The sequence below is a fragment of the Pseudomonas sp. QL9 genome, assembly GCF_041409665.1.
GTDB classification, from domain to species: domain Bacteria; phylum Pseudomonadota; class Gammaproteobacteria; order Pseudomonadales; family Pseudomonadaceae; genus Pseudomonas; species Pseudomonas knackmussii.
Genome location: NZ_CP166971.1, coordinates 5,437,084 through 5,492,690 on the forward strand (window position 1 = coordinate 5,437,084; position 55,607 = coordinate 5,492,690).

A 55,607-nucleotide genomic window follows, 5' to 3' on the forward strand; every position below is an offset into this window, starting at 1 on the left:
AACTGCAGGCCGGATTCGGGCTCCTGCTGCAAGGTGGCGAAGCTGGCGTTCGGGTTCATGCGGCTTGGCTCTCCGGGTTATCGGCGCTGCTGAAGAGGTAACTGTCCATGGCCAGCATGCCGTAGGCGACGCCGCCTTCGAGGATGCGCAGGCGATAGTCCTCGCCGGCCGCGCCCAGGGCCACGAACAGCGGAATCAGGTGCTCGTCGCTGGGGTGCGCGCGCTCGGCGGCGGGGGCCAGGCGGCGGTAGTCGAACAGGCTCGGCAGGTCATGCTCGGCCAGCGCTTCGGCGGTCCAGGCGGCAAAGCGGGTGACGTACTCCGCCGGGGCACCGTGGTGGCCGCGGAATTCGTAGAGATTGTGGGTCAGGCTGCCGGAGGCGAGCAGCAGCACGCCGGCTTCGCGCAGGGGGCGCAGGGCTTCGCCGAGCTTGAATGCGTTTTCCGGTAGCAGCGGCCAGGGCAGCGAGACCTGCACCACCGGTACATCGGCGGCCGGCATCAGGTGCAGCAGCGGCACCCAGGCGCCGTGGTCGAGGCCGCGCTGGGCGTCGGTCTCGGCTTGCCAGCCGGCATCGGCCAGCAGCTGCTGGATGCGCCCGGCCAGCTCGGGGCTGCCCGCCGCCGGGTATTGCAGGCGGTACAGCTCATCGGCGAAGCCGCCGAAGTCGTGGATGGTCTTGGGCGCGGCGCTGGCGCCGATGCGCACGCCGCCGCGGGTCATCCAGTGCGGCGAGATCACCACGATGGCGGTCGGGCGCGGCAGTTCGCGGCCCAGCTCGGCCAGGCGCGCACCGGCAATGCCGGGGTCGATGGCGAAGGTCGGCGCGCCATGGGAGACGAAGAGGACGGGGTAGGCGTTGTTCATGTCCGGGTGCTCACTTGTGCAGCCAGGCGGGGGCGATGGCGGTGCCCAGGCCGGCGCCGTAGCCGAGGTAGATGTTCAGGCCGGCCAGGGGCTCGAGGTAGCGGGCGTTGACCAGGCCGCCGGCGTCGACGGTGTCGAAGCCGAAGCTGTGGGCGAGGGCCATGGCGGTCTGCTTGGCGCGCTCGCTGTCGCTGGCGACGAACACGCTGCCGCGCTGGCCATCGGCGAAGGCCGGGCCGTCGGCCAGTACCTGGGCGAACAGGGTGTTGAAGGCCTTGACCAACTGCACCTGCGGCAGCGCGCGGGCGATCTCCTCGGCGGCGCTGGTGCTATGGCCAAGCGTCAGGCCCATGTAGTCGGGCGTCAGCGGGTTGGTGATGTCGATCACCACCTTGCCGCTCAGGTCGCCCAGGCTGCGCAGCGCCGGGAGCGCATCGGCGTAGGCCGTGGCGACGATCACCACGGCGCTGTCGCCCAGCGCCTGGTCGGCCGGGTAGGCCTCGACGTTCGGGTACTGCGCGGCGAGGGCGCGGGCCTTGTCCAGATCGCGGCCGGTGAGGCGGGTGTCATGCCCGGCCTGGGACAGGCGCAGCGCGAAGGCGCTGCCCATGTTGCCGGTGCCGATGAGGGTGATCTTCATGTCTGCCTCGCAAGGCTCGTTGACGATGAGACGTAGCCTATTGGGCGTTTCATGTGGGATAAACAGGCCTTGGTGTGACTCATAGTTCCGAAAAGTGAGACAAATATGGATCGTGCGCTGGAGATGCAGGTGTTCTGCACTGTGGTCGACAAAGGCAGCTTCACCGCGGCGGTGGACGCCCTGGGGATGTCCAAGGCGGCGGTATCGCGGCATGTCGGCGCTCTGGAAGAGCGCCTGGGCGCGCGCCTGCTGCAGCGCACGACGCGGCGCCTCTCGCTGACCGAGGCGGGGGGGCTGTTCTACCAGCAGGCGCGGGAAATCCTGGCGCTGCTCGATGTTGCCGAGGGCAGCGTGTTGTCCGGTGCCCAGGAGCCCAGCGGCACCTTGCGGGTGAACGTGCCGGTGAGCTTCGGCGTGCAGCACCTGGCGCCGCTGTGGGCCGGCTTCATCGCGGCGCACCCGAAGGTCGAGCTGGACATAGTGCTCAACGACCGCGTGGTCGACCTGGTGGACGAGGGCTACGACATGGCGGTGCGCATTGCCCGCCTGGAAAGCTCGTCGCTGATTGGCCGGCGCCTGGCCTCCACGCGCCTGCGCCTGTGCGCGGCGCCGACCTACCTGGCGGCGCATCCGCCGATCCTCGCCCCGGCGGACCTCATCGCGCACCAGGTGGTGGCCTACAGCAACTTCGCCAGCGGCAACGAGTGGCGCTTCGACGGCCCGGACGGACCGGTCAGCGTGCAGACCCGCGCCGCCGTGCGCTGCAACAACGGCGACAGCTGCCGGGCCATTGCCCTGAGCGGCGGCGGGGTAATCCTGCAACCCAGCTTCATGCTTCACGAAGACCTGCGCCGCGGCACCCTGGTGGAGATCCTCCCGCACTACCGCTCGCTCGATCTGGGCATCTACGCCGTCTATCCCTCGCGCAAGCACCTGGCGGCCAAGGTGCGCGCGCTGGTGGATTACCTGAGCGAGTGCCTGCGCGGCGCCGATTGGGGGGACTGAGCGGGCGAATATTCGGTGCCGCCGTCGCGTCGAGGGAGTTTCGTAATGGCACTTTGGAAAGCTATCCTTTCGGTCGCCCTATTCGGATGCTGCGCGAGCGCCTGATAGGCGCGCCGCCTTACAAGAATTCGCCGAAATCGCAGCGCAGGCCATTGTTCGGGACTCCCTATGCTTCGCCGATCCTTCGCCCGTTTTCCCCTGTTCGCCCGTGCCGGGCACTACAGCCGATTAGGCGTTGGCCTGTTGCTGCTGGCGCTGGCTGGCGTGGGCGCGGCGGCGGAGCGCGCGCCGCTGCGGGTGATGACCGACTACTGGCCGCCGTTCCGTATCGCCAGCGAAGGCGAGCGCATCACTGGCCTGGACATGGACCTGCTGGCCGAGCTCGAACGCCGCACCGGCCTGCATTTCGAAGTGCACCGCGCGCCCTGGGCACGCGGCCTGGCCGCCCTGCAGAGCGGCTCGGCAGACTTGATGACGGGCCTTGCGCGCACCGCCGAACGCGAGCACTACATCGACTACCTGGCCGAGCCTTACTACGCGTGCGCGCCGCGCCTGTACGCGACCAAGGACATGGCCGGGCAGGTCAACAGCTACGACGACCTTCGCACCCACACCATCGGCTACGTGCTGGAGTCGGCCTACTTCGAGCCCTTCGATTCGGACAAGAAGCTCAAGAAGTTCGGCGTGAGCAACGAAACCCAGCTGTTGCAGATGCTCACCCTGGGCCGCCTGCAACTGGTGATCGGCACCGACTGCCAGGTCGACTACGAACTGCGCGACCCGCAGCTGGCGCAACGCATCGCCAAGACCCGCTACCAGCCCGACAGCCGCACCGACCTCTACATCGGCTTCTCCCGCCAGCGCCCGTTGGGCTCCGAGCGCCAACTGATCGAAGCCGCCCTGCGGCAGATGCTCAGCGAAGGCTGGATGCAGCGTGCCGCCAGCCGCTACCAGCCCGGCCCCTAGTGTCGAAGGCGATCGCCGGATCGCGCTGAATGACGTGAATAAAAAAGGCCGTATCGATCGATACGGCCTTTTTCTACGGCACCCGCGGGAAACTCAGGCTTCGGGCTTCTTGGGCTTGGCGAGGGTGAATTCAGCCCGTTTGTACGGCTCCTTGCGGCCATACCTTCCTGATGGGATCTCCTGGATCTCACCGCCTTTCGACAGAAATGCTGAGATTTTCTTATCCAGCTCCGAACGTGCTTTGTTTGTCTCGAACTCGGACATTGGGTCACCTGAGGTGATGAGCCACCAGGCTGGTGGCTAGCGGTCACTATACGCAGCAAATGCGCGCAAAACCGACCATTCGACAGATTTATGCAGTTTCCTGAGAAATCGCTACCTATTCCGCGCCAAATCTGTATGCTTCGTGGCCTGCCTGCGGTTTAGCGGCACCGTTCGATGATTTGTCTTCACGATTCTCCATCTCTGCGGCCCTCTTCACTTCGCATACAGTCTCGCCACGCATGTCGCATGGCCTGATTCCTTCATTGATTGGAGATTCATCATGGCAACTCGCCAAACCGGTACCGTCAAATGGTTCAACGCTGACAAGGGCTTCGGCTTCATCACCCCGGAAAGCGGCCCGGACGTATTCGTCCACTTCCGCGCCATCGAAGGCACCGGCTACAAAACCCTGGATGAAGGCCAGCGCGTTTCCTTCAGCGTCACCAACGGCCAGAAAGGCCTGCAAGCTGATCAAGTACAAGTGATCTAAGCGCCTGCAACGAGAAAGCCCCGCCAATCAGACTGTGTGAAAACACGCTGTGAGCAAGGCTAATCAAACGCCCCGACTGGTTCGGGGCGTTTGCTTTTCTGAGGGTTCATCCCATCAGCTCAATCAGGCGACGCGCGCCGAATACCCACTGTTTCAGGTTACCGGAGGGGTGTTCGACGATCGCCCGGCGCTTGGCCATCATCTCCGGCCGGGCGTCCAACCTTGCTCGCCTGCGCCTTGCTGAAGCCAAGTCGCTGCAGATCCAGTCGCGCCACATAGGCCTCGATCACGCGGACCAGATGTTCTTCAGGGACCAACTCATCCAGCGACACCGGAAACAAGCTGCCCTGATCACGCCCTTCACCGCGGATATAGCCCATAAAAGACAATGCCCGTATCGATCGATACGGGCATTGTCTTGGGCTTGTGCTCAGACGGCTAGGTTTTCACACAGTCTGCAATGCGGGGCTTTTTTGTTTCTGGCGCAAGGCCGCGCGTTCAGCGCTTCACGCAGACGAACAAGGCATTCCCGGAAGCGCCGCCCCAAGGCGTGATTCGTTCGTAGTCGTGCTCGAAGACGTGCACCTCGAAATGCGGCTCCAACAGTGCCTGCATCTCGTCGAAGCCCAGTGCGACCATGGCGTGTTCGTCCTGCCAGCTCTGGGTCACGCCGGCCGTGGTCTTCTCGATGCTCAGACGCAGCGCCTGCCGCTCGCCCTCGCCGCAGTAATACCAGCCCGAACCGAAGGTGAACTGGCTGCCTTCGTGCTCCACGCTGTGGCGCACGAACGAGTCGTTGTCGATCAGCCGCTTGTCCACGCTGTTGAAACAGAACACGCCACCCTCGGCGAGCGCGCCATGCACGCTGGCCAGGCAATCCCGCAGCCGCTGCAGCCCAGCGTTGTAGTGGATCGAGTAGAGGAAGCAGGTGATCAGGTCCAGCGGCTCGTCTACGCGGAAACTGCCCATGTCCTGGCAGATGAACTGCGCCTCGGGGCAACGCTGCTGGGCGATGTCCAGCATCGGCTGGTTGATGTCCAACCCGGCGCTGGCGTAGCCGAAGTCGAAGTCGAGGAAGTGGCGCACATGCGGCCCGGTTCCACAGCCGAGGTCCAGGTGCCGACGCCCCGAATTGCCGAACAGCTGGTGCAATCGGCGCACACTGTGGCTCTGCGCCTGGTAGTCGATGTCGGCGCACATCAGGTCGTAGTAGGAAGACAGGTCGGTGTAGAGCGCGTTCGAGGACATAGGCAGCCAGCGGGGAGGGCGGAGGTTTCGGCGCGGCATGTTACCTCAGTCGCGCGCGCTGCCCTTCGAAAACAGACGACGTGGCCCTGTCTGACCCTGTGGCTGCTGGATGGGTTGAGGCACGAAACCCATGCGGTCGCGGTCGGGCTCTGCGAGGACCCGCCGCATCGATTCTTCGGGCAGCTTCAGTGCATTTCCTGCCCGGCTGGGCCATCGTTTTCACCCCCTGGCCGCGGACTATGCTCAAGGTATCCGCCTTTCCTTCCGGTCAGTGCAGCGCATGAAACTCCAGCGACGTTTCACCCGGCTGATGTGCTCGCTGGCCTTGCTGTTGCCGCTCGTAGCTCAAGCACGCCAGTTGCCCATCCTCGTGTACCACCGTTTCGCGCCCCAGGCCGTGGACAGCATGACCGTGCGCACCGAAGCCTTCGAGGCGCAGCTCGGGCTGATCGAGGTCGGCGGCTACCGGGTCATCCCGCTACGCCAGGTGGTGGACTATCTGGCCGGCCGGTCCCCCGCGCCGCCCCCGCGGTCGCTGGTGATCACCGTCGACGACGGCCACGAATCGGTGTTCCGGGTGATGTATCCGATCATCCAGCGCCGCCGGATTCCGGTGACCCTGTTCATCTATCCCTCGGCGATCAGCAACGCCAGCTATGCCATGACCTGGGCGCAGTTGGCCGAGCTGCGCGACAGCCAGCTGTTCGACATCCAGTCGCACACCTACTGGCACCCCAACTTCATGCGCGAGCGCCGGCGCCTGGACCCGGTGGCCTATGCACACCTGGTCGATGACCAACTGACGCGCTCGCGGGCCGTGCTCGAAAAGCGCCTGGGCCGCCCGGTCGACCTGCTGGCCTGGCCGTTCGGTCTGTGGGATGCCGAGCTGGAGCAGCACGCCGCGGCGGCCGGCTACGTAGCCGCCTTCACCCTGGATCATCGGCCGGTGCGCCAGGGGGACGACCTCATGGCCTTGCCGCGCTACCTGATAACCGACGCGGTGAATGCCAAGGCGTTCGCCGCGATCCTGCGCCTTGCGGACGACGACACGGAGGAGGGGAGACGATGAGGACCGCCTGCCGCGGGATATGCCTGGCATCGCTGCTGGTCCTGGCCGCGTCGGCGTACGCCGGTATCGCCGCCGTCGAAGTGCTGGACGACGCCACAGGGCGCCCGATTGCCGGGGCCAGTGTCACGGTGGGGGACCGTGAGGCGAAAACCGCCGCCGACGGCCGATTGTCCCTGGCCGCGCCGGCGCAGGCGCTGGGCATACGGGCGCCGGGCTACCAGCGGCAACAACTGCAGGACGACTCTCCGACGCCGCGCCAGCAAACCATCCGGCTCACGCCGTTCCATCCCAAGGCGCTCTACCTGTCGTACTACGGCATCGGCAGCCAGGCGCTGCGCGACGCTGCCCTGCGGCTCATTGGCAGCACCGAGCTCAATGCCCTGGTGATCGACGTCAAGGGCGACCGCGGCCGCATTCCCTACCGCAGCACGGTGCCACTGGCGGTAGAGAGCGGTGCGCAGAAGTCGATCACGGTGCGCGACATGCCCGCGCTGATTGGCCAATTGCATGCCCGCGGAATCTACCTGATAGCGCGAATAGTCGCGTTCAAGGACGACCCGCTGGCCCGCTTGCACCCGGAGTGGGGGGTGCATGTCCCGGACGGCGGGCTCTATGTCGACCGCGAGGGCCTGGCCTGGACCGACCCCTTCCGTCCCGAGGTGCGCGACTACGTGCTCGACGTGGCCGAGGAGGCCGCGCGTCTGGGGTTCGACGAGATCCAGTTCGACTACCTGCGCCTGCCGGACCACCCTGGCCTGGTCTTCGCCAAGCGCACCACGCTGGCCAACCGGGTCGAGGCGATCAACGGTTTCCTCGCCGAGGCCCGTGGCCGCCTGGCTCCGTATAATGTGTTCCTTTCCGCGGACATCTTCGGCTACGTGCTCTGGAACCTGGACGACACCGGCATCGGCCAGCGCCTGGAGGATATGGTGCAATACCTGGACTACCTGTCACCCATGCTTTACCCCTCCGGCTTCAAGTTCGGCATTCCCGGCTACAAGAACCCGGTGGCCGTTCCGCGCGAGATCGTCGAGCTCTCGCTGAAGAACGCCCGCCGCCGCACCGGTGTGTCGAGCCTGCGCTTCAGACCCTGGCTCCAGGCCTTTCGCGATTACGCCTTCGATCACCGTACCTTCGGCGCCGAACAGATTCGCGCGCAGATCGAAGGCGCCGAAGCCTTCGGCAGCGCCGGATGGATGCTCTGGAACCCGCGTAACGCCTATGGCCCAGACGGCCTGAAGGGGGAGGCGCAGCCATGAAGCGCTGGCTGCTGCTGGTCGCGCTGGTCTGCGCCGCGCCCGCCGTTGCCCGGGTGCCGGACCCGGCCGCGCTGCAGCGCATCGCCGGCATCGTGCAAGACGAGATCGCTGCTGGGCACCTGCCCGGCGCGGTGGTGCAGATCGGTGGCGAAAACGGCGTCTACTACCGCGCCGCCTATGGCGAACGGGAGGTACGCCCCGAGCACCTGCCGATGACCCCGGACACGATCTTCGACCTGGCCTCGCTCACCAAGGTGGTGGCCACCACCACCGCGATCATGCAGTTGTCGGAACGGGGTCGGCTCGACCTCGACGCGCCCGTCGCCCGCTACTGGCCGGCCTTCGCCGCGAACGGCAAGGCGCCGATCAGGGTGCGCGACCTGCTCACCCATTATTCCGGCCTGCCCGCCGACCTCGACCTGAGTCGCCCGTGGAAGGGCCGTTCGGCGGCGATCGAGCGGATCGTCGCGGTACGCCCCAGCGCTCCTCCCGGCGAGCGATACCTCTACAGCGACATCAATTTCGAGGTCCTGGGCGAACTGGTCGAGCGGGTCTCGGGCGAGCCCCTTGAGCGCTATTGCCAGGCCCATGTCTTCGCGCCGCTGGGCATGCGCGACAGCGGCTTCCTGCCGGCACCGTCGCCACGCATCGCGCCGACCGTGCGCGGCCGGCAGGGCGTGGTGCATGACCCGACCGCCTGGCGCATGGGCGGCGTGGCGGGCCACGCCGGGGTGTTCTCGAGCGCCGACGACCTGGCGCGTTTTGCCCGCATGCTGCTGGCCGGCGGTTCGCTGGACGGCGTGCGCGTGCTGAGCCGCGCAAGCGTCGAAGCCATGACCCTGCCGCAATCGCCGGCCGGCCAGGCGCGCCTGCGCGGCCTGGGCTGGGACATCGCGGCGCCCTTCGCCAGCGACCGCGACACCCTCGCGCCGGTCGGCGCCTATGGCCACACGGGCTTCACCGGGACCTCGCTGTGGATCGACCCGGTCGCCCGGCTCTACGTGATCCTGCTGAGCAATCGCGTCCACCCCGACGACGGCGGCGACGCAGGGCCGCTGCGCGAGCGGGTGGCCGAGGCGGTCGGCGCCGCGCTGGGGCCGCTCACCGATGCCGACATAGCCACTGCCAGGCCGGCGCTGGCCCGCTATGCGGCGGCCCGGCAAGTGGTCAGCAGCGGCCTGGACGTCCTCGCCGAAAGCGGTTTCGCGCCGCTGCGCGGGCTCAGGGTCGGGCTGATCACCAACCAGACCGGGATCGACCGCAAGGGCCGGCGCAACATCGACCTGCTGCGCGAGGCCCCGGGCGTGAAGCTGGTCGCGCTGTTCAGCCCGGAGCACGGCCTGTACGGCAAGCTCGACGAGAAAGTCGCCTCGGGCGCCGAGCCGTCCACTGGATTGCCGGTGTACAGCCTGTACGGGGAGACGCGCCGGCCGAGCGAGGCGATGCTCGCCGGCGTCGATGCCCTGGTGTTCGACATACAGGATGCCGGCGCGCGCTTCTACACCTATGGCACCACGCTTGCCTATGCCATGGAGGCGGCGGCTCGCAAGGGCATCCCGATCTGGGTACTGGACCGACCCGACCCGATCGGTGGGGCGCAGGTCCAGGGACCGATGCTCGATGCCGGGCGCACCTCCTTCACCGGCTACTGGCCGATCCCGGTCCGCCCCGGCATGACCCTCGGCGAGCTCGCCGGCTTCTACAACCAGGAGGCGGCGATCCATGCCGACCTGCACGTAGTCGCCATGCGCGGCTATTCGCGGCGCGACTGGTTCGACGACACGGGGCTGGCCTGGGTGAACCCGTCGCCGAACCTCAGGAGCCTCGGCCAGACGGCGCTCTATCCGGGTGTCGGCATGATCGAGGGGGCGAACATCAGCGTCGGCCGCGGCACCGACAGCCCCTTCGAGCAGGTCGGCGCGCCCTGGATCGACGGCCGCCAACTGGCCCGCTACCTGACGACGCGGTCGATCGCCGGAGCGAGCTTCTCCGCCGTGACCTTCACGCCCGACAGCGGCCCCTACCATGGCCAGGCCTGCCGGGGCGTGCGCATCAGCGTCAGCGATCGCAACGCGCTGGATTCGCCGGCCCTGGGCGTGGAACTGGCCGCCGCGCTGCATCGCCTGTATCCGGACAGGTTCCGCCTGGACGAAACCCTGGGCGGCATAGGATCGGCCACCGTTGTCGCGTCCATTCGGGCCGGCGCCGACCCGCGTGCGATAGCGGCCGACTGGCAGGGCGAGCTGGACGCCTTCCAGGCGCGCCGCGCGCGGTTCCTGCTGTATTGACCGGGCCTCTGACCGCGAGCGGATGAAGGCGTCGGGAGGCAGTTGATCGACATCAACAAGTGCAGGCAGCGCCTCGCCATACTGCGCTAGTGGCTGCTTCACGAAGCCATTCGATGAACTCATGCGGTTGAAGGAGTGCTCATGAACGACGCAACCCATGCACGGCTGGTGTACCAGGCTCTCTACAACGTGGCGCCCGACCTGGAGGAGGAGTCCCTCGACCCGGAGGTCCGCTTCGACGAGCAGTTCGAATTCGACGAGACGGATTTCGCGCGCTTCGTGGCGGAGCTGCACCGCCTGACCGGCGTGACGATTCCGCATCAGGACTACCCGGAGCTGGCGACTCTGGCCAATGTGGTGGCCTACCTGGAGCGCAGGCACGGCTGATCGGGGCCGAGGCTAGGGCACGAAACGATAGCCGACGCCGACCTCCGTCAGCAGGTGGCGCGGTCGGGCGGGGTCCTCTTCGATCTTCTTGCGCAGGTTGGCCATGAATACCCGCAGATAGTGGGTGTCTTCCGTGTGGCTGGGGCCCCAGACCGCCCGCAGCAGGTGCAGGTGGGTCAGGACCCGGTCGGGGTGCGTGCACAGGTGGACCAGCAGGCGGTACTCCAGGCGGGTGAGGTGCAGCGGTTCGCCATGGCGTTCGACGCTACGCCGATTGAGGTCGATGCGGACCCCGCCGAAGCTGACCTGCGCGCCGGCCTCGGTGTCGTGCGGGTGGCGGCGGCGCAGTTGGCTGCGCACCCGTGCCAATAGCTCGCCGGTACCGAAGGGCTTGGCGAGGTAGTCGTCGGCGCCGCTGTCCAGCGCGCTGATCTTCGAGGCTTCGCTGTCTCGTGCGGAGAGCACGATGATCGACACCTCCGACCAGCTGCGCAGGTCGCGGATCAGTTCGATGCCGTCGCCGTCGGGCAGCCCCAGGTCGAGGATGATCAGGTCGGGCGCGCGGGAGCCGGCTTCGAGCAGGCCGCGTTGCAGACTCTCGGCCTCGTATACATCCAGACCCTCGGACTCCAGGGCCATGCGCACGACGCGGCGGATGGTGGCGTCGTCCTCGACCACCAGTATCCGTGCGGGGAGTTCGCTCATGGCAGCCTCTGCGTATCGTCGGGTTCGTCTTCCACTGGCACCTGGGGCGGTTCGCCGCGGGGCAGGGTGATGAGGAAACGCGCGCCGCCGCCGGGGCGGTTGCTGGCGCTGATGCTGCCGCCGTGGGCTTCGATGATGGTCCTGCAGAGCGCCAGGCCAAGGCCCATTCCGGGGATGGCGCTCTCCTTACGGCCACGTTCGAACTTGTTGAAGATGGTCGCTTCGCGCCCGGGCGGCACGCCGGGGCCCCAGTCGTCGATCCATAGCTCGAAGCTCTTGCGGCGGGCGGCGGCGCCAATGTGGATGGGGGTGCCCGGCGGGGTGTACTTGGCGGCATTCTCCAGCAGGTTGACCAGGACCCGTTCGAACAGCACGGCATCGACCTGCACCAGCGGCATGTCGGCGGGCAGGGCGACCTCGACCTGGCGTTCGCCCAGTGCCAGCCGGCAAGTCGCCAGGGCGCTGCCGATGGTTTCCTCGAGCGGTTGCCAGGCGCGCTTGAGCTCGACCGCACCGGACTCCAGCCGGGCCATGTCCAGCAGGTTGTTGAGCAGGTTGTTCATGCGCAGGCTGAGCTCGCGAATGCCGTTGGCCAGCTCCAGCTGCGTGCCGTCCAGCCTCGGTTCGGTCTGCGCCAGGGATTCTGCCAGGCCCACCAGCGATGTCAGCGGCGTGCGCAGGTCATGCGAGATGGCGCCGATCAGGGAATTGCGCATGCGCTCCGATTCCATCTGCAATGTGCTGCTCTGGGCCACTTCGATGTAGTGGATGCGCTCCAGGGAAATCGCCAGCAGGGAGGCGCAGGTGTCGAGCAGCCGGCGCTGTTCGGGTATGGCCAGTCGCGCGTTGTCGCGCGGCTGTACGGCGAGCACGCCGCGTACACGCATGGGGGCCGTGAGCGGCAGGTAGAGCGTCGGCCCGGCCGGCAGGGTATCGGTGCCGTGCCCGGCGGGCTCCTCCTTGTCGAAGCACCACTGGGCGACCGCCCCATCCACTTCCGCCAGTTCGTCGGTCGGCACTGGCGGACGCAGGCGGTCCTGCAGGTCAGTGACGAAGAGCGCCGAGCGGGCGTTGAACTCGCTGGCGAGGAACTGGCTGGAAATGTCGGCGACCTGTTCGACCATTAGTGCGGCGGACAGCTGCCGGGACATCTCGTAGAGGCCGCGCATGCGGTCCTCGCCGCGTTGCGCGACGCGTGCCTGGTAGGACAGACCGGCGGCCATCTGTCCGATGACCAGGGCGACCACCAGCATGACGGCGAAGGTAACCAGATACTGGACGTCGCTGATCGCCAGGGTGAAGCGCGGCGGCACGAAGAAGAAGTCGAAGGACGCCACCGCCAGGAACGCCGCCAGTACCGCCGGGCCGCGCCCGTAGCGCACCGCGACGGCGACCACGGCCAGGAGGAACAGCATGACGATGTTGGTCAGCTCGAGCACCCGGAGCAGCGGCGTGGCGACAAGGGTGACCGCGACCACCGCGAGGGCGGCCATGAGGTACACGGGCAGGTACGGAGGGGAGCCAGGCCCCCTGGCAGCCACCTCGGTCTTGCCGCCGCGCGCGGCCGGCAAGGCGATCTGCAGCAGGTCGAGGTCGGCGCCCTGGGCGGCGATCCGGTCTGCCAGGCCCGCGCTCCAGCGCCAGCTGCGCGAGCCACCGCGACGGCCGAGAACCACCTTCGACAGGTTGTGCTGGCGGGCATACTTGACCAGGACTTCCGCTTCGTCCTGGCCAGTCAGCACGGCGATTTCGGCACCCAGTTCCTGGGCCAGCTTCAGCGTTCGCAATATGCGCAGCCGGCGCGCCTCCGGCAGGCGCTGCAGTCTGGGCGTCTCGACGTAGACGGCGTGCCATGGCACGTCGAGCTGGGACGCCAGGCGGGCACTGGAACGCACGGTCTTCTCATCCTGTTCATTGATGCCCACGCCCACCAGCAGGGAGCCGCGCGTGCCCCAGACCGGCTGCGACAGGATGCGCCCGCGGTACTCCAGCATCTCGCTGTCGACGCGGTCGGCGGTGCGGCGCAGGGCCAATTCTCGCAGGGCGATCAGGTTGCCCTTGCGGAAGAAGTTGCGCACCGCGCGTTCGGCCTGATGGGCCAGGTAGACCTTTCCTTCCTTCAGGCGCTGCAGCAGGTCGTCGGGCGGCAGGTCGACCATCACCACTTCGTCGGCGCCGTCGAAGATGCGGTCGGGCACCGTTTCCCAGACCCGGATGCCGGTGATGCTGCCGACGATGTCGTTGAGGCTCTCCAGGTGCTGCACGTTCATCGTCGACCACACATGGATGCCGGCGGCGAGCAGTTCCTCGACGTCCTGCCAGCGCTTGGGATGGCGGGAGCCGGCGACGTTGGAGTGGGCCAGTTCGTCGATCAGGATCAGCGGCGGGTGGCGGGCGAGGGCGCCATCCAGGTCGAACTCGCCGAGGCGCCGCCCCTTGTATTCGACCTGCCGCAGCGGCAGCCGCTCCAGCCCCTGCAGCAGTGCCTCGGTCTCGGCGCGGCCATGGGTTTCCACGACGCCCACCAGCACCTGGGTGCCCTGGGCCAGCGCTGCGCGCGCCGCCGAGAGCATGGCGTAGGTCTTGCCGACGCCGGCGCTGGCGCCGAAGAAGATCTTCAGCCGGCCACGCTGTTGCTGGGCTTCCTCCTGCTGTATCTGTGCCAGCAACTGGTCAGGGTCCGGGCGTTGCGTGTCGCTCATCGCGGTCCTGCCTCGAGTGCAGCCGTCACGGTAGGACAAGGATAGTCAGTGCCCTGTCGACAGGTCTGGCGACAGCTCAGTGCGCGCTGTCCAGCGCCAGGTTGAGCAGCAGGACGTTGACCCGCTGGTCGCCGAGGATGCCGTGGGGCGAGCCCTCGGTATGCTCTGCGATCAGCGCGTGGACGCGCTCCAGAGGCAGGTTGCGCAGCCGCGCGACGCGCGGCGCCTGGTATTGCGCGGCGGCCACGCTGATGTGCGGGTCGAGGCCGCTGGCCGAGTGGGTAACCAGGTCCGCCGGCACCGGCGCGGTATTGCCGGGGTCGGCGGCGCGCAATGCGGCGATGCGTGTCTTGATTGCATCCAGCAGCGCGGGGTTGAGCGGCCCCAGGTTGGCGCCGCCGGAAGCGCTGGCGTTGTAGGGCGTGAGCGCCGTCGCCGAGGGGCGGCTCCAGAAGTAGCGCGGATCGCTGAAGGATTGGCCGATCAGTTCCGAGCCCACCGCCTTGCCGTCCTTGAACACCAGGCTGCCTGTCGCCTGGTAGGGAAACAGCGCTTTCGCCACGCCGGTGGTGAGCAGGGGGTAGGCCAGCCCGGTGACCAGCGAGAGGACGAAGAACAGCACCAGGGCGGGACGCAGCAGGGCAAGCATGCGGCTACCTCCTCAGGCCAGGCCGACCAGTGTCAGGGCCAGGTCGATGATCTTGATGCCGATGAAGGGCACGATCACCCCGCCCAGCCCGTAGATCAGCAGGTTGCGCCGCAGCAGCGAAGCGGCTCCCACCGGGCGGTAGCGCACGCCCTTCAGCGCCAGGGGGATCAGGAACACGATGATCAGCGCGTTGAAGATCACCGCGGAAAGCACCGCCGAGTTCGGGCTGCTCAGGTGCATGACGTTCATCGCATTCAGTTGCGGGTAGGTGGTGACGAATGCCGCCGGAATGATGGCGAAGTATTTCGCCACGTCGTTGGCCACCGAGAAGGTGGTCAGCGAGCCGCGGGTCATCAGCATCTGCTTGCCGGTCTCGACCACCTCGATGAGCTTGGTCGGGTTGCTGTCCAGGTCGACCATGTTGCCGGCCTCCTTGGCCGCCTGGGTGCCCGAGTTCATCGCCACCGCCACGTCGGCCTGGGCCAGCGCCGGGGCATCGTTGGTGCCGTCGCCGGTCATGGCGACCAGCCGGCCTTCGCGCTGGTGGCGGCGGATCAGTTCCAGCTTGTCCTCGGGGCGGGCCTCGGCGAGGAAGTCGTCGACCCCCGCTTCGGCGGCGATGGCCGCCGCGGTCAGGCGGTTGTCGCCGGTGACCATCACCGTCTTGATGCCCATGCGGCGCAGCTCGGCGAAGCGCTCGCGGATGCCGCCCTTGATGATGTCCTTCAGCTCGATGATGCCCAGCACTTCGGCACCCTCGCAGACCACCAGGGGCGTGCTGCCGCGCCGAGACACGTCACCCACCATGCTCAGCACCTGGGGCGGGAAGTTGCCGCCCTGGGCTTCGACGTAACTGCGGATGGCTTCCGCCGCGCCCTTGCGCACCCTGCGCTCGCCGAGGTCGACGCCACTCATGCGGGTCTGCGCGGAAAAATGCACGAAGCGTGCGCCGAGCGTCTGGATGTCGCGCTGGCGCAGGTTGTACTGCTGCTTGGCCAGGACGACGACGCTGCGGCCTTCCGGCGTCTCGTCGGCGAGCGAGGCCAGTTGCGCGGCGTCGGCCAGGTCCTTCGCGCTGACCCCGGGAGCGGCGAGGAAGGCCGAGGCCTGGCGATTGCCGAGGGTGATGGTGCCGGTCTTGTCCAGCAGCAGCACGTCGACGTCGCCGGCGGCCTCTACGGCGCGGCCGGAGGTGGCGATGACATTGGCCTGCATCATCCGGCTCATGCCCGCCACGCCCACCGCCGAGAGCAGGCCGGCGATGGTGGTGGGGATCAGGCAGACCAGCAGCGCGATCAGGACGGTGATGGTCACCGGCGAACCGGAGCCGGTGACGGCCACGCCATAGAGCGAGAAGGGCAGCAGGGTCACGGTGACGCCGAGGAACACGATGCTCAGCGCCACCAGCAGGATCGACAGGGCGATCTCATTGGGCGTCTTCTGCCGCTTGGCGTTCTCCACCATGGCGATCATGCGGTCGACGAAGGTCTCGCCCGGGTTGGTGGTGATGCGGATCACCAGCCAGTCCGAGAGCAGGCGGGTGCCGCCGGTAACGCCGGAGAAGTCGCCGCCGGCTTCACGGATGACCGGAGCCGATTCGCCGGTGATGGCCGATTCGTCCACCGAGGCGACGCCTTCGATGACTTCGCCGTCGGCCGGGATCAGCGCCTGTGCCTGGTCGCCGACCTCGACCAGCACCACGTCGCCCTTGCACAGGTCGCTGGCGTGCACCAGTTGCCATTCGGCACCGTAATTCGGCTCGTTCAGTTTCTTCGCCCAGGTCTCCTTCTTCAGCTCGCGCAGCGAGGCCGCCTGCGCCTTGCTGCGACCCTCGGCCAGGGCTTCGGCGAAATTGGCGAAGTACAGGGTGAACCACAGCCACAGCGTGATCGCCAGGATGAAAGCGCTGCTCGCTTCCCCCTGGCCGATCAACGCCTGCAGCCAGAGCGCGGTGGTGAGGAGGGCGCCGATGTAGACCATGAACATCACCGGGTTGTGCCACTGCACGCGCGGGTCGAGCTTGCGCAGGGCGTCGACCAGGGCCGGACGGGCCAGGGTGGGGTCGAACAGGGTGAAGGTCTTTCGGCTCATGGTCGCGGCTCACTTGAACAGCAGCAGGTGCTCGATGCCCGGCCCCAGCGCGAGCGCCGGCACGTAGTTGAGCAGGCCGACCAGCAGCACGGTGCCGATCAGCAGCACCACGAACAGCGGGCCGTGGGTCGGCATGGTCCCGGCGGTGGCCGCCAGGCGTTTCTTCGCCGCCAGGCTGCCGGCGATGGCCAGCACCGGCACCAGCACGCCGAAGCGGCCGAACCACATGGCGATGCCGAGCAGGCTGTTGTAGAAGGGCGTGTTGGCCGACAGGCCGGCGAAGGCGCTGCCGTTGTTGTTGGCCGCCGAGGTGAAGGCGTAGAGGATTTCCGAGAAACCGTGGGTGCCGGGGTTGGCGACCCCCACGCGGCCGGCGTCGGCCATGACCGCGATCGCCGTGCCGCACAGCACCAGGAGGGGCGTGACGAGGATGGCGATGGCCACCATCTTCATCTCGAAGGCCTCGATCTTCTTGCCCAGGTACTCGGGGGTACGGCCGATCATCAGCCCGGCGATGAACACCGCCAGCAGGGCGAACACCAGCATCCCGTAGAGACCGCTGCCGACGCCGCCGAACACCACCTCGCCGAGCTGCATCATCACCAGCGCAACGGCGCCGCCCAGGGGCGTGAAGGAGTCGTGCATGGCAATGACCGCGCCACAGGAAGCGGACGTGGTCACGGTGGCGAAGAGGCTGGAAGCGGCGATGCCGAAGCGCGTCTCCTTGCCTTCCATGTTGCCCGCCGCCGGGTCCACGCCCAGTGCCTGGAATTGCGGGTTGCCCAGCAGTTCGTAGTGGTTCGCGGCGATCACCCCGACCACGAACATCAGCGTCATCGCAATCAGCACCGCCCAGCCCTGGCGCGTGTCGCCGACCATGCGGCCAAAGACGAAGCACAGCGCAGCCGGTATCGCGAAAATCGCCAGCATCTGCGCGAAGTTGCTCAGCGGCGTGGGGTTTTCGTAAGGGTGCGCCGAGTTCGCATTGAAAAAGCCACCGCCGTTGGTGCCCAGCATCTTGATCGCCTCCTGGGAGGCCACCGGCCCCATGGCGATGGTCTGGGTCGGGCTGCTGTGGTCCTCCATCACCGCGTTGCCCTGGGCGTCTCGCACCGGCTGGCCGGTCGGGTCGAGCTTGGGCAACGGGTAATGGCTGACTTCCAGGGTGGTCACGTCCTGGTAGGGAGCGAGGTTCTGGATCGCACCCTGGCTGACCAGGAACAGGGCCAGCAGAAACGACACCGGCAGCAGCAACCAGAGGGTGACGCGGGTGAGGTCGACCCAGGCATTGCCGATGCTCTGCGCGCTGTGCCGGGCGAAGCCGCGCACCAGGGCGATCACCACCACTATTCCGGTGGCCGCGGAGAAGAAGTTCTGCACGGCCAGGGCAAGCATCTGGGTCAGGTAGCTCATGCTGGCTTCGCCGCTGTAGCCCTGCCAGTTGGTGTTGGTGACGAAGCTGATCGCGGTGTTGAAGGCCGAGTCCGGGGTGACCGCGCCGAAGTCCTGCGGGTTGAGCGGCAGCACGGCCTGCAGGCGTTGCAGGAGATAAACCACCACTACGCCGAGCGCATTGAAGAGCAGTACCGAGAGGGAGTAGGGCAGCCAGCCCATCTCGTCTTCGGCGCGGGTCCCGGCGACATGGTAGAGCGGTGCCTCGATGCGCGTCAGCAGGCGAAATCGCCCAGCCATCACGGCATCGAGGTACCAGGCGAGCGGCCACGACAGCGCCAGCAGCGCGATCAGGAAGGCGCCAAGCAGCGTCCACGCCTGGAGGCTCATATGAAGTCCTCCGGGAACAGCAGCGCGGCGATCAGGTAGACGAGCAGTAGCGCGGCGACGATGCCACCGACGACATAGAACAGGGTCACGGCCGCCTCCGGCTCAGTGCCTGGCAGCCAAACGCCAGGCCGAAGATCAGGGCGAGGCAGACGAACGCGAGAATGATGTACGGGACATCCATCACCGGCCCTCCACTGGAGTCCCCAGCGTAGGAGGGGCGGTATCAAGATGCTGCAAAGAATCGAAGAGCCGATATCAAGAAGTTGCTAAGGAAGCCTGCGCGCCCGTGCGGATGAAAGATGGCTGCGTCCGCCGGCAGGCCATACGCCTATGTATCGCTTTGTATCCACGCTTCTCCCTCCGCGCACTGGCATACAAACGCGCGCTACCGCGATACCTCGGCGATACATCGCACGGGCCAAATAGCCCTACCTGAACGAGACAGGCCAACCCTGGCGAAAGTCGCCAACCGCCGCCCTCGCAACGGTATTCCTTCTGACCCGCGGTAAAGCCGCACACGTATCTGGAGAAACACCATGTCCCGTACCTCGTTCTCGAGCAAAACCCGTCTCGGCCTGCTCGCTGTCGCCCTGGCCGGCGGCGCCCTGGCTTCCAACGCGTTCGCTGTCGAGGCACTGCCGCAGGGTTACCAACTGGCTGCTGCCGAGAAGGCTGGCGAAGGCAAATGTGGCGAAGGCAAATGCGGCGCCAGCAAGGCCCAGGCCAAAGCCACCAAGGCCGAGGGCAAGTGCGGTGAAGGCAAGTGCGGCGATGCTTCCTTCAACCACACCGATGCCGACCACGATGGCCGCGTCTCGCTGAATGAGCTGCTGAAGGTCGCGCCGAACGGCGCCGAGGAGTTCAAGGCCATCGACGCCAACCACGACGGCTACCTCTCCGAAGGCGAGGTCTACCAGTTCCGCAAGCACCAGTTCGACTCCAACGGCAACCCGTTCCCGGCCGACCTGTACAGCAAGCTGAGCCAGGCCAAGAACTGACCCCGCCGATCCTCCCGGCGCCCGGCGCCGGGAGGCAATTCACCAGCCGGAGATCACCCCCATGACTGCTGCATCCCTGTTTGGCGCCGGCCTCGGCCTGCGCCGCGCACTGCTCCCGGAGCTGCTGGCGGCCGACGCTGGCGCGGTGGACTTCCTCGAATGCGCGCCGGACAACTGGATCGGCGTCGGCGGCGCCTTCGGCAAGCAACTGGCGAGCCTCGCCGAACGCTTTCCGCTGAGCTGCCACGGCCTGTCTCTCTCGCTCGGCGGGCCGGCGCCGCTGGACCTGGAGCTGCTGCGGCGCACCCGCGAGTTCCTCGACCAGCACCGCGTGCCGCTGTTCAGCGAACACCTGAGCTACTGCTCCGACGACGGCCAGCTTTACGACCTGCTGCCGCTGCCGTTCACCGACGAAGCGGTGCACCACGTCGCCGCGCGCATTCGCCAAGCGCAGGACGTGCTCGGCCGGCGCATCGCCGTGGAGAACATTTCCTACTACGCCGCGCCCTACCAGGCGCTGAGCGAAATCGACTTCCTGCGTGCCGTGCTGGAGGAAGCGGATTGCGACCTGCTGCTGGACGTCAACAACCTATACGTCAACGCGATCAACCACGGCTACGACGCCCATGCCTATCTCGCCGAGCTGCCGGCGGAGCGTGTGGTAAGCATGCATGTGGCCGGGCATTACGACGAAGCGCCGGACCTGAAGATCGACACCCACGGCGCCACCGTGAAGGGCGATGTATGGGCACTGCTGGAGCAGGCTTACCAGCGCTTCGGCGCGCTGCCAACGCTGCTGGAGCGCGACTTCAACTTCCCGCCGCTGGCCGAGCTGCTGGTGGAGATCGAGGCGATCCGCGAACGGCAGAGCGCCGTCATCGCCCTGCCGGAGGTGCGTCGTGCCTGATTCCCTTCATGACCAACTGCAAACCCTGGCCAGCCACGTGCGCGATCCGCAGCGCCATGCACCGCCGCCCGGCATCGAGGCGCGCCGGCTGGCCGTGTATCGCCAGCTTTTCCTCGGCAACATCGCTTCACTGCTGGAGGGTGCCTTCCCGGTGCTGAGCGCGAGCCTTGGGGCGCAGCGCTGGCAGGCCCTGGTCGAGGCTTTCTACGCCGAGCACCGCTGCCAGACGCCGCTGTTCACCGAAGTCGCCGGCGAGTTCGTCGGCTACCTCGAACAGGCTTCCGTCGAGTTGCCGGAATGGGCGGCGGAACTGGCCCACTACGAGTGGGTGGAGACTGCCTTGCTGCTGGGAGAGGACCGCGAAGCGGACCACGACCCCGAGGGCGATCTGCTCGACGGCGTGCCCGTGTTGTCGGCCCAGGCCTGGCCACTGGCCTACGCCTGGCCGGTGGCGGACATCGGCCCCGACTACCTGCCGGACGCCGCGCCGACGGCGCCGACCTTGCTGCTCGCCCGCCGTGGCGCCGATCAGCAGGTGCATTTCTCGCGCCTTGCGCCGCTGGCCCACGCTCTGCTGCTTTCCCTGCAGCAGTGGCAGCTGACCGGCCGCGAACACCTGCAGGCGCTGACCGAGATCAGCGGCATCGAGCTTGAAATCGTTCACCGGCAGGGCCTGGCCCTACTGCAAGCCCTGCGCGATCAGGGTGTGGTGCTCGGCACCCGCCCCAACTGCGCCAACCTGCGCCGGCTGTCGCCGGCCATTCGCCCCACCCACTGACGGAGCCATCGCCATGACCGCGCAACTGGAAAAAGTCCTCTACACCGCTCAAACCCGCACCACCGGTGGCCGCGACGGCCGCGGCCAGTCCACCGACGGCAGCCTCGACCTGCCGCTGAGCCCGCCCGGTTCCGGCCGTCCGGGCACCAACCCTGAGCAGCTGTTCGCCATCGGCTGGTCGGCCTGCTTCATCGGTGCCATGCGCCGCGCCGGCCAGACCCTGGATATCTGCGTACCGGCCGACGTGGCGGTGGCGGCGGAAGTTTCCCTCGGCCATACCGCCGACGGCGGCTTCGCCCTGGCGGCCCAGCTGACGGTGGAACTGCCAGGGCTGCCCGCCGAGGACAAACAGCGCCTGGTGGATGCGGCGCACCAGCTGTGCCCGTACTCCAAGGCCACGCGCGGGAATATCGAAGTGAGTTTCGTGTTGCCGTGAGGGGGAAATGGCGGATAACCCGTTCCGGGTTGTTCATTTGTAGGAGCGAGCTTGCTCGCGAACCAAGCCCCGCTGTGAGGCTGTTCGCGAGCAAGCTCGCTCCTACGAAAAGAGCTTCGACGTCACGCCGCGTCAATCGCAAGTGCTGTTATTGGATCCCCGCGTTCGCGGGGACGACGCCGGAGAGCACGAACCTCATACCCGTCTCTCCCGCGAACGCGGGAGCCCAGTAAAGCCGCCGCACAGCAGGACTGCACGGGCTCGACCGTACGGCTCCTTCGCTATCAGCCCAACTGAATCGGGTCTCTACTGCTTAGAGGGGGGCATTCTCACCCAGCGAGGCAAGCACGATGAGCTACGACGAAGTGGCACCCGAAACCCAAGGCGTCACGGTGCAGTTGCTGACGACGGTCGATCTCGGCCCCGAGATCGAAGGCATGGCTGGGCGACAGCTGCGCATGCGCTTGGTGACCATCGAGCCCGGCGGCGTGTTCGGGCCGGTGCACAACCACATCGACCGCCCCGGCACCGTGTACATTCTGCGCGGCACCATCACCGACCACCGCAACGGCGTCGCCACCGACTACGGGCCGGGCGTGGGCTGGCCGGAGGACCGCAACACCACGCACTGGCTGGAGAACCGCGGCACGGTGGCGGCGGTGGAAATTTCCGTCGATATCGTGCGGGTGGGCTGAGCCCTGTTCGGCGGAACAGTTCAGAGTTGCCCGAAGATCTCGCCGACGTTGACCACCGGCGCCTTGCTGACGGCCAGCTCGCTGGTGGTTTCGGTGTACAGGGCCAGGGCGAAGAGCAGGGCGGGGATGCCCAGGGTGATGAGGTAGTGACGCATGCTGACGCTCCTCGCTCGGCACACTGGCCAAGCGCTGGTTTCTTGTTGTCGGGATCAGCATGGACCGCTTGAGCGCGGCTGAATTGGCATTGGATGACATGGACTTGCCAGTTCGCGACAAGTACGGGCCGCCATTCAGCACGTCGCCCCGGCGGGGGAAAAAGGAGGCCTGCGTGGAGCGTGCTCTGGCGAACATCGCTCCGTCTCTCTAGGCCGGCACCTCAGCGCTTGAAGTCGTCGGCGCCGTGGCGTTCAGGCATAGGCTCTTCGCCCCAGGTCCGGTTGACCTTCACGCCCCGCTGCACCGACGGACGCGCCGCGATCTCATCGGTCCAGCGGCGCACGTGGGTGTAGCTCTCGGCGTCGAGGAACTCCGCCGCGCCATACACCTGGTTGTTCAGCAGCGCGCCGTACCAGGGCCAGATGGCCATGTCGGCGATTGTGTATTCGCTGCCGGCGATGAAGCGGTTGTTTGCCAACTGCCGGTCGAGCACATCCAGCTGGCGTTTGACCTCCATGGCATAGCGATTGATGGGGTACTCGAATTTCTCCGGCGCATAGGCATAGAAGTGGCCGAAGCCGCCGCCGAGGAAGGGCGCGCTGCCGACCTGCCAGAACAGCCAGTTCAGGGTCTGTGTGCGCCCGGCGATATCGCGGGGGATGAAGTGGCCGAATTTCTCCGCGAGGTACAGCAGGATCGAGCCGGACTCGAAGATGCGCAGCTCGGGCGTGACGCCGGTGTCCAGCAGGGCGGGGATCTTGGAGTTCGGGTTGAGCTCGACGAAGCCGCTGCCGAACTGCTCGCCCTGGCCGATGCTGATGGGCCATGCATCGTATTCCGCCGCTACCACACCCAGCTCCAGCAACTCTTCGAGCAGGATGGTCACCTTGACGCCGTTGGGCGTGGCCAGCGAATGCAGCTGCAGCGCATGCTTGCCGCGCGGCAGCGGCTGCTCGTGTGTAGCGCCGGCGACGGGACGGTTGATGCTGGCGAAGGCGCCGCCATTTTCCTTGTCCCAGGTCCAGACGCGCGGAGGGATGTAGGTTTCGTTCGGCATGTCGGTCCTTACCTTGAGGAGAGTGATTGCCGCCAGGTCGGCGGGGCCTAGCCGGTTTTATCAGTCTCAGGGCGGTCGGGGCCAGCATCCCGTGCAGGGCAAGCCGGTCCCGCGGTGCCTCCGCCGCCCGGCGCTGCCATCCGACGCGCATTGCAGGCCGCATGACCGCTAGGCGGTCATGCGCCGATTCCTTGCCTCAGAACTTCGCTTCGATGGGCACGTACGGCGTCTGCAGGTCGCGCTCGGGGATTTCCCAGACGATCAGCTTGGGCGGCGTCTGCTGGAAGGCCGGGCTGCTGAAGTAGGCCTGGGCAGCACCGGAGAATTCGCCGCCGTCCTTGGCGAAGTTGCCCAGCGGCGCGCCGAGGGCTTTTTCGAGGAAGCCGGCGAAGTTGGAGTTGCGCGAGAACGAGGTGCCGATCAGCGCGGTGTTCGGCAGGTTGCTGTCGCCGAACAGGTCGTCGGCGCTGTCGCCGCTGGCAGCGGTTTCGACGGCGCGCGCCTTGACCGTCGTCGCCGCGACCATCTCCGCCGGTGGCTGCAGGGACAGCGGCAGCCAGTCGATGCCGGCTAGGCGCACCAGGTCGCCAGGACGGCGCGCGAGAGGGGCCTGTTCGAGATCGAAGACCTGCTGCGGCGTCGGCGTGAACGGCAGCGCGGTAACGCCCTTGGCGATCTGCGCGGCAGCGGCCTGGGCACCGGTCTCGCTCCAGTGCGTGTCGGTGCGCAGGAAGGCCTGGTCGCCCAGCGGTTGCAGGCTGGCGTTCAGGTCCAGCGTCGGCACACCGGCGGCGTGCAGCAGCGTCAGCCAGTGCTCGACGCGTGGCGCGAGGGACGCTGGGCGCACCAGCGGGCAGAGCTGCGACGCGGCGATGCGGCTCTTGTCCGGCACTACCGCTACCAGCAACCGGATGCCCTTTTTCGCGAGGCGCTCACGCAGCTCGATCACTGCTTGAGCCTTGGCCCTGGCGTTGTCCTCGGCGTGGCGGTTGATGCGCGTCTCGTCGGTCAGGAACAGCCAGCCCGGGCAGCCTTCGCGCACGCGCGGGCCGAGGTCGCCGACCAGCAGCCAGCTGCCGGCGCGCTCCAGGTTCGCCACTTCCTTGGCCAGCGGCGCGTCGGCCAGCTCCTTGGCGAAGTGGTGGGTCAGGTCGCCGTGCAGGAGCATGTCCTCGGTCACTTTCACCGGGACGAAGTCGATGGGGCCGCGGACCATCAGCCAGATGCAGGACAGCAGCATGATGGCGAGGAACGGCACGAAGACCGCGCCGGCCGCAGGGCTGACGCGCAACGCCAGCGCCGAGGGCGGCGTGGGCGCGGTGGATGGGGTTTCGGTCGGCTGGTTCATCAGAACTGGAAGTACAGGAAGGGCACGGCTTCACGGCTGGCGATCAGGGAGAACGACAGCATGAAGCCCAGCACGGGCCAGAGGGCCGCCGTCACGAGGACCAGCGGGTTGTCGGCGAAACGGTCTTCCACGCGCCCCTGCAGCAGCGGCGCGAGTATGCAGGCCAGGCCCAGCGCGGCGGCCAGGAAGTGCACCGGGCGCAGGGTCACCGCCAGGGCGTCGCCGAGGGCGAAGCCGTGCAGGCCGAACTGGCCGGCGTACATGTCCAGCGCGGTGGCGAAGTCCGGCGAGCGGAACAGCGTCCAGGCCAGGCAGACGAACAGCAGGGTGAGGACGTGGCACAGCCACAGCGGCGGGCTCGGCAGGCGCGAGCGGGTCCAGGCGCGCTCGACGCCCAGGGCGATGCCGTGGGCCGAGCCCCAGAGCAGGTAGTTCCAGCTGTCGCCGCCGTGCCACAGGCCGCCGATGGCCATGATCAGGAACAGGTTGCGGTAGGTCTTCCAGGGGCCTTTGCGGTTGCCGCCCAGGGAGATGTACAGGTAGTCGCGCAGCCAGCTGGACAGCGACAGGTGCCAGCGCCGCCAGAAGTCCTGGACGCTGTAGGCCAGGTACGGGCGGTTGAAGTTCTCCGGGAAGTGGAAGCCGAGCATCAGGCCCAGGCCGATGGCCATGGCGCTGTAGCCGGCGAAGTCGAAGAACAGTTGCAGCGAGTAGGCCAGGCAACCGATCCAGGCATCGACGAAGGACGGGTTGTCGAGGTGGAATGCGACGTCCACCAGCGGCGACAGGGTGTCGGCCACCAGCACCTTCATGCACATGCCGATCATGAAGCGGCGCGCGCCGAGGGCGAAGTTCTCGCGGTTGAAGTAGCGCTTTTCGAGTTCGCGGCGCACCCAGTCGTAGCGGATGATCGGCCCGGCGATGGAGTGGCCGAACATCGAGATGTAGGTGGCGTAGTTGACGAAGCTGCGCTCCACCGGGACCACGTGGCGATGCACGTCGACCAGGTAGGAGATCGCCTGCAGGACGATGAACGACAGGCCCGCCGGCAGCGCCACCTTCTGCCACTCCATCGGCAGGTAGCCGTAGTGGGTGATCAGCTGGTTGTAGGTGGCGGCGAGGATGTTGGCGTACTTGTACCAGCACAGCACCGCCGTGTTCACGACGATCAGCCCGGCCAGCAGGCGCACCCGCACGCTGCCGCCCTCGCGGGCGCGATCCACCAGCAGTCCGCCGACCCACGCCAGCACCGTGAGCGCCATGTGCAGGAACAGGAACAGCGGGCTCAGCCAGCCGTAGAACAGCCAACTGCCAAGCAGCAGCACGACGTTGCGCCGGCCCTCCGGGGCCAGCGCGTAGACGAGCAGGAACAGCGGCAGGAACAGCGTGAGGAACTCGAGGGAAGCGAAGACCATGGGCGCGCGTGGGTCCGGTCAGTGGGCGACGGTGTCGGTGACGCTCAGCAGTTGCGGGCCGGCGGCGCCGGGCACCAGCAGCAGGCTGTAGCGCTTGCCGGCTTCCAGGGCACCGAGTTCGACCGGGTTGCCGACCGCCTTGCCGGCGCATTCCAGCTGCACGCCCAGGCTCGCGCGCGGGTTGATCTCCTGGCGCCGCGGGTTGCCTTCCGGGGCCTTCTGGAACAGGTCCAGGTCGCGGCCGGCCAGCTTGACCTTGGCGTTGGCGCACGCGGGGTCGGCGTTGAACAGCGCGAGCGAGGCCTTCAACTGGTTGGGGATGTCGAAGGGCTCGTCCACCACGACCTGGCGAATGCCTTGGGCGTCGTTCAGGGCGAACACGGTGGCGAAGTCGCCGGGGGCGACCTGCACGTCGAGCTGCGCGCTCTTGCCGTCACGGCTCAAGGTGCCCTTGACCGACTTGCCGCCGGGCACCGGGATGAAGTCCGAGGCGACCTTCGCGGCTTCCAGCTTCAGGCTCGCCTGTCCGCCCTCGGGGGTCAGCTGCAGCGGGCTGGTGGAGACGTTGACGAAGCGCAGGTAGGCCGAATCCTGCGCCGGGCCGGTGGGGTAGAGGGCGATCTGCTCGGCGAACGCCCCGGCGCTGAGCGCCAGGGCCGCCAGGCCGCCCGCGAGGCGGAAGGCGCGCATCACTTCTTGTCTCCCTTGACCGCGCTGGCCGGCAGCTGGCCGAGGGCGTTGCCGATGGCGCCGGCCCAGGACTTGTAGCCGGCGATGGTGAAGTGCTGGCCGTCGGAGGTGACCCACTGGCCGGGCTTGGAGAACTTGGTGGAGTCGATGTAGGTGCAGGGCGCGACCATGTTCGCCAGGGTGCTGGCCACCAGCTGGGTGCGGACCTGGTTCTTGCCGTAGGAGTTCTCGTTGATGTTGCTGCCGTTGGCCTTGCCCCAGGCCGGGCCGACCCACACGCACTTGGCGCCGGTCTCGGCGATCTGTTGGGTCAGCGCGGTGACGCTCTGGTAGGCCCAGACCTTCGGGAACGGGGTGGTTTTGTACGAGGCCAGGGTGTCGCCGATGATCAGCACCACCAGGTCCGGCTTGTCCTTGGCGATCACGTTCTTGATCGGCTCGGTGCCCATGGTGCCGCGGCTCATGACCTTGATCGGGCCGCCCGGGTCGCGGGTGGCGCCGCAGTCGAGCTTCGGCTTGGGGGTGACCCAGTCGGCGGCGTTGGCGCCGCAGGCGCCGATGGCGTGGACTTGCGCACCTTGCTTGCTGAGCTCGTCGTACAGCGGGTTCATCAGCGAGTCGGGGAAGCTCATGTGGCTTTCGCCGATGACGAGGAGGGTGAGACCTGCCAGTACAGAAGCAGCCATGCTGGATTCCTTTTGTGATCAGTTCGGATTCGAGTAGGGAGAGGCGTAAGGGCTGACCGGCAGGCTCATCGGGCCGGTCATGTCCTCGAACATGTAACGCAGGTAGAGGCCACCGGCGTATTGCTTGTAGTCGCTGGCGTTGTCCACGCCGAAGCTGCCGCCGAGGAAGGTCCGCGAACCCAGGCGGTACTCGCCGGCGGCGTTGAAGCTGTAGCCGATGCCGGTCTTGTTCTCGCCGGAGTAGCTGTTCAGCCCCACGGCAGAAGCCTGCGGTTGCCATTCGCTGTGGCCGGGGAAGATGTCGGCGCCGTCCTGGTCGATGTACTGCACGCCCACCGAGCCGCTCAGGCGGTAGGTGAAGCGGTCGGTACGCTGCGCCCAGTTGATCGGCACGCCCAGCGAGAAGAACTTCTGCGGGCTGAAGTAGCCGCCGTGGCCGTAGGTGTAGAAGCTCTGGTTGTCCGAGTAGTGCAGGGCGCTGCCGCTCAGGCCGAGGGTGAGGGTGCTGTCCTCGGTGTTGCGCAGGTACCAGTAGATGCCGCTGCCCATCTCGAAGCGGTTGTTGTCGTCGACGTTGTGGCCGATCAGGCGGTGTGCCGCGGCATAGCCGTAGACGCCGGTTTCCTGGTCGTCGTGGCTGAGTTCGCCGCGCACGCCGTTGGCAGTCACGCCGCCCCACTCGACGCCGGTGCGCGAATCGCGCGAGCCGGCGAAGGAGGTCAGGCTGTCGGTGACCGGGCGCCGCGACACGCCGATGGCGTAGCGCGATTCGGGGTCGGAGTCGAACGGCCGCTCCAGGCTGACGCCGCCGACGAAGGTGCTGTAGGTGAAGCCGATGGGGCTGACCCCGGCGTCGGCCTTCAGGCCCTGGTCCTTGTCGCGGTAGGCGAGGGCGAAGCCGACGCCGTTGTCTTTCTGCCGGCCGACGCTGTCCAGGCCGCTGGTGCCGAACTGTGCCAGGGAGTAGTCCTTGGGCGTGCCGGACTCCAGCCACACCGGGGTGACGCGCAGGGCCAGGCTTTCGCTGTCCTCGCCAATCGGCAGGCCGAGCTCGAAGGGCGTCTCGATATCGGTGAGCTTGCCCAGGCCCTTCTCGTTGTTGTTGTTCCGGACGGTCAGGCCCTGGTTGACGTAGCCGGCGCGTTCCTGGGCGATCTCGTCGAGGGTCTTGCGTGCCGGGCTCGGCTGGTCGCCGCTGCTCGCGTCGGTGGCATAGAGATCGTTCTTCGCCAGGAGCAGCGGGGCGGCTTCGCTGCTGTCGGCAGCGCCGGGCACGCTGCGCTCGCGTTCGCTGGGCGAGCTGGACACCGGCGGCGGCACCAGGTCGGCGCTGGCCAGGAGGGTGGCCTGCTTGCGCTGGCCGGGCAGGCCGACGAAGGGGTTGTCCGAGCGTGGCGGCGGGTCGATGGCCGGGGCGCCGAGGTTGCTCGCCAGGGTTTCGCGCTTCTCGATTTCCAGCGCCTTGTTCAGCAGCTTGCGCGCTTCGCCGGTCTTGCCCATGCCGCGGTAGATGCGTGCGGAGTGGGTGAGGGTCTGCGGGATGTCGGGCTCCAGGGCCAGGGCTTTCTTCACCGATGCGTCGGCCTGGGTGTAGTCGCGGCCCTGCATGGCGATGTCGGCCAGGCCCAGGTGCAGACTGGCGTTGTTCGGGTCGCCGGCGAGCAGCGGCTGATACAGCTGGCGGGCCTTGGCGTTGTCGCCGCTGGTGGAGTACATGCGCGCCAGCGAACTCACCGCCTGGGCGTCGTGCGGGCGCTGGGCGAGGGCCGGGGAGAGCATGTCGTAGGCCGCCACCAGGTCGTTCTTCTCGCGCAGGCGGTCGGCCTGCTTGACCCGGTAGAGGTAGAGCAGGTCGGCGTACTGCTTGCGGGTGTCCTCGTCGAGGTCCTGGCCCTTGAGCTCGCGCAGGATGTCGCCGGCTTCGGCGTCGTGGTCGGCCTTGAGCAGCACGCCGGCGTTGAGCAGCTGGAGCTTGGCGCTGGCGGGCGTGTCGCGCTGCAGCCGCTCGCGCATCAGCTGGATGCCCTTGTCCGGGTTGCCGGCCTCGGCATAGGCGGAGGCGAGCACGGCGACGCGCTCGGGCTTGTCGCCGGCCAGGGGGGCAGCACGGTCGAGCTGGGTCCAGGCGTCCTGGCGTTGGCCACGGCGGGCCATCTCAACCGCTTGCTCGGTCTGCACGTGCAGGCGCACGTCGCGTTCGAGCTGGTTCATATCCGCATTGCGCTTGGTCGGCGGAATCTTCGCCAGGCTGCGCTGGGCTTTCAGCCACTCGCTCAGCTCGGCGGAGAGCAGGGCGCTGCTGTACAGGGCGTCGGGGTCTTCGGGGCGCTTGCGTACCTGTTCGTCGACCAGGTCGCGGGCGGCCTGGGCCTGGCCCGAGCGGAGGTAGACGCGGGCCAGGGCGAAGCGCGTCCAGGCGTCCTGCGGATCGTCGGCGAGGGCTTCCTTGTAGGCCTTCTGCGCGGCCGGCAGGTCGCCACGGCGCTCGGCCAGCTTGGCCACCTGGGCGGCGCGAAGGGCACGCACGTGCACGCTCGCCGGCAGGCGTTCGCGCTGGGCCGGGGTCAGGCCGTCGATCATGCGCAGGGCCTCGTCGGCCTTGCCGTTCTTCGACAGCACGTTGACCAGGCCGCTGATGGCGTCCGGGTAGTCGGGGGTGCTGGCGAGCACCTGGCGATAGCCGGCCTCGGCTTCGTCCAGATGGTCGGTGCGTGCGTCCAGCCCGGCGCGGGCGGTGGGACCGGCGGGGTTGCGCGGGTTCTTGGCGATGGCCTTGTCGATGGCCGCGCGGGCTTCGTCGAATCTGCCGGCGCGCTGGGCGGTGTCGGCGTCGGCCAGCAGGCTCCAGTAGCGCACTTCTTCCAGGGCCGATTGCCACTGGCTGCCGCCGGGAAGGGCGACGGCGCGTTGCAGGTAGTCGCGGGCTTCGTCCAGGCGCTTCTGCTGCTGGCGCACGATGCCCATGCCGCCGAGGGCGTCGAAGTCGCGCGGCTGGTCTTTCAGGCGCGCCTGGAACTCGCTTTCGGCGGTGACGAGGTCATTCGCGTCCAGCGCCTTGAGGCCGCGCGCAACGTGCGGGTCGCGGCTCCAGCCCGGGCCTTTCTCGCCCTGGGCGATGCCCTTGTTCATCAGCGCGCGGATTTCCGCGTCGTCCGGGTGCGCCTGCAGGTATTGCTGGAACAGCGAGACCTGGTCGCGCGACGGCGGGCCGAGCCACTGCAGGGCGAAGCGCCAGGTTTCGTCGGCATTGCCGCCGATGTCCGGGTTGTGCGACAGCCGCGCCAGGGCGCGGATGCCTTCCGGGCGGCTCTCGGGATGGCGGGCCAGGTGCAGGGCGAGGAACAGGTCGAGGACCGCGTCGTCCGGGCGTTCCTTGCGCAGCCGTTCCAGGCCCGCGCGCGACTCGGCCCAGCCGCTGTCGGTGAAGCCAAGGGTGTTGTAGTACTCGCGGGCGATCAGGCCCTGCGGCTGGCGGCCTTCGAACAGCTGGCGGTAGACGGCGACGGCTTCGTCGCGCTTGCCGGCGTCGCTCAGTTCGCGCGCCTGTTCGAGCTGCTGCTGCTTCTCCGGCGGGCTCAGCGCGATGTCCTGTTCCAGCTGCAACGCCTGGCGTGGCAGCGGCTTGAGCGCCTGCAGCCGGTCGAGGTAGCCGCGCGCCTCGGGCAGCTGCTTGCGCTGCAGGGCGATCAGGCCCAGGCCGTAGAGGCCGTCGGGCTGCTCGGGGGCGATGTTGAGCAGCTTCTGCCAGGCCTCGGCGGCCCGCTCGGGGTGCTCCTTGGCCTGCCAGTAGTAGCCCTGCTGGATCAGCAGCGCCTGCGGGTCGTTGTCGCCGGCGGCGCGGGCGCCGTTGGCGACCAGTGCGGCCAGTACGGCGAGGGCTAGGGCTTGCCGGCGCATGCGGCCTCCCAGGACGGCTCGAGGGTGCCGTCGGCGGTGAACTGGTAGCGTTTCTCGGTCCAGCCGAGGGAGAACAGGCTGAGCATCACGTGGTAGTACTGCGGCATCTGGTAGGCAGGGTTCTTGGGGTCGGCGTAGTTGCGCAGCGCCTGGTCGACGATGGCTTGCTGCTTGTCGGCCGCGGCGTCGAGGCCTTGGGCGCGCAGCAGCGGCACTACAGCGGCGGAGAAGCCGTAGAAGCCGTTGCCGTCGAAAGTGCGGGTCAGCACGTGGACCTTCTCCGGCGGCACGCCGTTGGCGGCGGTGGCCTTGGCCATGCCGTCGAGGTGTTCGATCAGGGTTTTGCGCAGTGGATCTGCGGCAGGCGTGACGCCGGCCCACAGGTAGGTGCGGATGGCGTCGTAGCTGCCGATATCGCTGCTGAACGGGTCGCTGCCGAAGCGCCCGCTGTGTGCGCCGGTGCCGCGATAGCCGATCCAGTCGGGGACGAAGCCGAAGGGGTTCATGTCCTTGTCGGCGATCATCTTCGCGGTGCTCTGCGCGACCTCGTTCCAGTGCCCTTCGGGGCGCACGGCGGCGAAGCGGCGCAGCAGCGGGATCGGCAGGTAGCTGGCGTTGAAGCGCCACAGCTGGTCGGGGTGTTCGTAGCCCACCGGGCCGGGCAGCAGCATGCGCCCAAGGCCCGGGATGTCCTTGATCAGGGTGTGTTCGACGTTGCCCAGCAGCTGCTGCGCCTCGGCCCGGTAGGCCGGCTTCTGCCAGAGGCGGTCGGCCTCCAGCAGGGCGTAGGCGAACCACAGGTCGGCGTCGCTGGCGTCGTTGCGGTCGAGCAGCTCCCAGGTGTTTTTCGCGGTCTTGCCCCATAGCCAGCCGGGCAGGTTGTGGCCGATGTCGGAGCCGGCCATGTTGGCCTTGGTCCATTGCCAGAGGCGCTCGAAGGTCTGCGGATCGTTCGCCACCAGGGCGAAGAACATGCCGTAGGACTGGCCCTCGGAGCTGCTCTGGTTCGGGTCCATGCTCGACCCGAGCATGCGCCCGTCGGCCTGCACGAAGCGCTGCGCGTAGTCCTGCCACAGCGGCCAGGTGCGGGTGTCGCAGCTTGCGGCCTGGGCACCCAGCGGCAGCAGGGCGGCGAGCGCGACGAGGCGCAGCAGGCGTCGTGGCAGGAGGCGAAGGCGCATGGCGGCTGTCCTCATCAGGCGAGTCGCTTCTGCGCGCGGGCGCGCAGGCCGAGGTAGACCAGGCTGCTGACCAGGCCGAGGCCGAGCAGGGTGACCAGCAGCATCAGAAGCGGGTTCTGCGAGAGCACCCACTGGATGCGCTTGAACAGGCCGAGGTTGCCCACGTAGTACTGCTCGTCGGCCACCAGCGAGGTGATCTGCTTGCCGTTGATGACCGCGAGGCTGCCCTGGATGCTGTCCTGGTAGTGGTCGCCACCGATCAGCGCAGCGCTGGCGTCGGCCAGCGACTCGGGCTTGGCGGCGGCGATCAGCACCACGCTGCGGCCGGCCTTGAGCGGCGACTCGAAGCCGGTCAGGTAGGTGCTGCTGTCGGCGCCGGTGTAGCTCACCTGCACCTGCGGCTTGTGCTGGTCGGCTTCGGCCGAGGGCGCGATCCAGTCACGCGCGCGCAGCGCCAGGTCGGACAGCGAGAAGCGCTGCTTGTCGCCCTGGTTGATCGCCGGCAGGCGGTCGAGCCATTGCTTGAGCAGCGGCTGGTTGTCGCCAGAGGAGAACACCAGCAGGTCCTTGTCGGCGACGCCCTGTACGTCTTTCGCAGCCACCACGCTCACGGCGGTGGCCGGGTAGCCGGTGGCCTGGCCGAAGCGGCCGAGCACGGTCAGGTAGGCGCCCCATTCGGCCGGGCCGCTGCCGTCGGGCAGGACCACGGCGCTTTCCGAGAGGTCGGCCATGCGCGTGAAGGGGAAGCCGCTGTCGTTGAACACGCCCAGGTTGGGCAGGGCGATGAAGTGCTTGTAGCCGCTCAGGTCGAGGCTGGAATCCGGGTCGATCAGGCCGCGCATGTTGTCGATGATGATGTCGCGGCAGTCGCCCTGCTTGACGTAGTCGAACATGAAGCGAAGTTGCAGCTGCGAGCGTGGCGTGGCGTTGGCCAGCGGCACCAGCGCGCTGGCTTCGCGCGGCAGGCTGGCGTCCTTCTTCAGCAGCTCCAGCAGGTCGGCGCCGCCGCCCAGGCTGCTGACCGAGGGCAGCGGCATGGACTTGACGAAGCTGTCGTTGAAGCTGACCAGCAGCGAGGAATTGCTCGATACCTGCTGTGGCGTGTAGCGGTATTTCAGGTCCAGCGGCGCGCCGTTCTCGTGCCAGTTGAACAGGTCCGGCGGCAGTTGCATGGGCACGCTGATGTTGCCCGGGTTGTAGCCGGAAATGCTCAGGCGCGCGGGGTCGATCAGCTCGCCGAGCTTGACCGGGCGGTTGGTCGGCAGCCAGTTCGGCGCGTCGTACGGCTGGCGCGGCGCCAGGGCTTCGAGGTGGTCGATGACCACGCTCGGGCCGACCAGGGTCTTGCTGCCCAGGGCCACGGCGTTGGCGGCGAGCTTGAGCTCGGCGTCGTCGCGGCCGCTGATGACCAGCAGCTTGCCGAACGGATCGCGCGGGTTGGCCTGCAGGCTCACGGTCGGGCCCTTGGCCGCCGGCACTTGCAGCTCGCCCAGTTGCACTGGCTCCTTGGCGAGCACCAGGACCACGGCGTTGCCGTGCTCCGGCAACTGGCCGACGTTGGCGCTGAAGCTGGCGCCACGGTAGGAGGCGAGGGCACCCAGCCAGGAGGAGATGGCGCCGGCGGCTTCCAGGCTGCCGGCATCCGGCGCGGCGCCGAACACCAGCGGCAGTTCCAGCTGGCGCGAGTCGCGGCGGTCGAAGAACGGCAGCGGGAGGATCGACAGGTCGTTCTTCAGCTCGATCTGGTGGACCTGCAGGTGCAGCTCGCTGCTGGTGTTGATCTTCGCCCACAGGCTGCTGTGCAGCGGGTCTTCGCAACCCATGTTGTAGTGGCCGATGAACTGCAGGCGCAGGCGGTTGAACTCGGTGATCAGCTGCGGGGGGATGTTCACCACGGTGCGCTGCGGCGTACCGGCGTTCTCCTTGGGCAGCGCCAGGCTCGCGGCCACTTCCTCGTTGACCAGCACGTTGATCTGCGACAGGTCCGGCAGCAGCGCCGGCGAGTAGCTGTAGTCGAGCACCAGCTGCGCGCCGGTCACCACCTGGTCGGCGCGCACGCCGAAGGTGACCACGTCGGAGGACTCGGTGCCCTGCAGGTTGAGGGTGTCGCGGCGGCCGAGCTGCTTGAGCGTCAGCGCGTATTCCAGGCCGCCGGGCGCCGCTTCAGGCGCCGCTGCCGGTGCCTCGGCTGCAGCCGGCTGAGCGGCCGCGGCAGGGGCGGCGGTGTCGGCCCAGGCCGCCAGGGGCGGGGTGCCCAGGCACAGCAGCGCCGAGCCGAGGGCCAGGGCGCCGCGCAGGGTGCGGCGCGAATCGAGTCGTGCGAAGGCGGTCGGGATCATGAGGGGTCCGGGAGCGTTTCGAGCGGTTTCGAGGAAGTGTTCTTGGCGCGCTTGGCGCGTTCGCGGCCGAGGCTGAGGGTGGCTTGCAGCAGCGACAGCAGGCCGCCCAGGCCGATGCTGCTGACTTCGCGCAGGGCGGCCAGCGGGGTGTCGTGCTTGCCGTTGCCCCAGGTCTCGGCCCAGGTGTCGGCGCGGGCGAAGGTCAGGCGCACCAGCTCGCTCTGCTGGCGCAGGGTCAGGGGGGCGAATTGCGCGCCGATCAGGTTGCCCTTGCTGAACACCACGGTGGCGTCGAAGTCGCAGCTCTTGTTGTTGCGGAACAACGAGACGCGGATGGCTTCGCCGTAGTCCAGGTGGGTGTCTTCGGGCAGGCGCAGGCCCAGGCCGCTCTGGGAGAAGTCCTGGGTCTGGCAGAACATCTGGCGGCCGTCGGCGAGGGTGACGCGGATCGGCAGGGTGGCGCGCACCCGCGGTTCGGCGCGCACCTGGCGGGTCTCGCTCGCCACCGCGACGGCGGCGCTGGTGATGATCAGGTTGTAGAGGGTCCAGGCCAGGTTGATCAGCACCGTGGTGCGGGTCGCCGGGTCGCCCCAGACCAGCTGCTGGATGCCGCAGGCCAGGCCGGCCAGGTTCACCAGCAGGAGGATGATGTAGGGGCGGGCGAGCTTCCAGTCGAAGAACTCGCGGTCGATGATGCCGCCCTTGTCGGTCACGTTGAAGCCGCCGAACTTCGGGTTGACCAGGGCCATCAGCACCGGCGGCATGATGTACCAGGCCAGCACCGTCTCGTAGACCTCGTTCCAGAACGAATGGCGGAAGCGCCCCTGGATCCGCGAGTTGGTGAGGTTGGCGTGGAACAGGTGGGGCAGCGCGTAGGCGCTGATCATCAGCGCCGAGGCGTGGAAGATCTCCGCGCCGAATACCAGGTAGGCCAGCGGCGCGGTGAGGAACACCAGGCGCGGCAGGCCGTAGAAGAAGTGCAGCATGGCGTTGGCGTAGCAGATGCGCTGGCCGATGTTCAGGCCCTTGCCCAGCAGCGGGTTGTCGGTGCGGAAGATCTGCGCCATGCCCCGTGCCCAGCGGATGCGCTGGGCGATGTGGCGCGACAGGCTCTCGGTGGCCAGGCCCGCGGCCTGGGGGATCGCCAGGTACGCGGTGTTGTAGCCGGCGCGGTTGAGCTTGAGCGCGGTGTGGGCGTCCTCGGTGACGGTCTCGATGGCCACGCCGCCGACTTCCTCAAGGGTGCTGCGACGCAGGATGGCGCAGGAACCGCAGAAGAAGGTGGCGTTCCACAGGTCGTTGCCGTCCTGCACCAGGCCGTAGAACAGCTCGCCCTCGTTGGGCACGGCGCGGAAGGTGTCGAGGTTCTTCTCGAAGGGATCGGGCGAGAAGAAGAAGTGCGGCGTCTGCAGCATCGCCAGCTTCGGGTCGCGAAGGAACCAGCCGATGCCGATCTGCAGGAAGGAGCGGGTGGGCACGTGGTCGCAGTCGAAGATGGCGACGTACTCGCCGTCGGTGACCTTGAGCGCGGCGTTGAGGTTGCCGGCCTTGGCGTGCTTGTTGTCGCCGCGGGTCAGGTAGTTGACCCCGATGCGCCGGCAGAAGTCGCGGAACTCCTCGCGGCGGCCATCGTCGAGCACGTGGACGCGCAGCTTGTCCTTCGGCCAGTCGATGGCCTGGGCGGCGAAGATGCTCAGTTTGACGATGCTCAGCGCCTCGTTGTAGGTCGGGATGAACACGTCCACGGTCGGCCACTCGGCGGGGTCGCCCTGCATCAGCTGCGGGCGCCGGCGCAGCGGCCAGGCGGTCTGCACGTAGCCGAAGACCAGCACCACCAGCGCATAGAACTCCGCCGCCACCAGGCCGTAGCCGAAGAAGGCCGAGAGCCAGGTGTCGAAGCCCAGGGTCGCGGTCAGGCGCCAGTACATGTAGCGCAGCGAGGCGACCAGCGAGAGGACGATCAGCGCCAGGATCGGCAGGCGCCCCGGCAGGCGGCGGATCAGCAGCGCCGAGCCGAAGCACAGCACGGCGAAGAAGCTCTGGCTGGCGAGGTCCAGCGGCGCGCTGATAGCGCAGAAGAGCAGCGCCGCGGCGAGCAGAGAGCCACCGCCGATCAGGCCCAGGCGCATCCAGCGCGGGCAGTCCTTGAGGCGTTCGGACCAGGCGTCGAGGCGCGCGTCGGCGCGGCCTTCTCCAGCTGCCCGGGGCGGCGGAACGGCGCTGTTCATGAGAGCGTCGACTCCTGGCGTGCGGTCTGGCGCAACGCTTCGCTGAGGTTCGCCGCAGCCCCGAGCAGGTCACGGCAACCCGGGGTGACGGGCTCGCGGGCGAAGGGGTTGCGCGCGTAGGCCAGCGACTCGCCCAGGTAGTGGTCCAGCTGCACCATGCCGAGCAGGCGCTCGCCGAGATGGCCTTGCAGGACCTCGGCCATGTCCAGGCTGAAGGCCCGGCCGTTGTCGAGCTGGTTGATCAGGTAGTGGCAGGGCGCGGCGTCTTCGCGCTGGTGGTTGGGCGCCAGCAGGCGCTCCAGGTGATTCAGCGCGTGGTAGCTGGCGGCGTCGGCGAGCGTCACCACCAGCACCAGGTCGGCCACGGCCAGGGCCTGGTCGAGGTAGGCGGAGGCACCGGCGGGGGTGTCGATGATCACCCGGTCGTTCGCATCCAGACCGAGTTGCGCCAGGTGCCGGGCCAGCCACTGCGGGTCGTCGCGCAGGCGCTGTTCCAGCGCGCGCTGCTGCTCGAGGCTCGCGGAGCCGTAGGGCAGGTACTGGCTGTGGGCGAAGCCGCGTTGCACCAGGGTGTCCCAGCTCAGGCCCTCGGCGTTGGCTTGAATCAGGCCAGGTTGTTCGGCATCGCCGCCCAGGTGCAGGCACAGGGCGTTTTGCGGATCGAGGTCGAGGGCGAAGGTGCGTCCCTTCTCGTTCTGCAGAGCGCAGGCGAGGGCGGCGACCAGTGTGCTGCGACCGACGCCGCCTTTGCCGGAGACCAGGGCAATGACCTGCGGGTTGCCCTTGCCGTGGGGCTGCGGCGCAAGCTCGGGGGATTGCAGGCTTTCACGACGGCGGGTGGCCTCGGCCAGCAGGTCGCTCAAGGTGCGCGGGCGTGTAGCGACGGGGGCGCTGGGAGCAGGCTCAGGCGCGTAAGTGTCGGCAGCCGCCAGCTGCGCGGTGACTTCGGCGGCAGCCACGGCAAGCGGTGCGGCAATGCACTCGACGGCCAGGGGCGGCTCCTCGACGTAGTCGAGCTCGGGTTCGATTTCCCTGTAGCTTTCCGCGCTCTCGCCGAGCTTGCGGAAGAGGTTCGATATATCGTCCGAACGGTACATGTGCTTATCCATCGTGGAATGGCCATGATCCGGCTGACTGATCCAGCCGTGCTGTCGAGTCGCATAGCGTCTTGTCGAACGGTTCACCCGGCGCATCGCACACCGCAGGCAAGACGCGTCGAACCTGGGCGCAACTGTCCCGGGGACGCCTGCAGGCGTGTCTGGTCGAGTGATCGTTCAGGCAGTGCTAGGAGTGGTCGAGCAAGTCGCGGAAGATCTTGTTGTCCCCTGAAATCTGGCCGTGCTGAATCCGCAGTGATGCGCCTGCTTCCGGTCGGATCGGCAGGTGCCCGCTACTGGTTGTTGTTCTTATTGCGAATGGGCGGCGCGGTCTTTTTTCTGGCAGGTATCGAAGGTGAGTCGTGGAGCCTGGCCTGGTCCGCTCTGCGGCGGTTACATGGCTTGTGCTTCGTGCCTGAAGGGCGACTTGTCGGTGTGGTGCCGCTGGGTGATCTTCCGACTGAATTTCGTCAATATCCTGACGCTTCGTCGGCCATTAGCACTCCAGTTGCGGGCCCGGGTGTCGTCCATCGAAATCGCGCTGATCCCCCCTGTTAGCGTCCTTCCGTTGTGTTTTGCCGGTGTCACCCCATCCATGGTTCAGGTGATGACCAGATAAACGCCTGTGATGTTATTTTTGACGCCAACAAGTTTAAAGGACATTTTTTTGACGAAGCCGTTTCGGCGCCGTTGATCTTTCGGTCAGGAAAAAATTTCGAAAGGGCGCAACCGCTGATGGCACGTGGCCTGCAGTCATGTATCGGATTTGTACGAACCGGCCAAAAGGCCTGTGAAACAGTTCCTGGTTTGTAGGAAATTTCCGACGAACGGTATGGTCGGTGTCCTGCGGACGGCTGGCAGCAAGGGGCGCTCCAGTCCGCCGATCTCCTCTTCGGAGCGGGCCTGTGCCTGTAGGCGCGAGCCGTTCGGCGTCATCCTGTAGGAGCGGATTCATCCGCGAAAATCCTCGCTCCAATTCCCCCGTAGGGCGCATAACCGCGTTCGCGGTTATGCGCCGCTGCCCGGCACGTAAACGGCGGATAACCCCTTCGGGGTTATTCGCCCTACGAAAAGCGCATAGGCGCTTCAAGAACTTTCCGAACACGCAAAAGCGGCACAGAAACACGAAGTCATTGGGTCCCCGTGTTCGAGGGGAAGACGGGCATGAGTGCGGTGTGTAGGAGCGGACCTTGTCCGCGAAAAGAATCGCGGATGAATCCGCTCCTACAGGGATGCACCGTGCCGAGAATTCGCGGATGAGATCCGCTCCTACAGGGGGGAAGCGCCGTGCGTTGGGTTCGCGAGCAAGTTCGCGCACCTCAGCGCCGGTGCAGCAGCGCATCCAGGCTGAGCCGGCCGGAGCCCTTGAGCATCAGCGGCAGCAGGGCGACCAGGTAGATCAGCGGCAGCTTGTAGTTGCCGAAGCCGTTGTCGCTGATCGAGTAGCCCTGGGCCAGTTCGGCGAGGGTCGACCAGTGTGCCGGCCAGTGCACGGCGGCGATGGCCACGACTGTCACGACTGCCAGCGCCGCCGAGGCGAAGCGGGTGCCCAGGCCCAGCAGCAGGAGCAGCGGGGCGATCAGTTCGGCCCACATCGACACCTGCCAGTCGAAGCTCGCCGGCAGGTAGTTGAAGGGGAAGGGAAAGGCGTCGTGGATCTGCGCGAACCAGTTGTCGCCGTTCCATTTCTCCAGGCCCGATTCGAGGAACTCCCAGGCCAGGAACAGGCGCAGGGGTATGTCGGCGCTCCAGGCGGCGAGGCTGTCGAGCGGGCGGGTGACGGCTTTGATCAGGCTTTGCATGGCTGTTTCCTCGAAAGAAGGGCGATCAACGGGAAGAAAGGGCGAGGGCGGAGCGGCGTTTATGCCCGGCCAGCTTGGCGACGAGCTTGATGACGATGGCGCTGGCGATCAGGGCGAGGCCGACGGCGTACCAGGGGTTCAGCGGGATGCGCTTGTAGAAGGACAGGCAGAAGATCGCTGCCAGCACCCAGGTGCCCGTGCCGTGCAGCAGCTTCCAGGAGCGCGCGCCAAGGGCTTTCACGGCCGCCGGGAAGCTGGTCAGGGTGAGCAGCAGGATGAACACGTAGCCCACCGACCCTGGGATGTTCGCGGCCACCGAGCGGCCGTGCCAGAAGGTCTCGGGGAAGAGCTTCACGTAGACCAGGATCAGCACGCCGTGGACGAAGTGCGAGAAGGCGAAGGACAGGCCGAGGAAGCGCCGCTCACGCAGCAGCGCGCGGGTGGCCGGGCTGGGCATGAGGCTGGCGAGCGAGGAGGCGAGGAAGGTCGCCAGGAAGATCGCGAACGAGGTGCGCGCGGTGACGCGGATGGCGCTGCGCAGCGCTTCGACCCATTGCGGCTGGGCGGCCAGCGCTAGCGCAGTGGCGACGAGCACGGCGAGTGCGAGCAGGGCGAACAGGCGCCAGCCGTGCAGGCTGGGTCGGGCGAGGGGTCGGGACATGGCGGGCTCCTTGGGCCTGAGCGCGACTGGCGGGGTGCCGTCGCTGCTCGTGGTGCCATGTTCCCGGGGCGGCGTATCCCGGATGTGTCCCGCCGCGGGCCGTTATGTATCCCTGTGTATGGGGCGCTTCTGCTGCACGTTGGGTCTGCTAGCCAGCCAAGGCTGCGATGGGCCTTTTGCGGTGCTCAAGACGCCGAGCCGAAGCGGTCCGCGGGAAACGCGATGAGCACCCGCGTCCTGGCGGGAACGAAGTCGCTTGCGACCCTGAGCGCGTGGATCCGGGACATCGAACCTGCCAGTCGCGATTCTGGCCAGGCTGTCAGGTGCACCGATATGCGCCTTGCTGGCCGCTATCAGGTACGAGGCGCACTATGCGGGGACGTCAGTTTCGTCCGGGCCTTCATTTGTATTCCAGCGTATCGGCTGGGGCTGCGGATACCTGGCGAGGCGAGTGTCCGCAGTGGCCGTGATACGCGAGATACAAGCCGTTCCTTCAATGCTGCAGGCCCAGCGATTTGCTGGGCGATTCAGCGGAGGTGATAGACATGAAAGAAAACTCCACGGCTCGTTTGTCCGGTACTGCGCAGACACCCGAATTCGGCTATGTGCGGATCGACGCCGATATCCAGCTCAGGCGCATGCGGGTGCAGTGCGCCAGTCCGAAAGGGACCGTGCTGTTCGTCCATGGTTTTCCCGAAACGATCTATGCCTGGCAGGACATTGCCGCGACGTTGGGCGCGGAGTACGAGGTGCATGCCTTCGACTGGCCCGGATATGGCCAGTCGTCGCGGCCCTCCGCCGACCGGTTCGCCTATGCGCCAAGGGACTACGCCAGGGTCCTGAGGGGCTACATCGAGCAGGCCGGGATCGACCGGCGCAACCTGGTGATCTACGCAACCGACATCGGTGCCTTGCCCGCGCTGCTCGCAGCCATCGACGAACCAGGGCTCGCCAGGCGCATCATCGTGGGCGACTTCGCCCCCTTCGACCGTCCGCAGTACATGCAGGAGCGCCTGCAGAGCATGAAAGACCCCGCCTCGGCAGAGGCCATGCGGGCTGCCTTCAACGCAACGCGCGACGAGATTCTCCAGAACGTGTTCACCCGAGGCCTGCCTGCGACCTCGCACTATGGCATTTCGGACGCATTCCGGGAGGACCTGGCGAAGGGCTGGCCCAGCGGCGAACTGACGCCAGCCGATGCCTTCTATCACTACTATTCGTACTTCACCCGCGACCAGCAGTACTTCGAGTCGAACCTGGCGAAACTCAATACACCGGTCTCGGTGGTGTGGGGCGAGCAGGACATCCTCATCAGCAAGGACATGGGCGAGGAACTGGCCAGTCGCGCACATGCGCCGCTGCGAATCCTTGCCGGTATCGGCCACTTTCCGCACCTGCAGGACAGCGCGGCAACGGTCGCCGAGGTGCGAGCCGCATTCGAGGCGGAGTGATCCTGGCTTGCATTGCGCCATGGACGGCGCTGATGGGGTTAAGCGTCGTCAGCCGAGTTGGTTGGCAAGGCAACAAAGGCAGGGGCCGGATGCTGTTTCTGCGCGGGCCGCTATGTCTGCGCGTGTATCGGCAGCTCCAGTTGCGCGCAGAGTCCGCCACCTTCACGGTTGCTCAGGCTCAGCCGGCCGCCCAGGGCCTGGCTCAGCTGCTGGGCGATGGCCAGGCCCAGGCCGGTGCCGCCGGTGCTGCGGTTGCGCGAGCTTTCCACGCGGTAGAAGGGCTTGAAGACTTCCTCCAGCTCGGCCTCGGCAATGCCCGGGCCGCGATCGGAGACGCGGATACAGACGCGTTCGGCGTCGCGCTGTACGTCCAGCTCGGCGGCGCCGCCGAACTTCAGGGCGTTGTCCAGCAGGTTGCCGACGACGCGGCGCAACGCGTGGGGGCGAGTATCCAAGGAGACGCCGGATTTGCCTTCGAGGCTTACGTCCTGCCCGGCGTCCTGGTAGTCGAGCACCAGGCTGTCGAGGAAGGCGTCGAGATTGACGCGCTGCTGCGCCTCGCTGGCGCCATCCATGCTGCGCGCATAGGCCACGCCTTCGCGGACCAGGTGCTGCATTTCATTCAGGTCGCTCCACAGGCGTTCGCGCTCGTGGCTTTCGTCCATCTGTTCGACGCGCAGCTTCATCCGCGTGATGGGTGTCTGCAGGTCGTGGGAGATGGCGGCGAGCAGTTGCATGCGCTCCTTCAGGTAGTCGCCGATGCGCCCGTGCAGGGCATTGAGCGCGCGGGCGGCGTGGGCGACTTCGCGCGGGCCGCCTTCGTCCAGGTGCGGTGCTTCGGCATTCGGGTCGAGGTGGTCGACGGCTTGCGCGAGGCGGGTCAGCGGGCGGATCGCCATGCGCACCGCGAGCCAGGTACAGAGCAGCAGCAGGACCAGTTGCACGACCAGCACGACGGGCAGCCATTGCGCCACCGGGATGGGCTTGGGGGTGACATCCAGGGTCAGCGGCTGGCCGTCGCTCAGGCGCATGTGCGCCTGGAAGCGTGCCTGCGGGCCGGGAACGCTCTCGAAGTGCAGGCCGAAGCGCTGGCCGACCGCCTGCTGGATGGTGGGCACGGCCATGGGCAGGTTCTTCGGATCGAGGGGGACGCCGGGCAGGCCTTCGTCCAGGCGATAGCGGTAATTGGGCCGATCCAGCAGCGGCAGCCAGGCGGCGCGTTCGCTGGCCGGCAGGCGGTCGAGCAGGGCGACGGCGGTGCCGACGTCGGTCTCCAGGTTGCCGAGCATGATGCTGCGCCCGGTCTGGTAGCGCTCGTAGAACTGCGAGCTGAACGACAGCCCGTAGGCCAGCAGCAGGCCGCCGAGGAAGATCAGCGCCAGGCGCGCGGCGAGGGTGCGGGGCAGGCGCATCAGGCGTGGGGCTCGATCAGTTGGACGGGCAGGGCGAACACGTAGCCTTCGTTGCGCACGGTCTTGATGCAGTCCGGCTCGCGGGCGTCGTCTTCCAGGCGTTGGCGCAGGCGGCTGACCAGCAGGTCGATGGAGCGGTCGAAGATGTCCGCTTCGCGGCCCTGGGTGAGGTTGAGCAACTGCTCGCGGCTGAGCACGCGTTGCGGGTGGTCGAGGAACACGCGCAGCAGGCGGTACTCGGCGCCGCTCAGGGCGACCATGGTGTCGTCGGTGTCGAGCAGGTGCCGCGCGGTGGTGTCCAGGCGCCACTTGCCGAAGCCGATCAGGCGGCTGGCTTCGCTGATCTGCAGGTTCGGCGGCAGCATGCGCGTGCGGCGCAGCACGGCGTTTATCCGCGCGAGCAGCTCGCGGGCGGAGAAGGGCTTGGTCAGGTAGTCGTCGGCGCCCATCTCCAGGCCGATGATGCGGTCGGTCTCGTCATTGCGCGCGGTGAGCATCAGCACCGGCGTGGCCTTGTGCTTGCCCACCCGCAGCTCACGGCACAGCTTCAGGCCGTCGTCGCCGGGCATCATGATGTCGAGGACGATGAGGTCGACCGCGTTGCCCTCGAGGAAGGCGCGCATCTGCCGGCCGTCCGCCGCGAGGCTCACGCGCAGGCCGTTCTTCTTCAGGTAGTTGCCGACCAGTTCGCGGATTTCCCGGTCGTCGTCGACGATCAGGATGTGGTCGATATGGTCCATGGCAGTTCCTCGCGAATTTGTCTTGGGGGCCAGTGTATCGGGCGCGCCGGCGCTTGCCTGCCACCCTTTGTATTCCACTGTATCCGCTCGCACTACAGATACCTCGGGCAGCATTCGCGGCCTCTCGCCGACACAGGGGCGATACCCCCGGGCCTTCAAATGGACGCCAACGGAAGCCAACGGGCTTTCGCCTTCATCCATAGAGGACACCGACATGAAAAAGCGCTTCCTGACCGCCGGCCTGCTGGCCCTGATCGCTCCCCTGGCCAGTTTTGCCGCCCCCGTCGAGCAGTACCACTACGGCCAGACGCTGGACGTGAAGCAGGTGCTGAGCATCCACGAAGACGCCGCGCCCTCCTGCGGGGTGGTGAACGCCCGCATGGATTACCTGGACTCCCACGGCCAGCCGCACAGCCTGGCCTACCAGAAGTTCGCCAGTGACTGTGCCGATGGCGGTTGATCCGGCCTTCGCCGGGCGCACGTCCATACTCGATACGACGAGGTTTCCATGCTGCTCATTGCCTTTCTCGGCGGGGTGCTGACCTTGCTCAGCCCCTGCATCCTTCCGGTACTCCCGCTGCTGCTGCCGCGTGCCGGTGGCCCGGCCTGGGTGCCGCTGCTGAACCTGGCGGGCATGGCCAGCGGCTTCGCCGCGCTGGCCAGCCTGGCGGCGCTGTCCGGCGCCTGGGTGGTACAGGCCAGCCAGTACGGCCGCTACCTGGCGTTGCTGTTGCTCGCGTTGTCGGCGGCGTCGCTGTTGTCGGCTCGCCTGGGCACCTGGCTGGCACGTCCCTGGGTGCGCCTGGGCGAACGTTTGCATGGCGACGCCCAGGGGCTGCCGAAGGCGCTTTCGGCATTCCTGCTCGGCGGCGCCACCGGGTTGCTGTGGGCGCCCTGTGCCGGGCCGATCCTCGGCCTGATCCTTTCCGGGGCCATGCTCCAGGGGCCCAGTGCTTCCACGAGCGTGCTGCTGCTCAGCTATGGGTTGGGTAGTGCGTTGGCGCTCGGCGTGCTGCTATTCGCTGGCCGTGCCTTCTACCAGCGTGCGCGGGCTTCTCTGCCGCGCCTGGAGTGGCTGCGTCGGGGTACCGGTGTACTGGCGCTGCTTGCGCTGGTCGGCATCGCCAGCGGCGTCGATGCAAAACTGGTGGGCGGCTCGTCGCGCTTTGGTGCCGGGATCGAACGCCAGGTACTGGAAGCTGTGCCGGCGCTGCTCGCGAAACTGGTGCCGGCGGCCCATGCCGAGAACCTGCCGGACCTCGGCGCGATGCCGGCGCTGGATGGCGTAACCCAGTGGCTGAACGGCCCGGCGCTGGACAGCGCGAGCCTGCGCGGCAAGGTGGTGCTGGTGGACTTCTGGACCTACGACTGCATCAACTGCCAGCACGCCCTGCCGTACGTGAACCAGTGGGCGCGGCGTTACGCCGACCAGGGCCTGGTGGTGATCGGTGTGCACACGCCCGAGTACCCCTACGAGCGCATCCTCGACAACGTGAAGAAGGCGGTGGCCGAGCACGGCATCCAGTACCCGGTGGCCATCGACAACCAGTACCGGGTGTGGAACGCCTTCGCCAACCAGTACTGGCCGGCGCACTACTTCATCGACGCCCAGGGCCGCATCCGCTATGTGGCGATCGGCGAGGGCGACTACGACGAGCAGGAAGCGGTGATCCGCGAGCTGCTGCACGAGAAGGACGCAGCGAAGCACTAGGTGCGAAGTGACTGCCCGCTCGATTTCGAGCGGGCAGTCGTTTCAGGCCTCCGGCGTGGCGACCTTCGCCAGGGTCAGGCGGCGGGTATGGAAGTCGTACTCGTAGAGCTCGGCATAGCGCCCCCACTCGATGGCCACCTTGAGCACGCGCTCGGCTTCCTCGGCATCCATGTGGTCTTCCAGGCGTTCGAGCACGCTGCGCTCCAGCACGCCGGCCGGCTCCAGGTGCAGGCTGTCGAGGATGTAGCCGATCAGCGCCACGCGGTTGCGGCACTGGCGGGCGAACAGGTCCTGGCGCCGCGCCTGGCGGGCGGTCACGTAGTTGCGGCCCTGGCGGGTGAGGCGGATGTCGCCCTCGATCACCTGGGCGAAGCCGAGCAGGCCGAGCGCTTCGTAGATCGGGAACAGCACCTCGTCGGGCAGCTCGGTTTCCTCGGCCAGGTGCGGCAGGTCGGCCTGGCCGTCGAAGGGTTCGGCGGCGATGAGTTCGAGCACGCTCTCCATCCGCGCGATGTCGGCGTCGGGCAGGCGATAGCCCAGCTCCACGGCCGGCGGCGCGCCGGCGGCAGCGGCCACTTCCGGACGCTGGGTCATGAGCGCGTAGACCTCGTCGATCAGCGCGCGGACTTCCGCCGAGTCGGCGTTGCGCGGGCGCGGCAGGTCGATGCGCAGCTCCGAGCGCACGCGGCCCGGATCGCTGGAGAGGATGAGGATGCGGTCGGCCATCATCACCGTCTCCTCGATGTTGTGCGACACCACCAGGATGCTGCGTGTGGTGATGCGGTGTTCTTCCCACAGCTCGAGCATGTCGTCGCGCAGGGTCTCGCCGGTGAGTACGTCCAGCGCCGAGAAGGCCTCGTCCATCAGCAGCACTTCGGGGTTCATCACCAGGGCGCGGGCGATGCCCACGCGCTGGCGCATGCCGCCGGAGAGTTCGCGCGGCAGGGCGCCGCCGAAGCCGGCCAGGCCGATCAATTCCAGCGCGGCAGTGGCCAGCCGCGCGCGCTCGGCGGTGGCCACGCCCTGGGCTTCCAGGCCGAGTTCGACGTTCTGCTGCACGGTCAGCCAGGGGAACAGCGCGAAGGACTGGAAGACCATGGCCACGCCGGCCACCGGGCCGTGGATCGGCTGGCCGCGGTAGGTGACGCTGCCGCGGTCGGCGCCGACCAGCCCGGCGATGATCCGCAGCAGGGTCGATTTGCCCGAGCCGGAACGGCCGAGCAGGGCGACGATCTCCCGTTCGTTGAGGTGGAAATCGACCCCTTCCAGCACCGTGCGCGGGGTGCCGTCGGACGCCTGGAAGGCCTTGCTGACGGCCTTGAGTTCGATCAGCGGTTGTTTCATCTGAAGTCCTCAGCGACGGTTTTCGGCGAGCAGGTACAGGCGGCGCCAGAAGAAGCGGTTGAGCAGCATCACGTAGATGCACATGACGCCGATGCCCAGGGCGATGCGGTGGAAGTCGCCGGCGTCGGTCATCTGCTTGATGTAGCTGCCCAGGCCGTTGGCCACCAGCGAAGTGTCGCCCCAGCTGACGTACTCGGCGACGATGCTGGCGTTCCACGAGCCGCCGCTGGCGGTGATGGCGCCGGTGACGAAGCTGGGGAACACCGCCGGCAGGTACACGCGCTTCCACTTCAGCCAGCCGCGCAGGCCGAGGTTGTCGGCGGCCAGGCGCAGCTCGTAGGGGATGGTCGCGGCACCGGCGACCACGTTGAACAGGATGTACCACTGGGTACCGAACACCATCAGCGGGCTCAGCCAGATGTTCGGGTTGAGCTGGAAGTGCACCAGCGCCAGGACCACCAGCGGGAACAGCAGGTTGACCGGGAAGGCGGCGAGGAACTGCGCCAGTGCCTGGACCTTCTGCGAGTAGCGCGGGCGCAGGCCGATCCAGATCGACAGCGGCACCCACACCAGCGAGGCGAGGCCGATCAGCAGCATCACCCGGCACAGGGTGATCAGGCCCAGGCCGACCACGTGCAGGGCCTCGCCCCAGCCAACGTCCTGGTGCACGAACAGGCCCAGGCGGAAGAAAGCGAAGGCGCAGGCAAGCACCAGGATCACGTCCCAGGCGCGCGGCCACCAGCTCGGCAGGCGCACCCACTGACGCCGCGCCACGGTGCCGTCGTGGCGCTGGGCGAACCAGCCCATGGCCTGCTGGAAGCCATTCGCCAGCCACTCGCCGACAGCGCTCAGCCAACGGCTGCGGCGGGCCCAGTCGAGCAACCAGGAGCGCTGCGCGGTGTCGCCCTGGGTGTCCTCGAAGCGGAAACGGTCGGCCCAGGCCAGCAGCGGGCGGAAGAACAATTGGTCGTAGAGCAGGATGCCGGCGAGCATCGCGCCGATGGCCCAGGCGATGGCGCCGAGGTTGCGCTGGTCGATGGCCACGGCGATGTAGGAGCCGATGCCGGGCAGCTTGATGTCCTGCCCGGCCACCGAGATGGCCTCGGCGGCAACCAGGAAGAACCAGCCGCCGGACATCGACATCATCATGTTCCACAGCAGCCCGGGCATGGCGAAGGGCAGTTCCAGGCGCCAGAAGCGCTGCCAGGCGGAGAGGCGGAAGATCCGTGCGGCTTCGTTCAGCTCCGGCGGCACGGTGCGGAACGACTGGTACAGGCTCAGCGCCATGTTCCATGCCTGGGAGGTGAAGATGGCGAAGATCGCCGCGCATTCCACGCCCAGCAGGTTGCCGGGGAAGAGCGCGATGAAGGGCGCGATGGCGATGGCCTGGAAGCCGAGAATCGGCACCGACTGCAGCACGTCCAGCAGCGGGATCATGGCCTTCTCGGCGGCGCGGTACTTGGCCGCGATCGCGGCGAAGACGAAGGCGAACAGCAGCGAGAAGCCCAGCGCGGTGAACATCCGCAGGATGGTGCGCAAGAGGTAGTAGGGCAGGTAGACCGGATCGAGGGAAATCGGCAGTGCCTGGCCGACCACGAACGGCCGGCTCATCTGCATCGCGCCATAGGCGGCGAGCACCAGCAGCACGAGCACCAGCGGCAGGAGAATCCAGTCCCAACGATTGGGCGCGGCGTCCCGCAGGCCTGGCGACGGAGTGAACAGCAGGGCCATGGTCAGGTCTCTTCGCGTCGGAAGTAGGGGGGAGCGTTGCGTCCAAGCAGACCGAGTATGGCCTAGGCGGATAACGCTGCCATGACGACGGCGCGCGAGGGCACGCCGCGGGAGACTAAGTACCGGACGGAGCTTAGGAATTGATTAAGCGAGGGGCGGAAGGCGACGTGGCGAGGGAGGCGTGAGCCTGTAGGAGCGAGCTTGCTCGCGAACCGATTCGGCACGCGGTTTGTTCGCGAGCAAGCTCGCTCCTGCGAAAAGCAGCACGGCCCAGCCAGCCGAAGCAGCGCGGAGATCCCGGGTCCCATACCCCAAAAGAAAACGCCGTTTCCCCCTCACGGAAGAAACGGCGCTCTCTAGCGGACTGCGTTAGGAGCGCGCTCAGTGCGGCGCGCGGCGGATGGTCTTGAGCAGGTCTTCGGGGGTGATCTGGCCGACGATCTGGTCGACCGCACTGCCCGGCTGCGGCAGGTCGAGGATGTGGCCCTTCATCTTGCCGATCACGTGCATCTCGCACGGCTTGCAGTCGAACTTCAGGGTCAGCACCTCGTCGCCGTGGATCAGCTGCATCGGCGCGACCTTGGTGCGCACGCCGGTGACGCCCTTGGCCTGTTTCGGGCAGAGGTTGAAGGAGAAGCGTAGGCAGTGCTTGGTGATCATCACCGGCACTTCGCCGGGTTCCTCGTGGGCCTCGTAGGCCGCGTCGATCAGCTGCACGCCGTGGCGGTGGTAGAACTCGCGGGCCTTGTGGTTGTACACGTTGGCGAGGAACGACAGGTGCGACTCCGGGTATACCGGCGGCGGGTTGCTCTCGGCCTTGCGGCCGCCGCGCGGGTGCGCCTTCACGCGGGCTTCGGTGAGCGCCTCGATGGCTTCGCGGCGCAGCGACTTGAGCTGCGAATTGGGGATGAAGAAGGCTTGCGGGGCGTCCAGCTCGATGCGGTCGGCGTGGTACTGGGTGGTGCCCAGCTGGCCGAGCAGGTCGTGCAGTTGTTCCAGCGCCTGTTCCGGCTTGTTGGCGGCGCCGAAGGGGCCGTCCAGGGCGACGCTGACGCTCACGCCTTCTTCGCTGGTGGCGGTCAGCTCCAGGCGTTCCTCGCGCAGCTTGGCGACCCACGACAGGCCGACGCGGCGCTCGGCGGAGGTCTTCTGCAGCGCCTGCTGCCAGTTGTGGTCGAGGTTGCGCGACAGCGGGTGGTTCGGCCGCAGGCGGTACATGCCCTCGGGCATCTCGTTGGGCTCGACGCGGTAGCGATAGCGCTTCTCGCCGTCTTCCTCGAACTCACCCTTCGGCTCGGCGATGTTGGCGCGGAAGCCGACCACCTCGCGCTTGACTAGCACGTTGAGGCCGTCGCCGTTGGTCAGGGGTTCGTGGGTGGCGACGATCAGGTCGCGCTTGCCGACTTTCTCCACCACGCCCACCGGCAGGCCGGTGAAGGTCGGGGTGTCGAAGGCGCCGATGTCGACCTTGCGCTCGGTGACGAAGTAGTCGGTGCTGCCGCGGTGGAAGGTCTTGTCCGGGTCGGGCAGGAAGAAGTGCTCGGTGCGGCCGCTGGAAGCGCGGGCGAGGTCCGGGCGCTCGGCGAGGATGCCGTCCAGGCGCTGGCGGTAATAGGCGGTGATGTTCTTCACGTAGCCCATGTCCTTGTAGCGCCCTTCGATCTTGAAGGAACGCACGCCGGCGTCGACCAGGGCGCTGAGGTTGGCGCTCTGGTTGTTGTCCTTCATCGACAGCAGGTGTTTCTCGAAGGCCACCACGCGGCCCTGGTCGTCCTTCAGGGTGTAGGGCAGGCGGCAGGCTTGCGAGCAGTCGCCGCGGTTGGCGCTGCGGCCGGTCTGCGCATGGGAGATGTTGCACTGGCCGGAGAAGGCCACGCACAGCGCGCCGTGGATGAAGAACTCGATGGCCGCGTCGGTTTCGTCGGCGATCGCGCGGATTTCCTTGAGGTTCAGCTCGCGGGCCAGCACCAGCTGCGAGAAGCCAGCCTGGTCGAGGAACTTGGCCCGCTCCAGGGTGCGGATGTCGGTCTGGGTGCTGGCGTGCAGCTCGATCGGCGGGATGTCCAGGTCGAGCACGCCCAGGTCCTGCACGATCAGCGCGTCGACGCCGGCGTCATACAACTGGTGGATCAGCTTGCGCGCGGGCTCCAGCTCGTCGTCGTGGAGGATGGTGTTGATGGTGACGAACACCCGCGCGTGGAAGCGATGGGCGAATTCCACCAGCTGGGCGATGTCGCTCACCTCGTTGCAGGCGTTGTGACGCGCACCGAAGCTCGGGCCGCCGATGTACACGGCGTCGGCGCCATGCAGGATGGCTTCGCGGGCGATGCTCACATCGCGGGCGGGGCTGAGCAGTTCGAGGTGGTTCTTGGGCAGGGACATGTTCTTCTTCATCGGGCGTGGCACGGCAAGGCGCGCATTGTACCGGCGAAACGCCCGGCCGGCACCCGTGCGCTGCCCGATGGATGCGCCGTCCGGCAGGGCGCCGGACGGCGGCGGTGCGGATCAGGTCTTGGCGGCCAGCGCGGTGACTTCCACGCGCATGCCTTCGACGGCCAGGGAGGCCACGCCCACGGCGGCACGCACCGGGTACGGCTTGGCGAAGAAGCGCTGGTAGACCTCGTTGAAGGCCGGGCGGTCGGCCATGTCGGTGAGGTAGATGGTCAGGTGCAGCACGCGGTCCATGCCGCTACCGGCGCGTTCCAGGGCGACCTGCAGGGCGCGCAGGGTGCATTCGCTCTGCTCGACGATGCCGCCCAGCTCCAGGCTGCCGTCCTCGCGGGTGGGGATCTGGGTGGAGACCAGCAGGCCGCCGAAACCAGCGACGTCGGAGGAGATCGACTCCGGATCGGCGTCGGGGATGAAGGTGATGTCTTGGTTAGCCATGGGGGCCTCTCGCGGCAGGTGAGTCAGGGGGCGGCAGCTTAGCGCCAGTCGCGCGCCGCTGCACCTTTGCGCGGGCCCGCCGGGATCAGGTCGTTCGGCCAAAAAAGCCCGGCGGGAGGGCCGGGCTCCTCCGGTACCGCCGGCCCTCAGTGCCCCAGCGGCGGCAGGCGCTCGGCCCAGGGGTGCGCGCGCTCGAGTTCGGCGGCCAGGCGGAACAGGCTCGCTTCGTCACCCAGGCGCGCGGCGAACTGCACGCCGATCGGCACGCCCTCGGCGTTCCAGTGCAGCGGCACGCTCATCGCCGGCTGGCCGGTGGCGTTGAACACCGAGGTGAAGGCGGCGAAGGCCTGAGTCCGCTGGATGTAGGGCTCGGGCGGGTCGCCGGCGCGCAGCACCAGCTCGCCGATGGCCGCCGGCGGGCAGGCCATGGTCGGGCTGAGGATCAGGTCATAGTGCGCCTGGAACGCATTGATTTCGCGGCCCATGCGGTGCAGCGCGCGCTGTGCGAGCACGAAATCGGTGGCGCTCACCTGGCGGCCAAGGGCGGCCACGAGGCGGGTCAGCGGCTCGATGTCATCTGCCCCGGCGCTGCGTCCCACCAGGCCTTCGAGGGTCTGCAGGTTGAGCGCGGCGGAGACCATGAACAGTTTGGCGTAGGCCTGGTTCACCGCGGCGATGTCGCTGACTTGCGGCGCTTCGTCTCGGACCTCGTGGCCCAGCGCGCGGCACAGGGTGGCGGCGGCCTCCACGGCGGCCAGACAATCGGCATGCACGGGCACGCCGGATAGCGGTGCGCGCATCACGGCAATGCGCAGGCGCTGGTGCGGTGCGTCGATTTCCTCCAGGTACGGGCGGTGTTTGAACGGTGCGACATAGGGGGCGCCAAAATCCGCTGCCGAGGTGGCGTCGAGCAGCGCCGCGCTGTCGCGCACGGAGATCGAACAGCAGTGTTCGGCGGACAGGCCGGCGACGCCTTCGCCCAGTTTCGGTCCGGCGGGATTGCGCCCGCGGCTGGGCTTGAGGCCGAACACGCCGCAGGCGGAGGCGGGGATGCGGATCGAGCCGCCGATGTCGCTGGCATGGGCGAAGGGCACCAGGCGCGCCGCCACCGCCACGGCGGCGCCGCCGCTGGATCCGCCGCTGGAAAGACCGGGGTTCCACGGATTGCGGCAGGGGCCGAAGAGCGCCGGTTCGGTGGTTGGGGTTAGGCCGAATTCGGGCGTGCTGCTGCGGCCGACGATGACCAGCCCTGCCGCGCGGTAACGGCGGACGAGTTCGCTGTCATAGTCGGCGCGGTGTTCGGCGCCCAGACGGCTGCCATAGCTGAGCGGCATGCCCGCCTCGGCGCCGCCGGCGAGGTCCTTGAGCAGGAAGGGCACGCCACGGAACGATCCTTCTGGCAGCGCCCCGCGGGCGCGCTCGCGGGCCTGCTCGAACTGCCGCGAGACCACGGCGTCGAGCGCGGGATCGAGGCGTTCGATGCGGGCAATGGCGCTGTCCACCAGTTCCAGCGGCGTGACTTCGCCGCGCTCGACCAGCAGCGCCTGGGCGGTGGCGTCGAGACGGTGGAATTCGTCGTTCATGCAGGGCTCCTTGGGGCAGGTGCGCGCGAGCCGCGCGCGGATGGCTACAGGCTAGCGCTGTTCAGCCGGCATGCCAGTCGCCGCCCAGCGCTACTAGCAGTTGCGCGCTGGCCTGCAGGCGGCGGGTCTGCAACGCCTGGCTGTGCAGGCGCGCCTGCAGCGCGGCGGTCTGCGCGCTGATCACATCCAGGTAGCTGACTGCGCCATTGCGATAGCTCGTCTCGGCCAGGTCGCGGGCGTGCTCGGCGGCGTGGGTCGCCCGGTCCTGGTCGATGGCTTCGGCCTGCAGGTCGCGCAGCTGGCCGAGCGGGTCTTCCACCTCGCGCAGGGCCCTGAGCACCGTTGCCTTGTAGTGTGCGCTGGCTTCGTCGAACTCGGCCCTGGCACCGCGTTCGGCGGCGTGCCGGCGGCCGCCGTCGAGCAACGGCAGGCTGGCCAGCGGACCGAGCGCCCAGATGCGATTGCCAGCGCCGAGCAGGTTGCCGCTGCCGGCGCTCTGGCCGCCGACCAGCGTGCCCAGGTCGAGGTCCGGCAGCCAGGCCGCGCGGGCCACGCCGATGCCGGCGTTGGCGGCATACAGGCGGCGTTCGGCGGCGGCGATGTCCGGGCGCCGCTGCAGCAGGGTGCTGGGCAGTTCGGCCGGCACCTGGGGCAGCGCCGGCAGCGCCACGTCGGGTGCGATGCCGAAGCGTGCGGCATCCTCGCCGAGCAGTTCGGCGATCGCATGTTCGAGCAGGCGGCGCTGGCCGATCACTTCGTCGCGCTGCGCGCGGGCGTCGTCGAACTGGTGTTCGGCGCGCGCCAGGTCCAGTTCCGAGGCGACGCCGTTGTCGTAGCGCGCCTCGGTCATGCGCAGGGCCTGGGCGTAGGCGTCGAGGCTCTGGCCGAGGATCGCCGCCTGCTGGTCGAGACCGCGCAGCGCCAGGTACTGGCGGGTCAGCTCGCCCTGCAGCGAGAGCCGCGCGGCGGCGAGGTCGTCGCCGGTCGCGCGGGCCTCGGCCTGGCCGGCGGCGGCGAGGTTGCGCAGGCGCCCCCAGAGGTCGAGGTCCAGGTTCAGGCCCAGGGCCAGGGTGTCGCTGTCGTAGATGTCCGGTTGGTCGCTGCCGCGCAGCGGCCTGTCGTCGGACTGCCGCTGGCGCAGGGCCTGTGCGCTCAAGCCGGCCTGCGGGGCACGTGCGGCGGCGATCTCGCGGGCGGCGGCGCGGGCGGCGTCATAGTGGGCGACGGCGGCGGCCAGGGTGGGGTTGGCTCGTTCCAGTTGCTGCTGCAGGCTATCCAGCCGTGGGTCGGCATAGCGCTGCCACCAGTGTGCCGGGACGCGGTCGGCGGGCTGCGCGGGCAGCCAGTCGCCGTGGGCATCGCTGTAGTGCGCGGGCATGGCCGGCAAGGGCGGCTGGTAGGCCGGAGCGAGGGAACAGGCGCCCAGGTCGAGCAGGGCGAGGAGCAGCAGGGCGCGTTTATGCGGGATGCGCATCGTTGCCTCCTTTCGCAAGGCGCACTGTATCGCCGCTGGCCAGCGAGTCCGGCGGATTGTCGATGACCCGGTCGGCGGCACCGAGGCCCTGGTCGACCTGCAGGCGATCGCCCAGGTCGAGGGCAATGTGGATGCTGCGCATCTGCACCTTGCCGTGGGTGTCCAGCACCGCCACCTGCGGGCCCTGGGCGCGGAAGATCAGCGCACTGGCGGGAATGCTCAGGCGCGCCTGGTCGTGCGGCACCGGAATGCGCGCTTGGGCGTAGTCCCCTGGCAGCAGCGTGCCGTCGGGATTGTCGGCGACGAACTCGGCGAGCAGGCTGCCCGAGTGCGGATCCACCGCCGTCGAGCTGCCGCTGTAGCGCGCCGTGAAGCGACGTCCGGGGTGCTCGGGCACGCTGAAGCTCACGCTCAGGCCGGGATGGATGGCGTTGGCGTAGTTCTGCGGGATGGGCACGTAGAGGCGCAGGCGATGGGTGTCGGCGACGCGG

The 55,607-nt window shown here is 67.8% G+C and carries 48 protein-coding genes and 1 pseudogene (2 of these 49 only partly in view); 15 read left to right on the forward strand and 34 right to left on the reverse strand.

What is annotated here, in order from left to right:
• The 3 genes in view from ACA097_RS25335 to ACA097_RS25345 are tightly spaced (at most 10 nt apart) and all read right to left on the reverse strand, a layout consistent with a single transcriptional unit that may run on beyond the window.
• Positions 1 to 59: the beginning of an alpha/beta hydrolase gene (locus ACA097_RS25335; RefSeq protein ID WP_371366773.1), read on the reverse strand. It extends 613 nt beyond the left edge of the window; 59 of the gene's 672 nt are visible here — the first part of the coding sequence; its start codon is at positions 57 to 59; its stop codon lies beyond the left edge, outside the window.
• Positions 56 to 868, reverse strand: coding sequence for a class III extradiol ring-cleavage dioxygenase (locus tag ACA097_RS25340; RefSeq protein WP_371366775.1), 813 nt, complete (start codon positions 866 to 868; stop codon positions 56 to 58). The genes ACA097_RS25335 and ACA097_RS25340 overlap by 4 nt, the downstream gene beginning before the upstream one ends.
• A 10-nt stretch (positions 869 to 878) precedes the next feature.
• Positions 879 to 1,508, reverse strand: a complete 630-nt coding sequence (locus tag ACA097_RS25345; RefSeq protein ID WP_371366777.1) for an NADPH-dependent F420 reductase — start codon at positions 1,506 to 1,508, stop codon at positions 879 to 881.
• A 105-nt stretch (positions 1,509 to 1,613) separates the two neighbouring features.
• On the opposite strand from ACA097_RS25345, the gene ACA097_RS25350 reads away from it, so the two are divergent.
• Positions 1,614 to 2,513, forward strand: a complete 900-nt coding sequence (locus tag ACA097_RS25350; RefSeq protein WP_371366780.1) for a LysR family transcriptional regulator — start codon at positions 1,614 to 1,616, stop codon at positions 2,511 to 2,513.
• Positions 2,514 to 2,681: 168 nt separating this feature from the next.
• Complete coding sequence (locus ACA097_RS25355) at positions 2,682 to 3,479, forward strand: substrate-binding periplasmic protein (protein ID WP_371366782.1); 798 nt, start codon at positions 2,682 to 2,684, stop codon at positions 3,477 to 3,479.
• 93 nt (positions 3,480 to 3,572) lie between these two features.
• Here the strand turns inward: ACA097_RS25355 and ACA097_RS25360 are convergent, their stop codons facing one another.
• Positions 3,573 to 3,743, reverse strand: a complete 171-nt coding sequence (locus tag ACA097_RS25360) for a hypothetical protein (protein ID WP_167333371.1) — start codon at positions 3,741 to 3,743, stop codon at positions 3,573 to 3,575.
• Positions 3,744 to 4,023: 280 nt separating this feature from the next.
• Here ACA097_RS25360 and ACA097_RS25365 point away from each other — a divergent pair, with 280 nt between their 5' ends.
• Positions 4,024 to 4,233: a cold-shock protein gene (locus ACA097_RS25365; protein WP_043252965.1), complete on the forward strand. Its 210-nt coding sequence runs from the start codon at positions 4,024 to 4,026 to the stop codon at positions 4,231 to 4,233.
• A 200-nt stretch (positions 4,234 to 4,433) separates the two neighbouring features.
• Here the strand turns inward: ACA097_RS25365 and ACA097_RS25370 are convergent.
• Positions 4,434 to 4,613 (reverse strand): annotated as a pseudogene (locus ACA097_RS25370) (IS5/IS1182 family transposase); the annotation flags it as partial.
• A 118-nt stretch (positions 4,614 to 4,731) separates the two neighbouring features.
• Positions 4,732 to 5,481 (reverse strand): class I SAM-dependent methyltransferase, encoded by a 750-nt coding sequence (locus ACA097_RS25375; RefSeq protein WP_371366784.1) that lies wholly within the window; start codon positions 5,479 to 5,481, stop codon positions 4,732 to 4,734.
• Positions 5,482 to 5,761: 280 nt separating this feature from the next.
• Here ACA097_RS25375 and ACA097_RS25380 point away from each other — a divergent pair, with 280 nt between their 5' ends.
• The 4 genes from ACA097_RS25380 (at position 5,762) to ACA097_RS25395 (ending at position 10,484) form a co-directional block, all read left to right on the forward strand.
• Positions 5,762 to 6,550, forward strand: coding sequence for a polysaccharide deacetylase family protein (locus tag ACA097_RS25380; protein ID WP_371366786.1), 789 nt, complete (start codon positions 5,762 to 5,764; stop codon positions 6,548 to 6,550).
• The gene (locus ACA097_RS25385; protein WP_371366788.1) at positions 6,547 to 7,809 is read left to right on the forward strand and encodes a putative glycoside hydrolase; all 1,263 of its coding nucleotides are present in this window, start codon (positions 6,547 to 6,549) and stop codon (positions 7,807 to 7,809) included. The genes ACA097_RS25380 and ACA097_RS25385 overlap by 4 nt, the downstream gene beginning before the upstream one ends.
• Positions 7,806 to 10,097, forward strand: a complete 2,292-nt coding sequence (locus ACA097_RS25390) for an exo-beta-N-acetylmuramidase NamZ domain-containing protein (RefSeq protein WP_371366790.1) — start codon at positions 7,806 to 7,808, stop codon at positions 10,095 to 10,097. The genes ACA097_RS25385 and ACA097_RS25390 overlap by 4 nt, the downstream gene beginning before the upstream one ends.
• A gap of 141 nt (positions 10,098 to 10,238) precedes the next feature.
• Positions 10,239 to 10,484 (forward strand): acyl carrier protein, encoded by a 246-nt coding sequence (locus tag ACA097_RS25395; RefSeq protein ID WP_371366792.1) that lies wholly within the window; start codon positions 10,239 to 10,241, stop codon positions 10,482 to 10,484.
• Between the two features lie 12 nt (positions 10,485 to 10,496).
• Here ACA097_RS25395 and ACA097_RS25400 read toward each other — a convergent pair whose 3' ends face one another.
• The 6 genes from ACA097_RS25400 to kdpF form a co-directional block, all read right to left on the reverse strand.
• Positions 10,497 to 11,189 (reverse strand): response regulator, encoded by a 693-nt coding sequence (locus ACA097_RS25400; RefSeq protein WP_371366794.1) that lies wholly within the window; start codon positions 11,187 to 11,189, stop codon positions 10,497 to 10,499.
• Positions 11,186 to 13,891 (reverse strand): two-component system sensor histidine kinase KdpD, encoded by a 2,706-nt coding sequence (kdpD, locus tag ACA097_RS25405; RefSeq protein ID WP_371366796.1) that lies wholly within the window; start codon positions 13,889 to 13,891, stop codon positions 11,186 to 11,188. Before kdpD ends, ACA097_RS25400 begins: the two co-directional genes overlap by 4 nt.
• A gap of 76 nt (positions 13,892 to 13,967) precedes the next feature.
• A complete protein-coding gene (kdpC, locus tag ACA097_RS25410; RefSeq protein ID WP_371366798.1) occupies positions 13,968 to 14,540 on the reverse strand; it encodes a potassium-transporting ATPase subunit KdpC in 573 nt (190 codons plus the stop codon).
• A gap of 12 nt (positions 14,541 to 14,552) precedes the next feature.
• Positions 14,553 to 16,631 (reverse strand): potassium-transporting ATPase subunit KdpB, encoded by a 2,079-nt coding sequence (gene kdpB, locus ACA097_RS25415; RefSeq protein ID WP_371366801.1) that lies wholly within the window; start codon positions 16,629 to 16,631, stop codon positions 14,553 to 14,555.
• 9 nt (positions 16,632 to 16,640) lie between these two features.
• Positions 16,641 to 18,413, reverse strand: coding sequence for a potassium-transporting ATPase subunit KdpA (gene kdpA / locus ACA097_RS25420; protein ID WP_371366804.1), 1,773 nt, complete (start codon positions 18,411 to 18,413; stop codon positions 16,641 to 16,643).
• Positions 18,410 to 18,502: a K(+)-transporting ATPase subunit F gene (gene kdpF / locus ACA097_RS25425; RefSeq protein ID WP_371366806.1), complete on the reverse strand. Its 93-nt coding sequence runs from the start codon at positions 18,500 to 18,502 to the stop codon at positions 18,410 to 18,412. Before kdpF ends, kdpA begins: the two co-directional genes overlap by 4 nt.
• A gap of 447 nt (positions 18,503 to 18,949) precedes the next feature.
• Here kdpF and ACA097_RS25430 point away from each other — a divergent pair, with 447 nt between their 5' ends.
• The 5 genes from ACA097_RS25430 to ACA097_RS25450 all read left to right on the forward strand — a co-directional run bounded on the left by ACA097_RS25430 (position 18,950) and on the right by ACA097_RS25450 (position 22,227).
• Positions 18,950 to 19,411, forward strand: coding sequence for a hypothetical protein (locus ACA097_RS25430; protein ID WP_371366808.1), 462 nt, complete (start codon positions 18,950 to 18,952; stop codon positions 19,409 to 19,411).
• A 61-nt stretch (positions 19,412 to 19,472) separates the two neighbouring features.
• On the forward strand, positions 19,473 to 20,318 hold the full coding sequence (locus tag ACA097_RS25435; RefSeq protein WP_371366810.1) for a DUF692 domain-containing protein: 846 nt from the start codon (positions 19,473 to 19,475) through the stop codon (positions 20,316 to 20,318).
• Positions 20,311 to 21,096, forward strand: coding sequence for a DUF2063 domain-containing protein (locus tag ACA097_RS25440; RefSeq protein WP_371366812.1), 786 nt, complete (start codon positions 20,311 to 20,313; stop codon positions 21,094 to 21,096). Before ACA097_RS25435 ends, ACA097_RS25440 begins: the two co-directional genes overlap by 8 nt.
• Before the next feature lie 13 nt (positions 21,097 to 21,109).
• Positions 21,110 to 21,532, forward strand: a complete 423-nt coding sequence (locus tag ACA097_RS25445; RefSeq protein ID WP_371366814.1) for an organic hydroperoxide resistance protein — start codon at positions 21,110 to 21,112, stop codon at positions 21,530 to 21,532.
• A 350-nt stretch (positions 21,533 to 21,882) separates the two neighbouring features.
• Positions 21,883 to 22,227 (forward strand): cupin domain-containing protein, encoded by a 345-nt coding sequence (locus ACA097_RS25450; protein ID WP_371366816.1) that lies wholly within the window; start codon positions 21,883 to 21,885, stop codon positions 22,225 to 22,227.
• A 20-nt stretch (positions 22,228 to 22,247) separates the two neighbouring features.
• Here ACA097_RS25450 and ACA097_RS25455 read toward each other — a convergent pair whose 3' ends face one another.
• The 13 genes from ACA097_RS25455 to ACA097_RS25515 form a co-directional block, all read right to left on the reverse strand.
• Complete coding sequence (locus ACA097_RS25455; RefSeq protein WP_371366818.1) at positions 22,248 to 22,382, reverse strand: hypothetical protein; 135 nt, start codon at positions 22,380 to 22,382, stop codon at positions 22,248 to 22,250.
• Positions 22,383 to 22,603: 221 nt separating this feature from the next.
• Complete coding sequence (gene yghU, locus ACA097_RS25460) at positions 22,604 to 23,440, reverse strand: glutathione-dependent disulfide-bond oxidoreductase (protein ID WP_371366820.1); 837 nt, start codon at positions 23,438 to 23,440, stop codon at positions 22,604 to 22,606.
• A 196-nt stretch (positions 23,441 to 23,636) separates the two neighbouring features.
• The gene (locus tag ACA097_RS25465) at positions 23,637 to 24,788 is read right to left on the reverse strand and encodes a cell division protein FtsQ (protein WP_371366822.1); all 1,152 of its coding nucleotides are present in this window, start codon (positions 24,786 to 24,788) and stop codon (positions 23,637 to 23,639) included.
• Positions 24,788 to 26,203 (reverse strand): MBOAT family protein, encoded by a 1,416-nt coding sequence (locus ACA097_RS25470; RefSeq protein ID WP_371366824.1) that lies wholly within the window; start codon positions 26,201 to 26,203, stop codon positions 24,788 to 24,790. Before ACA097_RS25470 ends, ACA097_RS25465 begins: the two co-directional genes overlap by 1 nt.
• Positions 26,204 to 26,221: 18 nt before the next feature.
• Complete coding sequence (locus ACA097_RS25475; RefSeq protein ID WP_371366826.1) at positions 26,222 to 26,893, reverse strand: alginate O-acetyltransferase AlgF; 672 nt, start codon at positions 26,891 to 26,893, stop codon at positions 26,222 to 26,224.
• Positions 26,893 to 27,579: an SGNH/GDSL hydrolase family protein gene (locus ACA097_RS25480; protein ID WP_371366828.1), complete on the reverse strand. Its 687-nt coding sequence runs from the start codon at positions 27,577 to 27,579 to the stop codon at positions 26,893 to 26,895. Before ACA097_RS25480 ends, ACA097_RS25475 begins: the two co-directional genes overlap by 1 nt.
• 18 nt (positions 27,580 to 27,597) lie before the next feature.
• On the reverse strand, positions 27,598 to 31,476 hold the full coding sequence (locus ACA097_RS25485) for a cellulose synthase subunit BcsC-related outer membrane protein (RefSeq protein WP_371366830.1): 3,879 nt from the start codon (positions 31,474 to 31,476) through the stop codon (positions 27,598 to 27,600).
• Positions 31,458 to 32,672: a cellulose synthase complex periplasmic endoglucanase BcsZ gene (gene bcsZ, locus ACA097_RS25490; protein WP_371366832.1), complete on the reverse strand. Its 1,215-nt coding sequence runs from the start codon at positions 32,670 to 32,672 to the stop codon at positions 31,458 to 31,460. The genes ACA097_RS25485 and bcsZ overlap by 19 nt, the downstream gene beginning before the upstream one ends.
• Positions 32,672 to 34,996: a cellulose biosynthesis cyclic di-GMP-binding regulatory protein BcsB gene (bcsB, locus tag ACA097_RS25495; protein WP_371366834.1), complete on the reverse strand. Its 2,325-nt coding sequence runs from the start codon at positions 34,994 to 34,996 to the stop codon at positions 32,672 to 32,674. The genes bcsZ and bcsB overlap by 1 nt, the downstream gene beginning before the upstream one ends.
• Positions 34,993 to 37,224, reverse strand: a complete 2,232-nt coding sequence (bcsA, locus tag ACA097_RS25500) for a UDP-forming cellulose synthase catalytic subunit (protein WP_371366836.1) — start codon at positions 37,222 to 37,224, stop codon at positions 34,993 to 34,995. The genes bcsB and bcsA overlap by 4 nt, the downstream gene beginning before the upstream one ends.
• Positions 37,221 to 38,321, reverse strand: a complete 1,101-nt coding sequence (bcsQ, locus tag ACA097_RS25505) for a cellulose biosynthesis protein BcsQ (protein ID WP_371366838.1) — start codon at positions 38,319 to 38,321, stop codon at positions 37,221 to 37,223. The genes bcsA and bcsQ overlap by 4 nt, the downstream gene beginning before the upstream one ends.
• Before the next feature lie 1,319 nt (positions 38,322 to 39,640).
• A complete protein-coding gene (locus ACA097_RS25510) occupies positions 39,641 to 40,123 on the reverse strand; it encodes a DoxX family protein (RefSeq protein WP_371366840.1) in 483 nt (160 codons plus the stop codon).
• Between the two features lie 25 nt (positions 40,124 to 40,148).
• Positions 40,149 to 40,784: a hypothetical protein gene (locus ACA097_RS25515; RefSeq protein WP_371366842.1), complete on the reverse strand. Its 636-nt coding sequence runs from the start codon at positions 40,782 to 40,784 to the stop codon at positions 40,149 to 40,151.
• A 545-nt stretch (positions 40,785 to 41,329) separates the two neighbouring features.
• Here ACA097_RS25515 and ACA097_RS25520 point away from each other — a divergent pair.
• Complete coding sequence (locus ACA097_RS25520) at positions 41,330 to 42,235, forward strand: alpha/beta fold hydrolase (RefSeq protein ID WP_371366844.1); 906 nt, start codon at positions 41,330 to 41,332, stop codon at positions 42,233 to 42,235.
• A 110-nt stretch (positions 42,236 to 42,345) separates the two neighbouring features.
• On the opposite strand, the gene ACA097_RS25525 is transcribed toward ACA097_RS25520, so the two are convergent.
• Positions 42,346 to 43,647: a HAMP domain-containing sensor histidine kinase gene (locus ACA097_RS25525; protein WP_043252905.1), complete on the reverse strand. Its 1,302-nt coding sequence runs from the start codon at positions 43,645 to 43,647 to the stop codon at positions 42,346 to 42,348.
• Positions 43,647 to 44,387 carry a response regulator gene (locus ACA097_RS25530; protein WP_371366847.1) on the reverse strand — a complete coding sequence of 247 codons (741 nt, stop codon included), beginning with the start codon at positions 44,385 to 44,387 and terminating at the stop codon, positions 43,647 to 43,649. The genes ACA097_RS25525 and ACA097_RS25530 overlap by 1 nt, the downstream gene beginning before the upstream one ends.
• A gap of 214 nt (positions 44,388 to 44,601) precedes the next feature.
• On the opposite strand from ACA097_RS25530, the gene ACA097_RS25535 reads away from it, so the two are divergent.
• Entirely contained in the window at positions 44,602 to 44,847 is a 246-nt protein-coding gene (locus ACA097_RS25535; protein ID WP_043252901.1) for a DUF2790 domain-containing protein, read from the forward strand.
• Positions 44,848 to 44,895: 48 nt separating this feature from the next.
• On the forward strand, positions 44,896 to 46,098 hold the full coding sequence (locus ACA097_RS25540; protein ID WP_371366849.1) for a cytochrome c biogenesis protein DipZ: 1,203 nt from the start codon (positions 44,896 to 44,898) through the stop codon (positions 46,096 to 46,098).
• 42 nt (positions 46,099 to 46,140) lie between these two features.
• Here ACA097_RS25540 and ACA097_RS25545 read toward each other — a convergent pair whose 3' ends face one another.
• The 7 genes from ACA097_RS25545 to ACA097_RS25575 all read right to left on the reverse strand — a co-directional run.
• Entirely contained in the window at positions 46,141 to 47,442 is a 1,302-nt protein-coding gene (locus ACA097_RS25545; RefSeq protein WP_371366851.1) for a nitrate/sulfonate/bicarbonate ABC transporter ATP-binding protein, read from the reverse strand.
• 9 nt (positions 47,443 to 47,451) lie between these two features.
• Complete coding sequence (locus tag ACA097_RS25550; protein ID WP_371366853.1) at positions 47,452 to 49,173, reverse strand: ABC transporter permease; 1,722 nt, start codon at positions 49,171 to 49,173, stop codon at positions 47,452 to 47,454.
• A gap of 381 nt (positions 49,174 to 49,554) precedes the next feature.
• Positions 49,555 to 51,555, reverse strand: a complete 2,001-nt coding sequence (locus tag ACA097_RS25555) for a U32 family peptidase (protein WP_371366855.1) — start codon at positions 51,553 to 51,555, stop codon at positions 49,555 to 49,557.
• 123 nt (positions 51,556 to 51,678) lie between these two features.
• The gene (locus ACA097_RS25560) at positions 51,679 to 52,059 is read right to left on the reverse strand and encodes a RidA family protein (protein WP_371366857.1); all 381 of its coding nucleotides are present in this window, start codon (positions 52,057 to 52,059) and stop codon (positions 51,679 to 51,681) included.
• A gap of 146 nt (positions 52,060 to 52,205) precedes the next feature.
• Entirely contained in the window at positions 52,206 to 53,642 is a 1,437-nt protein-coding gene (locus ACA097_RS25565) for an amidase (protein WP_371366859.1), read from the reverse strand.
• A 61-nt stretch (positions 53,643 to 53,703) separates the two neighbouring features.
• The gene (locus tag ACA097_RS25570) at positions 53,704 to 55,116 is read right to left on the reverse strand and encodes an efflux transporter outer membrane subunit (protein WP_371366862.1); all 1,413 of its coding nucleotides are present in this window, start codon (positions 55,114 to 55,116) and stop codon (positions 53,704 to 53,706) included.
• Positions 55,100 to 55,607, reverse strand: partial view of an efflux RND transporter periplasmic adaptor subunit gene (locus ACA097_RS25575; protein WP_043252887.1) — the 3' portion only. It continues 635 nt past the right edge of the window; only the last 508 of its 1,143 coding nucleotides appear in the window; its start codon lies off the right edge, out of view; the stop codon is at positions 55,100 to 55,102. The genes ACA097_RS25570 and ACA097_RS25575 overlap by 17 nt, the downstream gene beginning before the upstream one ends.

What these genes read in the sequence shown, in the direction of transcription:
- ACA097_RS25550 (WP_371366853.1), bottom strand. Translation starts at nt 49,173, where the DNA reads ATGGCCCTGCTGTTCACTCCGTCGCCAGGCCTGCGGGACGCCGCGCCC.
- ACA097_RS25510 (WP_371366840.1), bottom strand. Translation starts at nt 40,123, where the DNA reads ATGCAAAGCCTGATCAAAGCCGTCACCCGCCCGCTCGACAGCCTCGCC.
- kdpC (WP_371366798.1), bottom strand. Translation starts at nt 14,540, where the DNA reads ATGCTTGCCCTGCTGCGTCCCGCCCTGGTGCTGTTCTTCGTCCTCTCG.
- ACA097_RS25515 (WP_371366842.1), bottom strand. Translation starts at nt 40,784, where the DNA reads ATGTCCCGACCCCTCGCCCGACCCAGCCTGCACGGCTGGCGCCTGTTC.
- ACA097_RS25380 (WP_371366786.1), top strand. Translation starts at nt 5,762, where the DNA reads ATGAAACTCCAGCGACGTTTCACCCGGCTGATGTGCTCGCTGGCCTTG.
- ACA097_RS25565 (WP_371366859.1), bottom strand. Translation starts at nt 53,642, where the DNA reads ATGAACGACGAATTCCACCGTCTCGACGCCACCGCCCAGGCGCTGCTG.
- ACA097_RS25445 (WP_371366814.1), top strand. Translation starts at nt 21,110, where the DNA reads ATGACCGCGCAACTGGAAAAAGTCCTCTACACCGCTCAAACCCGCACC.
- ACA097_RS25470 (WP_371366824.1), bottom strand. Translation starts at nt 26,203, where the DNA reads ATGGTCTTCGCTTCCCTCGAGTTCCTCACGCTGTTCCTGCCGCTGTTC.
- ACA097_RS25390 (WP_371366790.1), top strand. Translation starts at nt 7,806, where the DNA reads ATGAAGCGCTGGCTGCTGCTGGTCGCGCTGGTCTGCGCCGCGCCCGCC.
- ACA097_RS25385 (WP_371366788.1), top strand. Translation starts at nt 6,547, where the DNA reads ATGAGGACCGCCTGCCGCGGGATATGCCTGGCATCGCTGCTGGTCCTG.
- ACA097_RS25465 (WP_371366822.1), bottom strand. Translation starts at nt 24,788, where the DNA reads ATGAACCAGCCGACCGAAACCCCATCCACCGCGCCCACGCCGCCCTCG.
- ACA097_RS25430 (WP_371366808.1), top strand. Translation starts at nt 18,950, where the DNA reads ATGTCCCGTACCTCGTTCTCGAGCAAAACCCGTCTCGGCCTGCTCGCT.
- ACA097_RS25360 (WP_167333371.1), bottom strand. Translation starts at nt 3,743, where the DNA reads ATGTCCGAGTTCGAGACAAACAAAGCACGTTCGGAGCTGGATAAGAAA.
- ACA097_RS25455 (WP_371366818.1), bottom strand. Translation starts at nt 22,382, where the DNA reads ATGCGTCACTACCTCATCACCCTGGGCATCCCCGCCCTGCTCTTCGCC.
- bcsB (WP_371366834.1), bottom strand. Translation starts at nt 34,996, where the DNA reads ATGATCCCGACCGCCTTCGCACGACTCGATTCGCGCCGCACCCTGCGC.
- kdpB (WP_371366801.1), bottom strand. Translation starts at nt 16,631, where the DNA reads ATGAGCCGAAAGACCTTCACCCTGTTCGACCCCACCCTGGCCCGTCCG.
- ACA097_RS25375 (WP_371366784.1), bottom strand. Translation starts at nt 5,481, where the DNA reads ATGTCCTCGAACGCGCTCTACACCGACCTGTCTTCCTACTACGACCTG.
- ACA097_RS25535 (WP_043252901.1), top strand. Translation starts at nt 44,602, where the DNA reads ATGAAAAAGCGCTTCCTGACCGCCGGCCTGCTGGCCCTGATCGCTCCC.
- ACA097_RS25525 (WP_043252905.1), bottom strand. Translation starts at nt 43,647, where the DNA reads ATGCGCCTGCCCCGCACCCTCGCCGCGCGCCTGGCGCTGATCTTCCTC.
- ACA097_RS25485 (WP_371366830.1), bottom strand. Translation starts at nt 31,476, where the DNA reads ATGCGCCGGCAAGCCCTAGCCCTCGCCGTACTGGCCGCACTGGTCGCC.
- ACA097_RS25355 (WP_371366782.1), top strand. Translation starts at nt 2,682, where the DNA reads ATGCTTCGCCGATCCTTCGCCCGTTTTCCCCTGTTCGCCCGTGCCGGG.
- bcsA (WP_371366836.1), bottom strand. Translation starts at nt 37,224, where the DNA reads ATGAACAGCGCCGTTCCGCCGCCCCGGGCAGCTGGAGAAGGCCGCGCC.
- bcsZ (WP_371366832.1), bottom strand. Translation starts at nt 32,672, where the DNA reads ATGAGGACAGCCGCCATGCGCCTTCGCCTCCTGCCACGACGCCTGCTG.
- ACA097_RS25555 (WP_371366855.1), bottom strand. Translation starts at nt 51,555, where the DNA reads ATGTCCCTGCCCAAGAACCACCTCGAACTGCTCAGCCCCGCCCGCGAT.
- ACA097_RS25560 (WP_371366857.1), bottom strand. Translation starts at nt 52,059, where the DNA reads ATGGCTAACCAAGACATCACCTTCATCCCCGACGCCGATCCGGAGTCG.
- ACA097_RS25340 (WP_371366775.1), bottom strand. Translation starts at nt 868, where the DNA reads ATGAACAACGCCTACCCCGTCCTCTTCGTCTCCCATGGCGCGCCGACC.
- ACA097_RS25530 (WP_371366847.1), bottom strand. Translation starts at nt 44,387, where the DNA reads ATGGACCATATCGACCACATCCTGATCGTCGACGACGACCGGGAAATC.
- ACA097_RS25545 (WP_371366851.1), bottom strand. Translation starts at nt 47,442, where the DNA reads ATGAAACAACCGCTGATCGAACTCAAGGCCGTCAGCAAGGCCTTCCAG.
- ACA097_RS25475 (WP_371366826.1), bottom strand. Translation starts at nt 26,893, where the DNA reads ATGCGCGCCTTCCGCCTCGCGGGCGGCCTGGCGGCCCTGGCGCTCAGC.
- ACA097_RS25435 (WP_371366810.1), top strand. Translation starts at nt 19,473, where the DNA reads ATGACTGCTGCATCCCTGTTTGGCGCCGGCCTCGGCCTGCGCCGCGCA.
- ACA097_RS25400 (WP_371366794.1), bottom strand. Translation starts at nt 11,189, where the DNA reads ATGAGCGAACTCCCCGCACGGATACTGGTGGTCGAGGACGACGCCACC.
- ACA097_RS25350 (WP_371366780.1), top strand. Translation starts at nt 1,614, where the DNA reads ATGGATCGTGCGCTGGAGATGCAGGTGTTCTGCACTGTGGTCGACAAA.
- ACA097_RS25365 (WP_043252965.1), top strand. Translation starts at nt 4,024, where the DNA reads ATGGCAACTCGCCAAACCGGTACCGTCAAATGGTTCAACGCTGACAAG.
- ACA097_RS25520 (WP_371366844.1), top strand. Translation starts at nt 41,330, where the DNA reads ATGAAAGAAAACTCCACGGCTCGTTTGTCCGGTACTGCGCAGACACCC.
- kdpA (WP_371366804.1), bottom strand. Translation starts at nt 18,413, where the DNA reads ATGAGCCTCCAGGCGTGGACGCTGCTTGGCGCCTTCCTGATCGCGCTG.
- ACA097_RS25345 (WP_371366777.1), bottom strand. Translation starts at nt 1,508, where the DNA reads ATGAAGATCACCCTCATCGGCACCGGCAACATGGGCAGCGCCTTCGCG.
- ACA097_RS25540 (WP_371366849.1), top strand. Translation starts at nt 44,896, where the DNA reads ATGCTGCTCATTGCCTTTCTCGGCGGGGTGCTGACCTTGCTCAGCCCC.
- ACA097_RS25480 (WP_371366828.1), bottom strand. Translation starts at nt 27,579, where the DNA reads ATGGCTGCTTCTGTACTGGCAGGTCTCACCCTCCTCGTCATCGGCGAA.
- ACA097_RS25570 (WP_371366862.1), bottom strand. Translation starts at nt 55,116, where the DNA reads ATGCGCATCCCGCATAAACGCGCCCTGCTGCTCCTCGCCCTGCTCGAC.
- ACA097_RS25450 (WP_371366816.1), top strand. Translation starts at nt 21,883, where the DNA reads ATGAGCTACGACGAAGTGGCACCCGAAACCCAAGGCGTCACGGTGCAG.
- ACA097_RS25395 (WP_371366792.1), top strand. Translation starts at nt 10,239, where the DNA reads ATGAACGACGCAACCCATGCACGGCTGGTGTACCAGGCTCTCTACAAC.
- bcsQ (WP_371366838.1), bottom strand. Translation starts at nt 38,321, where the DNA reads ATGTACCGTTCGGACGATATATCGAACCTCTTCCGCAAGCTCGGCGAG.
- kdpD (WP_371366796.1), bottom strand. Translation starts at nt 13,891, where the DNA reads ATGAGCGACACGCAACGCCCGGACCCTGACCAGTTGCTGGCACAGATA.
- yghU (WP_371366820.1), bottom strand. Translation starts at nt 23,440, where the DNA reads ATGCCGAACGAAACCTACATCCCTCCGCGCGTCTGGACCTGGGACAAG.